Origin of the sequence: Corynebacterium phoceense (genome assembly GCF_900092335.1) — a bacterium.
Lineage (GTDB): Bacteria > Actinomycetota > Actinomycetes > Mycobacteriales > Mycobacteriaceae > Corynebacterium > Corynebacterium phoceense.
Genome location: NZ_LT596208.1, coordinates 25699 through 82767 on the forward strand (window position 1 = coordinate 25699; position 57069 = coordinate 82767).

Sequence of the window (57069 nt, forward strand, 5' to 3'; positions counted from 1 at the left end):
CCCGCGCGGCCCCCCCCCCTCCCGCCGGGGCGAGCGCCGCGACGAGCCACTCGTGACCGACGGCATCGGCCAGTTCGAAGATGCCCTTCTTCCAACCGAAGCCGAGCTTGAGGCCGTCGTCGATAAGCCCCACGTGGTCCGCGATATCCGGGGCAACCTCGCAGCAGTAGCGCAGCGTCGCGAGGAAGAGATCGCGCGCGAACCGGCCGCCGGGGGAGTCGGTGTCCATGACCTCGCGCGGGTCTTTGAGACCCACGACAGGATCGTCCGGCTGCAGGCGCGGGCCATATGAGTAGTCTTCGCGCACCGACTCGTCGCGACCGCGGTAGAAACCGCCCTCGCCGGTGCGTCCGGTGAGCCCGCGCTCGACGAGGCCTGCGATGAATTCGTCGCGGCCCAGCGGCACGTCGAAGATGCGGTCGCCCTGGGGGAGCGCAGCTTCGAGGCTGCCCCAGATGGGAGCGACGAGCTGGAGGCCGATGTAGTCGAGCAAGCCAAAGACTCCGGTGCGGGGGATGCCGAACGCGCGGCCAAAGGCGGCATCGGCAAGCTCGTAGCTCACGCCGTGCTCGCGGGCAGTGAACACGCCGGCGGCCAGCCAGTAGCAGCCCACGCGGTTGGCGATAAAGCCCGGGGTGTCGCGGCAGTCGAGGGCAACCTTGCCCAGCTGCTGCTCGATGGCCAGGCGCAGCGTCGCGGCCGTGTCGTCGTTATTGGCGACGAGCTCGACCAGCCGCATGATCTTGGGCGGATTAAAAAAGTGCGTGATCGCGAACGTGTTTTTCCGCGTGATGCCTTCGAGAAGTCGTGCCAGCGGCAGCGTCGAGGTATTTGACGTGAGCAGGGCGCCGTCTTTGAGGTGCGGCTCGACCTGCGCGTAGAGGTCGTGCTTGGCGTCTAAGTCTTCAAAGATGGCCTCGATGACCCAGTCCCGGTCCTCGAGGAGCTGGAGGTCCTCGCCCGTGACGGCTGGGCGAATATTCTCCACGTGCGACGGGTGATAAAAGCCCTTGCGTTTTACCTGGATGTCAATGCCCTTCTGTGCGCCCTCGCGCGTGATGTCGAAGAGTAGGACGTCGATTCCGGCGGAGGCCAACAGTGCGGCAATGCCTGCACCCATGGAGCCTGCGCCAAAGACGGCGGCTTTCTGGATAGTCATTTAGTTGACCTCCTTATTCTCGATGATGATGGCGATGCCCTGGCCGCCGCCGATGCACATGGTGACCAGGCCGTAGCGCTTGCCCTCGCGGCGCAGCGCGTAGAGCATCTTCGTGGTGAGGATGGCGCCCGTGGCGCCGACGGGGTGGCCGTGGGCGATGGCGCCGCCGTAGATATTCGTTTTGGCGGGGTCAAAACCCAGCTGGTCTTGGACCGCGAGCGCCTGGGCGGCAAAGGCCTCGTTGGACTCGATGAGATCAATGTCGTCGAGGCTGAGCCCTGCCTTCTCCAGGGCCTTCGGCACGGCCGCGACAGGGCCCAGCCCCATGCGCGTGGGATCGACGCCGCCGATGCCCCAGCTTACGAGCTTGCCCAAGGAGGTCAGGCCGCGCTTCTCGAGCTCCTCGCCCGTGGTGAGCACGACCGCGGCGGCGCCGTCGTTGATGCCCGAGGCGTTGCCGGCGGTGACGGTGCCGTCCTTTTGGAAGGCGGGTTTGAGCCCAGCGAGCGCCTCCGGGGTGGTCTCACGGATGTGCTCGTCGTGGTCGAAGGTGCCTTTCTTTGTCTCGATGGGCACGATTTCCTCGGTATGAAGTCCCGCGTCGCGCGCGGCGGCCGCACGGCGCTGCGACTCGGCCGCGAACTCGTCCTGGCGCTCGCGGGTGACGCCATGGTCAGAGGCGACGTTTTCGGCCGTGACGCCCATGTGTCCGGTGCCGAACGGGCAGCTGAGTGCTCCCGTGAGCCAGTCATAGAGCTTGCCTTCGCCCATGCGTTTGCCAAAGCGGGCGCCCTCGACGGAGTAGGGCGCGTTCGACATGGACTCGACGCCGCCCGCGAGCGCGACCGTGGCGTCCCCGTCGCGCAGCTGCTGCGCCGCGGAGATGATGGCTTGGACGCCGGAACCGCAGAGTCGATTGACGTTCATCGCAATCGAGGAGTCCTCCATGCCCGCGCCGAGCGCAATCTTGCGGGAGATGTACAAGTCGCTGGGGATGATGGGCAGGACGTTGGCGATGACGGAGGAATCGATTTCTGTGGCGGCAATCCCCGAACGCTCAATCGCAGCCTTTGCTGCCGTCACGCCGAGCTCTTCCAAGCTGAAACGCGCCAGCGAGCCGCCGAATTTGCCAATGGGTAAGCGTGCGGCGGAGACGAAATGGATGTCGGTCATGGTGGTCAATCCTCCCGTTTAGCGAATGGCTATTAGTTTTGTGGGGTAGCCTACGTCACAATGCGTGCGTGTGCAATGATTCTGTGGAATGAGGGGACGAGATGCGCGAAAAACCCGGCCTTGGGGTGGGCCGGGCTTGGCGGTGCGAATTGGGCGTCTGAGGTAACGAGGTGCGTTTAGGAAGGAATGGCGGCGGCGATGGTCTCGGCGACGGCGAGGTCTTCCCACGGCATGCCGGTGAACTTAAAAACGATGGGGGAGTCGCGGTGGAGCTCGACGTCGCCGCGGACGACCTCGGCGAAGGTATGGAACGCGGATGCGTCGGCGGCACCGTCTGCGATGGCGAGGATGACGTCGCCGCCCTCGCGCAGCGTGGCCTCGTGGTCTTCGACGATGACCTGTGCAGCGGCGATGAGTTCGCTGGGCAGCTCGCGGGCGTCCGGGGTATGAGAGCCGACGGCGACGATGAGGGCATCGGTGCGGACGTCGGCGGCATCGAGGATGGGCTCGGACGCGGTGGTCGTCGTGATGATGAGTTCAGCGCCGGCGGTGGCGGACTGGGCCTCGGCGGACCCGGCAGCGTGCCAGGTGCGTCCGTCACCGGGATCGGTGCGGCTGATAAAAGTCGTGCGGACGGGACGTACGCCCGCGAGGGTGTCACGCAGCGTGGCCGCATGAGCGTCGGCCTGCACGCCGGCGCCGAAAATGACGGCGTCAAGAGGCTGCGAGGAGGCGGTGAGCAGATCAAGAATGCAGGCGACAGACACGGCGGGCGTGCGCAAATTGGTGAGCGTAATCCCGTCGATGAACGCGGAGGGGCTCAACGTCTCGCCGTCGAAGAGCGCGTACGTGCCCTGAATGCGTGGCAGGTCGGGGTTGTAGCCTGCGGGGGCGACGGAAATGAGCTTGATGCCGAATGCCGTGGACGAGGTAGACGGCATGAGGAGAAACTCGCCGTTGGCCGTGGGCAACGCTGAGCGCGCGTGGTCGTTGGCCGGGTCGAATCCCTCGCGCAGGACACGGCGCAGCGTGTCGACGGCGTCGCGTGGGCGGACGTGGGCCGCGATGGTCTCGGCGTCGATGATGCGCGGCGTGGTTGGGGGCGTTGTCTGGGGAGTCACGGTCTCTCCTCTGATTGTGATGGGCGGTCGCGGAAATGTGGCCGCCACTGTACCTAAGGGCGCGTGTGTAGGAGGTGCGGTGGAGGGCGAGACTGGNCCGGTCGTGTCGACGGGCGTAACGTGCGGCGTCGCGATGTCCGTGAGGCCCTCGGCGTCGGCGACGAGGGCGCCGCGGGCACCGAGAGTGAGCACGACGGAAGCAAAGCCAGCGTCGAGGAGAGCCTGCGCGAGGTCGTGGGGATCGTCGCTGGTGGCGGGGCTGCCGAGTTGCTCGAGGATAAGTCCTGCCTCGTGTTCGTTGGCGATGATGGGGTCGGCTTTGAGCAGCGCGTCGCGGTCGACCTCGACGACGGGGGCGAGGTTGACGATGACGCGGGTGTTGCTGGCGGCGTTAATGGCGGCCTGGAAGCCGTCTGCGGGGATTTCGCCTTGAAGCAGCACGATATCGGCCTCGGTGATGGCCGCGGTGTGCGCGGTGACGTAAGTGGCGTCGACGTGAGCATTCGCGCCGGGAATGACGATGATGGTGTTTTCGCCGTCGTCGGAGACGGTGCATACCGCTAGGCCGGTTGTCGTGTCCTTGAGCCGAACGACGTGGGTGAGATCGACGCCTGCGGATTCGAGGTAGCGCAGCGCGGGCTGCGTGTAGGCGTCGTCGCCTACCGCGCCGACGAACGTGACGTGCGCACCCTGGAGCGCAGCCGCGACGGCCTGATTGGCACCCTTGCCGCCGGCGAGAACCTCGCCGCCGGAGCCCAGGAGTGTCTCGCCCGGGTGCGGGTGGCGCGCGGTGTGGACGAAAAGATCGGCGTTGATAGAACCGACGACGGTGAGCGAACCTGTGCGGTGAGAAGCGGGGCTGGTCTGGGATATCATGACGCCGATTATGCCGGACAACTCGGCGCGCGACGGGCGGGTAGGATGGGCGGCCATGAAACTGCTGCACACTCTGTTGGAACGCGATCCATCTTCGCCGCGTCTTACGGTCTACAACGAGGCCACAGGCGCACGCATGGACTTCTCGGCCCAGACCCTCGACAACTGGGCGTGCAAGATCGCCAACATGCTCGAAGAGGAGCTCGAGCTGGCGCCCGGAGACACGATTGTCATCGATGTGCCGGTGAGCTGGCAGGCAGCCGTCATTGCGTTGGGAGCGGTTGCGGCGCGCGTGAACTACGAATTTACAGATGACACGGAGCTCAGCCCGGAGGTCACGTTTGCGTCGCTGGAGCGTGCGTCGGAGCATAGCGGTGACGTGGTAGTGGTCAACGATGATCCCTTTGGCCGTGGCGTCACGGAGACTGGCGGGGAGCTGCCCGCCGGCGCGCTCGACTTTGGGCCGACGGTGCGTTTCTACGGGGACCAGTACATGGGCGACGCCCCGGCGTTGGAAGAGGTCGTGCCGATCCCGCAGGAGCATCGTCTGCTGTCCACGGGGTGGGTGGATAACGCGACGTTTAGCGACGCTGTCCTCGCGCCGTTGGCAGGCGGCGGATCTGCCGTTGTCGTGGCGGGGCTGACCGAGGCCGAGCGGCTCGATGTCATTGCGGACAATGAGAAGGTGACCTCACGCCTGTAATGGGGGTGTAGCGCTCGGTGTGCGTGCTGTGCGAAGCGTGCGAAATCCCAGCTCAGCGTGCCAATGTCGCACTTTTGTGAGTGGTACGTTATTCTGTGTGTGCAAGGCAGTGCGGCGCCGGGCATTCACCCCCCCCGAGTTGCTCGGAAGCCCCACCTTGCATTTCGGTCCCCGTTGCCGCCCTCCCCCCGAGGCAGGCGACGGGGACCCTTTACTTTTCGTAGTGCCCTAACTGGGGCTTTCCGGGGACTTGAATACCGGGCGCGTTGCGGAGGAACTTCATGAAAATTGAGGCCCAGCAGCGCTTTGCCGGGTCCGCGGCTAGCTTCTGCAGAATGTTGACTGTTCTATCAGCGAATCGGAGACGAACATGAAGCCGCAGATCAGCTCGCGTCCAGAATCGAGAGTCATACTCTGCGGTATGCGTTCGCCTTTGCGGCGAGCGTATGACCCCAGTCCCGGGGTACGCGGCGTGAGACACCGCGCGGGTGGCGTTTGTCGTCGCCCGGAGGGGACACCTTGAGAGAGATAGAGACACCGAAGGCGCCGACCCCGTAAGGAGTTCGGCGCCTTCGGCGTTTTCTTTGTGCGCGATGCAGTTAGTTCACGCAGCGCGGGGAATCCCCGCCAGCGCTGATCTCCGGGGAGACCTCAGCGGTACCGAAGTCGGCGCCCGGGGTGCCAACCGGCTCCTCGGAGGTGCTGTCCTCCGCGGCGGAGGCATCCGTCTGTGCCTGGTCGGACGGACCGGTGTAGTCATTGCCGGTGACGACGATGAGCGTGTTCTCGTCGAGGTTGGCGTTGGCCGTGATGGGCAGGCCGCCGAGCTGCTCAGCGAACTTCTTTGCGGTCTCAGACTCGGGGTCAGCGGCGACAACCTGGGACTCGGAGTAGATACCCGGGTCGGCGTTGGCGGTGCGGGCGACGGTGTAGCCGACTTTTTCCAGCCAGGAACCCACGCCACCGGCCAGGCCACTGACATCGCCTGCGTTGAGGACGTGGATCTCGAGGTTATCCGCGACGGGTTTTTCGCCCGTGTCGGTGGCCGAGGGGGTGGCGGATTCGCTTGTTTCTTCCGCAGTCTTTGCAAGATCGTCGAAGAAGCGGTGCACCTCGGCGACGTCGACGGTGACGATGGATTCGCCGTAGTCGCCTTGGCCGTCGATGGAGGTCACGGGGATGGTGTTGAACGTGACGTTGCCGCCGGCCAGGCCGGAGAGCTGGCTCGCTAGACTCATGATGTCCCAGTTGGAGTCGAAGCTCACGGATCGTTCGACGGCGGTGGAGAGCTTGGAGAGCTTGGACGGATTCGTGAGCGTGTCGGAGGACAGGAGCTTGGATACGAGGGAGGCGGTGAAGGCCTGCTGGCGGGCGATACGGTCGAGGTCGCCGCGGGGGAGCTCGTGGCGCTGGCGCACGAAGGCCAGGCCCTGGGCGCCGTTCAAGGTCTGCTGCCCGGCGGGGAAGTCCGCGCCGGAGAGCTCCTCCTTAACTGGTGCGTTGAGGCACACGTCGACGCCGCCCACGGCCTCGGTGAGCAGCACGAAGCCCACGAGGCCGATTTCGGCGTAGTGGTCGATCTCAATGCCGGTAAGGTCGCGGACCTGCTCGAGGAGCGCCGCGCGGCCGGCAGCCGTGCCCTCGGCGGCGATGTCCTTGTCGGTGTACTTGGGCTTCTCGCCGGCTTGCTCGGCTTCGAGGTTTTTGGCAGCCAGTTCATCCTTGCGTGCAGACTCGTGGGCGGAGAAGACGCCGTTGATCTTCATGTTGCCGTACTCCGGCCCGTTGTTGATGTAGGTGTCGCGCGGGATGGAGATGGCGCTGGCACGGGAACCATCGTTGGGGATACGGATGACCATGATGGTGTCCGTGTTGTGCTCGCCATCATCGACGCCCGCGTGCAGAGCATCGAGCTCGGACTGGCTGAGCGTATTGCCTTGGGCGTCAACGCGAGAGTCGGAGCCGACGAGGAGGATGTCCATGGCGCCGTCAGCGTTGTTGCCGTCCTTGAAGCCCTTGTCACCGTTGCCCAGCGACAGGTTGTCGATGGAGCCGAGTTCACCACCGAGGCGTCCCACGAGGGCATAGCCGGTGCCGGAGACGAGCATGACGAGCACGGCGACGACGGCCAGGACCACTTTGAGGGAGGTGGAACCGGCTTGGGTGAGGCTGCGAGCCCGAGTCGGCGCGGGTTTAATATCGCGCACGGGGCGTGGCATGTCAGGGCTCACGGAGGATCGCTTTCTATAGAAAAGGTAGACAAGGTGAACTGTGAAGCAGTGTAGGCGAGTGAGACCCGATCTTTTTAACGGACATGGCGATTGTCACGTATTAGATCGGTGCAGTGCAGTGTAGAGTTGTCCGCATTGTGAAACATGCACACGCGGGGTCGCAGCGGCCATTAGGAGTAGTCACGGTGACATTCTCACCGGGGGACTACCTTGCCGCATGCCTGGATTCACTGCCCGCTGCCACGGCTGCCGATGCCGTCGTGGTCCTCGCCGATAATGGCTCCACCGATGGCGTGCCTCAGGCCGCCGCGGCCCAGCGCCCCAACGTTGAGCTCCTCGACACGGGCGGAAACATCGGTTACGGCGGCGGCATGAACGCGGGCGCCGCGCGCCTGCGCGAGCTCGCTGCCGAGGGCGTTATTCGCGATGACTTCTTCCTCATTACCAACCCTGACGTCACCTTCGGGGACGGGGCGCTCGACGCGCTCATCGCCTGCGCGGAGGCCTGGCCGCGCGCGGCGGCGGTGGGGCCGCGCATCGTGGAGCCGGATGGCACGAATTACCCGTCCGCCCGCGCCATTCCTACGCTGGCCACCGGTATCGGCCATGCGCTCTTTGGTACCGTGTGGCCGTCCAATCCGTGGTCGAAGGCCTACCGCAATGACGCGGACATGACGCGCCAACGCATCACCGGCTGGCTGTCGGGTTCGTGCGTGCTCGTGCGCTGGGATGCGTTTGAGGCCATCGGCGGCTTCGACGAGCGCTACTTCATGTACCTCGAAGACGTTGACTTGGGCGACCGCTTTACGCGGGCGGGCTGGGAAAACGTCTTTTGTCCCGAGGCCATCATCACGCACGCCAAAGGGCACTCGACGCAGGCGCATGCGGGCGCCATGCTGCGTGCTCATCACGACTCGGCCTATCGCTTCCAGGCGGACCGTCATCCGGCATGGTGGCAGGCACCTGTGCGCTGGGCTCTCAAAATAGGGCTGCGTCTGCGGGCGTGCTACGCCGTTGCTACGGCGCGAAAGGGCTAAACTCTTTCGCGATAGACATCCCTGAAGACAAGGATTATTTATTTCATGGTTGCTCCTGCAGTAGACGCAGTCATCCTCGTGGGTGGCCGCGGTACGCGTCTGCGCCCCTTGACAATCAGTACGCCGAAGCCGATGCTGCCCACGGCGAACTACCCTTTCCTCCAGCACTTGCTGGCGCGCATCAAGTCCGCGGGCATCGAGCACGTCGTACTGTCCACGTCGTTTAAGGCAGAGGTCTTCGAGGAATACTTCGGCGACGGTTCGGAGCTCGGGCTCGACATTGAGTACGTCGTCGAGGAGACCGCTCTGGGCACCGGCGGCGGCATTCGCAACGTCTACGATAAGCTGCGCCATGACACCGTCATGGTCTTCAACGGCGATGTGCTCTCTGGCATGGACTTGAATGGCATCCTCGCTGCGCACGAGGAGAAGGATGCAGACCTCACCATGCACCTTCTTAATGTGTCCGATCCGCGCGCCTTTGGTTGCGTGCCCACGGATTCCAACGGCCAGGTCACGGCATTCCTGGAAAAGACCGAGGATCCGCCCACGAACCAGATCAACGCGGGCTGCTACGTGTTCAAGAAGGAACTCATCGAGTCCATCCCGGCCGACCGCGTGGTCTCCGTGGAGCGCGAGACCTTCCCGCAGCTGCTCGAGGCAGGCAAGCGCGTCTTCGGCCACGTGGACAACTCCTACTGGCGCGATATGGGCCGCCCGGATGATTTCGTGCGTGGCTCGTCCGACATCGTGCGTGGCATTGCGCCGTCGCCGCTCCTCGAGGGCCACACCGGCGAGTCCTTCGTCGATCCCTCGGCGGGCATCGCCGGTGGTGTGCTGTTGCTCTCGGGTACCGCGGTGGGTCGCGGCTCGGAGGTCGGTGCGGGCTGCCGTATCGACGGCACCGTTGTCTTTGACGGAGTGACCATCGAGCCGGGCGCCGTCATCACGAACTCCATCCTCGCCTCGGGCGTCCACGTGGGTGCGAACGCGCACATCGACAATTGCGTCATCGGCGAAGGCGCCACCATTGGTGCGCGCTGCGAGCTGCAAGGCGGCATGCGCGTCTTTCCGGGTGTGCAGATTCCGGACGCAGGCGTGCGCTTTAGCTCTGACGCCTAAAACGCCCAGCCCGGTGTGCGGGCGCGGCCATGCAAAGGTCCAATCCCTGTAGCTGCGGGTTGGGCCTTTCGTGCGTCGCGGGCTGCGTGTCGAAAGGGGGGGGAAGTTTTTCGGCGCAGTGGTGCGACACGCCGAGGATTGTGCGAAATTGTGAGTGTCGATCCTTGCTGCCACTAGATGTAGTACCCCCGGCTTTTGCCCCCTGAATGGTTTTATTGTGATCAATGTGGCGGATGTTAAAAACGAGCTGCACGTTCGTGGTTCTCAGGTAAAAAACAGCTCCCGCAGGTTGACGATATTTAGTGGCGGCGGGTTAAATCACAAGTGTGTAAGAAAGCGCGGCGGGAGCAGTGACTCTCCATCGACATCACCGTCTGTGGGAGGATGGGCCCCGCCGCCCTTGGAATCAGAACAAGGTCCCCCGGGCGCGTTGTAGGCGCAGCCCGTGGCGGATACGACCAACGGAGAAAGGAAAACGGCGTGGACGACATGGCTAATAACGCCAATCTCCGTGGCGCTGCTGCGGCGGCGCTGTCGTTGGATGAACTCTTTGGCGCTGTTGAGCAAGAGTGGCAAGACCAGGCGCTGTGCGCGCAGACCGACCCGGAAGCTTTCTTTCCAGAGAAGGGCGGCTCGACGCGTGAGGCGAAGCGCATCTGCCAAGCCTGCGCAGTGCGCGATGAGTGCTTGGAATACGCACTCGAACACGACGAGCGCTTTGGAATTTGGGGCGGGCTCTCGGACCGCGAGCGTCGCCGCCTCAAGCGCCAAATAGGCTAAACGCCCGCGTACGCGGCGTATAAAAGCGCTCGCCACAAGGCGAGCGCGACGGTGAAGGTCCCTGAAAGGGGATTTTTCGGGTTTTCTGCAGTTAGAGCGTGACGCTTACCAGTTGAACCGAGAGTCGATATCCTGCGGCTCGACGTTGAGGTACGTCGCCACAAGCGCGGTGAGCACGGTGGACAGCAGCTCTGCGCGCTCGGCGTGGTTGGTGGTGCGCTCCTCAATGGGCATGCGGAAAACGACGAAGCGGGCGCGTGTGGGACGTCCCCGGACGTCGACGCCGGCGGGAAGCAGACGCCCCAGCGGCACTGGGCCGTCAGCGATTATTTCATCCGGCAGAACCGTCATATCGGCACGCAGGCGCATGCGTGGCACGGTGTCGACGGCGATGTCCACGCCGGAGAGCTCCCGGGCATAGGAATTCTGGAGGGGTGCGTAAGCCTCAAGCACGGCGGCATCGAAAAGCTCGGAGCGGCTGCGGAAGCGCGGGCTCTGCTGGGGGAGAAGGGGCCCGCGCGCGCCGCGTCCACGCCGGTCACGGAACGGGCGAATGTGGGGGCGCGCGGTGGTCATGGCCGTAGATTGTAGGCGGCGCACACACGTCGCGGAGGCAACCACGCCGCGCGCGGGCCTGCCCAACTTTGGGCCGGTGGGCACTAGACTAGGGGACCGTGACTCACCAACGACCCGCCGAACGACACTGCTCGCGTCCTGGCTGCGGCCGCCCTGCCGTAGCAACGCTCACGTATGCCTACGCGGAGCAAACCGCCGTCGTGGGTCCCCTGAGCGAGGAGAAAGATCCGCACAGCTGGGACCTGTGCGAACACCACTCCTCGCGGATTACTGCGCCGCATGGCTGGGAACTCGTACGCGTGGACCGCGTGGAGCTCGATGATGACGATGATCTCCTAGCATTAGCCGAGGCCGTCGGCGCCGGCGGACGCGTCACGGATGAAGTAAACGATGAGGGCGCGCGCGATCCCATCGACTACGAGCCCACCTTTGATGGTGCGGATCCGGCGCGGTCTAATCACCCGGTCTTCCGCATGCGGCGCGTGGCTGACGTGCGGGCGGCGCGGCGCGCGCATCTCCACGTCGTCCCGGATGCGGACGACGCGGACGCGAGCGACGCTCGGGAGCCTGGACAGCCTGGGGAATAGCTGAAAGCTCGCCATAAAGACGCTGGCTAAGTGTGACGCCGGGCCGTCGCGTGTTCGGTTTGCCGAAAATGGGGGCTACACTTGGGGCTTATGCGAACTCGTGAACAGCTCAATGCAGTGATTAAGGCTTATGACGTGCGTGGCGTCGTGGGCGAGGATATCGACGAAGACCTCGTTCGGGACACGGGTGCGGCGTACGCGTCCATCCTGCGCGGCGAGGGTGAGACCACCGTCGCCATCGGCCACGACATGCGCCCGTCCTCGCCGGCGCTGTCCCAGGCTTTTGCGGAGGGCGTCGTCTCCCAAGGCCTCGACGTCATCAAGCTGAATCTCACGTCCACCGACGAGCTGTACTTCGCGGCAGGTTCCCTGAACCACGCGGGCGCGATGTTCACCGCCTCCCACAATCCGGCCAAGTACAACGGCATTAAGCTCTGCCGCGCTGGCGCCGTGCCGGTGGGCCAGGAGACCGGTCTGGAGACCATCAAGGACATGCTCGTCGAGGGCGTGCCCGCTTTCGACGGTGCGCCTGGCACCATCACCGAGCGCGAGGTCCTGCCGGACTACGCGGCGTTCCTGCGCGGCCTGGTGCCGCTCGAGGCGTCCCGTCCGCTCGTCATTGCTGCCGATGCCGCCAATGGCATGGGTGGCCACACCGTCCCCGAGGTATTCGAGGGCCTGCCCTTCGACCTGCGCCCGCTCTACTTCGAGCTCGACGGCACGTTCCCTAACCACGAGGCCAACCCACTGGATCCGAAGAATCTCGTCGACCTGCAGAAGTTCGTCGTCGAGCAAGGCGCCGATATCGGACTGGCCTTCGACGGTGACGCGGACCGCTGCTTCGTCGTGGACGAGAAGGGCCACCCGGTGAGCCCCTCGGCTATCTGCGCGCTCGTTGCAGAGCGCTACCTCAAGAAATTCCCGGGTGCGACGATCATCCACAACCTCATCACCTCGAAGACGGTGCCGGAGATGATCGCGGAGAACGGCGGCAAGGCCGTGCGCACGCGTGTGGGCCACTCCTTCATCAAGGCTCAGATGGCCAAGGAGAAGGCCGTCTTCGGTGGCGAGCACTCCGCGCACTACTACTTCCAGGAGTTCTGGAACGCGGACTCCGGCATGCTCGCCGCGATGCACGTCCTGGCGGCCCTGGGCGAGTCCGACAAGCCGCTCTCCGAGCTCATGGCGGACTACTCTCGCTACGAGGCCTCCGGTGAGATCAACTCCACCGTCGCCGACCAGAAGGCAGCGACGCAGGCCGTGCTCGACGCGCTGGCTGACAAGATCGAGTCCGTTGACGAGCTCGATGGCGTGACCGTGCAGCTCAAGGATACCGAGGCCTGGTTCAACGTGCGCGCCTCCAACACCGAGCCGCTCCTGCGCCTCAACGTCGAGGCCAAGACCGCCGAGGAAGTCCAAGCAATCGTTGACGAGGTCCTCGCCATCATTCGCGCGTAGCTCGCTTCGCGCCGCTCGCCGCCGTCCTGGTTTCCAGGCCGGCGGTTTTGTGTACTGTGAGTTTTATCATCTCAGGCCCTCGCTGCCGGCCTGAAGCCATACAACCCAAAGACGACCCCCGTGCACTCGACCGGGGTGCAGAAAATACCGCGCCGCCCCGCCGTCCGCACGAAGCGGACCGCGGGGCGGCGGTGGTGTCGGGGCTGGAAAGCCTAGATCTGGTAGTTGTGCGACTGGGAGACCATGTCTTCCCACTCGACGAACTTCTTGCGCTCGCGGCCTTCGGCCTCGCCTGCGGCGCGCTCGGCGGCATCGAGGTTCTTCCAGCCGTCCCAGGTGAGGTAGTCCACGCTCTTATCCTTGAGCAGCTCGGTGAAGTCCTCGCCGTGGGAGTGGGAGAGCTTGCCTGCCTCATAGTCGGCGACGAGCATGCCGATGGTCTCGGTGGCGTCGGACTTGGTGTTGCCGATAAGGCCCACGGGGCCGCGCTTGACCCAGCCGGTGGCGTAGAGGCCAGGGACGACCTCGCCGTCGAGGGAGGTGACGTGGCCGCCGTCGTTGTTGATGACGTGGCGGTCATCGTTGAACGGCACGGACTCGATCGGGTCCGAACGGTAGCCGACGGCGAGGTAGACGGCCTGGACCGGCCACTCGGTGAACTTTCCGGTGCCGGAGACGGAACCGTCGCCGTTGAGGGCGGTGCGCTCGGTCTTGATGCCGGTCACCTTGCCGTTTTCGCCCAGGATTTCCACGGGCTGCTCGAAGAGATGAATCTGCAGCGTGTGCGGAGCCTCCTTAGGCTCGCGGATGGCGTACTGCTCGAGCACCTGGCACACGAGGTCCTGGGACTTGGAGTTAGAGCGAGCTTCCAGTGAGGCCTCGTCGTAGTCGATGTCTTCTGGGTCGACAACGACGTTGATAGTCGGGGAGTGGTCGAGCTCTTTGAGCTCCTGCGGGGTGAACTTTGCCTGGGCTGGGCCGCGGCGGCCGAAGACGCGGACAGTCTCTGCCTTGTTCTTCTTCAGGGACTCGTACACGTTGTCCGCGATCTCGGTGACGTGGAGCTCGTCGCCCGTCTTCGCGAGGATGCGGGCGACGTCGAGGCCAACGTTGCCCACGCCGACGACGGCGACCTCGGTAGCGGAGAGGTCCCAGTCACGCTTGAAGCGCGGGTTGCCGTCGTAGAAGCCCACGAACTCGCCGGCGCCGTGGACGCCTTCGAGGTCGACGCCTGGGATGTTGAGGTGGCGGTCGCCCACGGCGCCCGTCGCGAAGACGATAGCGTCGTAGTAGTCCTGGAGTTCCTCGACAGTCACGTCGCGGCCGACGTGGATATTGGTGAGCAGACGGATCTGCTCGGTTTCCATGACGCGGTGGAGGGACTTGATAATGCCCTTGATGCGCGGGTGGTCCGGAGCCACGCCGTAACGGATGAGGCCGAAGGGGGCCGGCATCTGCTCGATGAGGTCAATCTGGACGTTGCCGGAGAGTTTCTTGACGAGGATGTCGGAGGCGTAAATTCCGGCAGGGCCAGCGCCAATGACGGCGACGCGCAGGGGTGAAGTCATGAAAGATCCCTTTCCACAGTGGTCTCGTGTCTAGTGCTTCGGTGCGCAACTAGACGTATCTGTTCATAAATATATCCATCATAGTGCCGAATGCCCAGGCTAGGGGCATACGGTATGCGCGTCCTATTGAACTCATCTTTGCGTGGGTGGGCAAGTCCCCCAATTTCATTCGTCCCAAAGTGGCAGGTAATACGGTATGAATTTTAAAGACCAAGCTGTCTATATTGTTTGAACCATGTTGTTTCACTAGCGTGGTTGCCAATCCAGTTGTGGCGTGGGCCATATATCCCGCGCCGCCGGAACGACAAAAACACAGCACAACGCACGTGACCGCCACTCGCACACGGCGGCATCGATGAGCATTCAGGAGACAGCACCCCATGACGACCGCGACCCGCGAGCGCACGCCCCGCACAAGGAAAAAGAAGCCGGAAGGCCAGTGGAAGATTGACGGCACCGAGCCGCTGAACCAGGACGAGGTCATTAAGCAGGAGGACCCGGGCCTGTCCGCGCGCCAGCGCGTCATCGACATTTACTCCAAGGAGGGCTTTAGCTCCATCCCGGCCGAAGACCTGGCGCCACGCTTTAAGTGGCTAGGCCTCTATACCCAGCGCAAGCAGAACCTAGGCGGCGAGCTCACTTCCACGCTGAGCAATACCGAGCTGCAGGACGAGTACTTCATGATGCGCGTGCGCTTCGACGGAGGCCGCGTCACCCCGGAGCAGCTGCGCACCGTGGGCGAGATTTCGCGCGACTACGCCCGCTCGACCGCGGACTTTACGGACCGCCAGAATATTCAGCTGCACTGGATCCAGATCGAGGACGTCCCCACTATCTGGGAGAAGCTGGAGAAGGTGGGCCTGTCCACGCTCATGGGCTGCGGTGACGTCCCGCGCGTCATCCTCGGCTCGCCCGTCGCCGGCGTCGCGGAAGACGAGATTATCGACGGCACCTGGGCTATCGACCAGATTACGGAGAAGTACCTGCTCTCCGACGACGTGCAGAACCTGCCCCGCAAGTTTAAGACCGCGATTTCCGGCAACGCCCGTCAGGACGTGACGCACGAGATTCAGGACATCGCCTTCGTCGGTCGCGAGCACCCCGAGCTCGGCAAGGGCTTCGACTGCTTCGTGGGCGGCGGCTTGTCCACCAACCCCATGCTCGCGCGCTCGCTCGGCGTCTTCGTCCCGCTTGAGCGCGTGCCGGAGGTCTGGCACGGTGTGGTGAGCATCTTCCGTGACTATGGCTTCCGCCGTCTGCGTAACCGCGCGCGCCTCAAGTTCCTCGTCGCCGAGTGGGGCATCGACAAGTTCCGCGAGGTGCTCGAAACCGAGTACCTTGACGCGCCGCTCGAGCGCGCGGAGCCGGTCGCCCCGCACCTGGGCAATCGCGACCACCTCGGTGTCCACAAGCAACAGGACGGCAACTACTACGTGGGTGTCAAGCCGACGGTCGGCCACGCGACGGGTGAGCAGCTCATCGCCATCGCGGACGTCGCGGAGCGCTTCGGCGTCGAGCGCATCCGCACCACGCCCATGAAGGAATTGCTCTTCCTCGATATCAAGGAAGAAGTCATCGAGCCGCTCAAGGCTGCGCTTAATGAGACCGGCCTGTACCCGGAACCCTCCGAGTTCCGCCGCGGCATCATCTCCTGCACCGGCCTGGAGTTCTGCAAGCTCGCGCACGCGACGACGAAGGCGCGCGCCATCCAGCTCGTCGATGAGCTCGAGGAGCGTGTGGGCGACCTCGACGTGCCGATTTCCATCTCGCTCAACGGCTGCCCTAACGCGTGCGCTCGCTCGCAGGTCTCCGATATCGGATTCAAGGGCCAGACCGTCACGGACGACGAGGGCAACCGCGTTGAGGGCTTCCAGGTGCACTTGGGCGGCGCGCTCGGCTTGGGCGAGGAGGCCTGGGGTCGCAAGCTGCGCGGCCACAAGGTCATCGCGGATGAGGTGGGCGAGTACGTCACCCGCGTCGTCACGAACTTCAAGGAGAACAGCGAGCCCGGCGAGCAGTTCCGTGACTGGGTCGTGCGCGCCGACGAGGAGCTGCTGAAGTAATGCGTTTCCGCCGCGAGCCCAACCCGAACCGCAACCACCCGGCGTACTGCCCGTACTGCGCGTCCGAGTCGCTCTTCCCGGATGAGGAAGGCGATTTCGCGTGGCGCTGCAGCGCGTGCCTGCGCGTCTTCTCCGTCATGTTCCACGGCCAAGACGACGCCCCCGTGGCGGCGTCCGCCACCCCGTCCGCTGCCCAAGCCCTGCAGGACTCCCTGCGCCGGCACGGACATTCCGCCCGTCCCCAGTCATAAAGGATTCCCCGTCATGGCGATCATCGTCTTATCCCACGGTTCGCGGCACCCTGCCGCGGCCGGTGCAGTAGAGGAGCTCGCCCGGGCTACCGAAGATCTCACCGGCGAGGTCACCCGCGCCGCGTACTTGGACTTCACCGCGCCCACGCTTGCCGATGCCGCCCTCACGCTCGCCTTGGCCGGCGAGACGCAGGCAACGGTCGTTCCCTTGCTCTTTACTGAGGGCTACCACGCCCGCGTGGACGTGCCCACGGTTGCGGCGGAAGCCTCTGAGCTCACCGGCGTGGACTTGCGCGTCGCGCCCGTGCTGGGCACGGGTTCCGATATCGCGGCGCTGCTTGCAGCTCGCGTGCACGATCCGAGCGCGCACCTCGTGATCTATTCCGTGGGTTCTTCGAATGCGCAGGCCAACGCCGCTGTCGAGCGGCTCGCGGTGCGCGTGGGGGATCTCACGGGGCAGTCGACCTCGTGCATCTTCGCCACGAAGGCGGCGGGCACCCCGTATGGCCTGGCCGGCGTGGATGCCCAGTGTGCGACGCATGGCAGCGCCGAGGTGCTCCCGCTCTTCGTCGCGCCGGGCCTGTTACTTGACCTGCTCGAGCCGCGCGGCGTGCATCGCATTGGAAAGACCTACGACGGCGGCGTTCCTGAGCCCCTCGGCGCGGCACTTGCGCCCATTGTCGCGGCCCGTGCGCGCGGTGGCGCCCCCAGGGTGGGCCATGCCCGTCACAGCGGACAAGTCGCCCCCGTGCGCTTCCCGTTGCGGGGCCACGCTACCTCTGTCACAGTAAGGAATTAATATGCGCACGCTTATTCTTATTGCACTGGCGGGCTTCGCCGCGCAACTGGTCGACGGTGGCATTGGCATGGGCTTTGGCGTCACGTCCACGACGGTGCTGTTGCTCGCGGGCCTTGGCCCTGCACAGGCGTCCGCCATCGTGCATGCGGCAGAGTTGGGCACCACGTTGGTCTCCGGTGCCTCCCATTGGCGCTTTGGCAACGTGCACTGGCCCACGGTGGTGCGCCTTGGCGTGCCCGGCGGCATTGCCGGATTCCTGGGAGCGACGGTCCTGTCGCGGATCTCCACGGATGCGGCGGCGCCGGTGACCGGGGCCATCCTCACTGCGATTGGCTGCAACCTCGTGTGGCGCTTCTCGCGCGGCCGCGTGCGCCGCGACCCTCAGGCCGGACGCATGCATTCGACGCCCTTCCTCATTGGGCTGGGCAGCGTGGGTGGCTTCGTCGACGCCACTGGTGGCGGCGGCTGGGGCCCGGTGTCCACGTCGACACTCATGGCGATCGGCCGCGAGCAGCCCTGTCGCATTGTGGGCACGGTGAGCGCCTCGGAGTTCCTCGTGACCTTGGGTGCGACGCTCGGTTTCGTGCTGGGACTGTGGGACGAGATCGTCGCGCACGCTGCGGCCGTCGCGGCTTTGCTCGTGGGTGGCGTTATCGCGGCGCCTATCGCAGCGTGGCTTATCTCGCGTATTAACCCGGTCGCGCTGGGCGGGGTGGTGGGCACGGCCATTGTCGTGCTCAACGTGCCCAAGGTCGTCGATGCGCCGGCGTGGGTCCTCGTGGCCCTCGGCGTGGTGGGTGTGACGCTCACCGTCCGCGGCACGCTGGCCTACCGGGCGGCGCGCAAGGAAGCGGATACCGTGGAGCCTGCGGCGGACGAGGGAGAAGATGACGCTGCGCGCGAGGGAGAAGACGACGCTGCGCGTGAGGGGGCATCGGCAAGCGCGCGGGAGTATGCCTACAGTCCGGCGACCTCGCCGATGACGTAAACGGCGGGCGGGGCGATGGCCTCGCCCTCCATGAGTGCGCCCAGCCCCTCGAGCGTGGTGCGGAAGGTGCGCTCACCCGACATGGTGCCCTCCTGAATGACGGCGACCGGGGTAGACCCGGGACGACCGCCAGCCAGGAGGGCCTCGGCGATTTTCCCGGCGTTCTTCACTCCCATGATGACGCTGAGCGTGGCGCCGGAGCGGGCGAGCGCCTCCCAGTCCACGAGGGACTTGGGATGGCCGGGGGCGAGGTGGCCGGAGACGACCGTGAAGGCGTGGACGACGCCGCGCTGGGTGACGGGCACGCCTGCGAGCGCCGGGACGGAAATCGCGGAGGTGACGCCGGGGACGACCTCGCAGGCAAGGCCTGCGTTCGTGAGCGCCTGCAGCTCCTCGAAGCCGCGGCCGAAGACATAAGGATCGCCGCCCTTGAGACGCACGACGCGCTTGCCGGCGCGAGCGTGCTCGATGAGCAGCTCGTTGATCTTCTCCTGCGAGATGGATTTCCTATAGGGGAGCTTGGAAACATCGATGATCTCTTTCTCGGAGGTATCGAGGAAATCCTCGAGCTGTGCGGCAGGCCCGAGGTGATCGGCGAGGATGACCTCTGCTTGCTCGAGCGCGCGCAGGCCACGGACGGTGATGAGGTCCCATGTGCCGGGGCCGCCGCCTACCAAAATCACAGGATATGTCATGGGAGATCAGTATAGGGTGGGGGACCATGAACACTTCGAACTGGGAGGACCGCCCCGAGCTGGGCGGTGACGGTTCTCACGAGGCTGCGGAGCCGGGATACTGGTCTGGTTCCAGCGACTATGACCCGGAAACCGTCCGCTTCTTCGACGTCGCGCACGAAGGCGCCCAGGTACGCGTCTTGTCGGGGGCAACCTCCGCCCTGGAATCCTTGCTCTTTGGTGCGACACCGCGCGCCGTCGTCCTGCTGCCCACGGACGCTGTGGCGCGCGCGTGCGCGCAATGTGTGGCGGACCAGCAGACCGGTGTTCCCGTTGTGGTGACGCAACAGCTGCCCGCCTTCGTGGGAGCACTCGACACAGTGGTCGNTCGACTACCCGCTCTCCACGTACCTCGTTGCCGTGTGCGCGGGTCCCTACTACCGCGTCTCGGATGTGTGGGAGGGCACGCTTATCATCGAGGCCCTGCCCACGGCCGAAGGAACCTCGCCCGCGCGCTATATCGCGGGACTGGAGGCTATCTTCCATGCCTTCCATCAGCCGGCGACGGTGACCACGGAGTACCTCGTGGGGCTGGCGGACGAGCTCGACCAGGAACTGGAGACGCTCTCCCCGGAGCGTGACGCGGCGGTCAACCCTGCGCGTGCGCTGCGCAACGCCGTGGAAGGAACGCACGTTATCCACACTGGCGGTGCCGTGGCGCAGGTCGCCGCGGCGCTGTGGGCGGCAGGCGGATTGGGCGGCACCTACGTCGAGCCGGAGCTGGTCCCGGCGGTGCTCGAGCGCCGCGCCGCGGAGAGCACGGGACAGGGCGCGGATCGCGCCGACCCGTTCTACGATCCCTTCCTTGACGGTCCGCCAATGGTACTGTCAAAGGTGCTTATCTGGGATGGCGCACCCGAGAGCCCGCAGGGCTTGGCGGGTGCCCCGAGTCAGGATTATCCTATGGCGTCGGTTGAAGAACCGGATTCCGCTGAATATTCCGGTTCCAGCGCGTCAACGACGCCGCCCACGTATATCGCAGTCACGGCTTCTACGGCCGCAGCACATCCCTTGCAGTTGCTTGTGCGCGCCCTAGCCGCGACAGCTTTTCATGCCTCCGAGCACTAGCTCGGATTGAGAGGAGACTTCATGGACAAGATTGTCCCTGCCGCACGCCGCTATTCCTGGGGCTCACGGACGCTCATCCCCGAGCTCGTGGGCTCTGAGCCTTCGGGCCAGCCCCTCGCCGAGCTGTGGTACGGCGCCCACCCTGGGGATCCCTCGACGCTCGCGGAGACGGGCGCGCGCCTTGACGAGGTCATCGACGCGGACCCGCGCAGCGTCGCACCGTGGGCCGGCGGCCTGCCGTTCCTCATGAAGATTTTGGCAGCAGACGACGTCTTGTCCTTGCAGGCGCACCCCTCACCGGAGCAGGCCGCGGAAGGCTTTGCCCGTGAGAATGCGTTGGGCATCGCGCTCGATGACGCGAAGCGCAACTACAAGGACGGCTCCCACAAGCCGGAGATCATCATTGCGCTCAGCCCCTTCTACGCCATGGCGGGCTTCCGCCCGCTGGCGCGCACGCGCGAGCTCTTCGCTGCTCTCGAGTGCCCGGAGCTCGACCGCTACCAGTCCATGCTTTCGCCGGAGGAGACCCCGGACGCGGAGGAAGGTAACCTGCGTGCGCTGTTTACGACGTGGATTACCATTCCCTCTGCCGCACGCCGCGAGCTCATCGACGCCATCGTCGCTGCGGCCCCGCGCGTGCCGGAAGGCTGGATGTCGCGCGTCATGGATACGGTCCTCCACATCAACGAGCAGTACCCGGGCGATATCGGCGTGCTGGGCGCGCTGTTGCTCAACCACATCGAGCTCGCGCCGGGCGAGGCTGTCTATCTCGACGCAGGCCAGCTCCACGCCTACGTCCACGGCCTCGGCGTGGAGGTCATGGCGAACTCGGATAACGTGCTGCGTGGCGGTTTGACGCCCAAGTACGTCGATGTGCCCGAGCTCGTCAAGGTCCTCAAATTCGCCGCGCTCGAGGAGCCGCGTGTGCACCCGCAACAGCTGGGCGATGGCCTTTCTGTGGCCGCCACGGTGGCCGAGGAATACATCACCCCGGCCGACGAGTTCACCGTCGACCGCTACGAGTTGCCGGCTGGTGCCACGGGCACGCTCAACCCCACCGGCCCGGCCATCGCGCTGTGCACGCACGGCACCGTGACGCTGGGTGAGACCTCTCTGGCTCCGGGCGAGGCCGCTTGGCTGCCCGTTACGGACGGTCCCGTCACGGTCACCGTTGACTCCGCTGCCGCCGCCCCGGCACAGCTCTTCGTCGCGCGCGCCTAGTTCGCGCCTCGTTCCGGTCGCGTACGGCGCCGCACACGCCCATGGCCCCGCTGCCTTTCCTTCGTTGACAACGAAGGAGACAGCGGGGCCGAATGCGTTCTTGGTGCGCGCTAGTTGGCCAGCTCCGTGGGCTCTTGCGGATCCGCCTGCGTGGTCGTGTGCACGCCGGTGGTCTCAGCGGTGGGGGAGTCAGCCGTGGGCTGTGGCGAGTCGGCGCTCGTGGGTTCGTTCGCCGGCGAGGTGTGGCCGTTCGTGGCGGTCGTCGGCGTGTCTTGCGTGCTTGTGGTCTCCGTGGGCTCGACCGGAGTGGTCTCGTCCGTCGAGGTAGCAGGCGTGTCCTCGTCACGCGTGGGGCCTTCTGTCGGCTTATCCGTGGGGATCTCAATGGTGGGCCGCGGCGTCGGCTGCTGTGACGTGGGCGCATGGGTGGGCGCCGGAGCCGGGTCATCAGACCTGGACGTGGAGTCGCGTGGGCTAGGCGCGGGGGCCGGCGCATTGGTGGGCAAGGTACCAATGGAAGTCGGCGCGCCCGGGTGCAGGTCGCCCGTCACCGCGGTGATGACAGTCGTGGGGGCCGCAGTCGCACCAGGCGCCATGGTGGCGGGAATCTGCGTCCGTGCCGAGGGGCCGCGGGTTGACGTGGGCAGGACGGTGCCGTCGCTGATATTGCCCGGGCGGTAATACGTGGTGGGGTTGGCATCCAGCTTCTTCGTGTTGAACACGGCGTTTGGTGCCAAGAAAGGGTCATCCGCCAGCGGTGCCACGTTGCGGCCAGACTTGCTGCTATCACCGGTTTCCGTGGCGTAGACGTGGTCGTGCACATCGTCACCCGCAGCTTGGGTGCTGCGTAGGTCTATGTCACCGGCGCCGACGGCCTCATTCATGGCAGGATCAGAGGAAGAGGACCCTGGGGTCCCGAGGCGCCACACAACTGCACCGATGCCGGCGGCAAGAAGCACACCGACAACGATGAAGATGAGCGCGCGGCGCGTATCGGCTTTCACCTGCGGTATTCCTCTCGTGACATGACTGTGGTAACAAGTTGGTAACGACAATACCATGGTCGCCGTCTGGCCTAGACCTTTGATAAAGGAGAGAATATGAGTACCTGGGATGAGCACATCCTCAGCTCTGACGTGAATACAGACTTCCTCGATGAGCTGGCCGACCTCGAAGATGAGGATATCGTGGAGGCCGTGCGTGACGCCGTTATGCTTGCTGCCAGCGGCGATGCCTCTGGTGACGAGGGAAGCAACGGCCTTGCTGCGGCGACGATCGCCGCCATTTGGGCCGGCGCGCCTTTTACGGCGGGGGAGATTATTACCGAATACCCGTTCATTCGTTCGCTCGCCGGTTCTGGCGACGAGGAACTACATGAAAAGGCTGCGGAGCTGCTGGAATCCGTTGAGGATGAGGTGGATCTCGAGCCCTTCACCGAGGCTTTGTCCTAGGGACCGCCGTGACACGGCGCGCGAGGGCGAATAGTCGCTCGGAGTGCGCCGGAGCGGGGATTACACCGTTGTATGCAGGGCAGAAGGCTGAACGCATGGGGGTGTCAACGTCTCTCGCGAGCTACCCCTCTGTGGCTCGAGGCTATCGCTGTACGCGGTGTCGTTGCGCCGTATAGTGCGGGGAGGATATCGCGCGCACGCTGAAAATGCCGCGCGCACGAATCCGCACGAAAGCTGTGCAGGAAAGCTGTGCAGGAAAGCTGTGCAGGACAACAGGGAAAGGAACGCCATGATTGTCGCCATCGAGGGAATCGACGGAGCGGGCAAGAACACTCTCGTCGGTCGCCTACGTGAGGCACTCGACGTGCCGGTGCGCGTCATCGCCTTCCCGCGCTACGAGGTGTCCATTCATGCGCAGCTCGCACGTGAGGCGCTCTATGGGCGCATGGGGGATATGACACAGTCGCCGTACGCCATGGCGACGCTTTTTGCGCTCGACCGCTGTGGCGCGCGCGACGACATCGCGCCGCGCGACGGGGAGCTGGTCATACTCGACCGCTACGTCGCGTCGAACGCTGCGTACTCCTCCGCGCGCCTGGGCGGCGCCGAGGGCAACCCTGAAGTCGTGCAGTGGGTCTACGATCTGGAGTTCGGCCGCTTGAAGCTTCCGCACCCGGACCTGCAGATCTTCTTGGACACGGACGTGGCCCTCGCAGCCGAGCGTGCCGCGGGTCGCGCCGCACAGGACGCGACGCGCGCTAAGGACGAATACGAAAAAGACGACGCGCTGCAGGCGCATACGGCCGCAGCCTACCGGCGCCTGGCCGCCGCAGAGTGGGGCGGGCCGTGGCTTGTGACCAGCGATGCCGACCGCGTCATCGAGGCCGTGCGCGCGCTTTTCGGCGCTGGCAGCGAGGACGCGATCTAGGCGGCCCTGAAAGTCCCAGCATGGGGAAGGCACGCGCGCCGCTCATCGCGCGGGGCGCTCCGATCCGACATACTGGGTAGGAAACGCTGCATGCCCTCAGTGTGCGACCACGCCGGTTGGCGGGAGGTCGCGTGCCACTGTGGGTGGGCAGTGCGGGATAGAGGCGCTGTGCAGGCAGCGCCACATTTGAGAAGGAGACGAGGTTTACTGTGGCCCCTAAGATTTTGGTCGTCGACGATGATCCGGCAATCTCGGAAATGCTCACTATCGTCCTGGAATCGGAGGGGCTTGAGCCCATTGCCGTGACCGACGGCGCGCAAGCCGTACCGGCCTTTGAGGAGCACCAGCCGGACCTCATTTTGCTCGACCTTATGCTCCCCGGCATGAATGGCGTGGATATCTGCCGCGCCATCCGCCGCACCTCCTCAGTGCCGATCGTCATGCTTACCGCGAAGACGGACACCGTCGACGTCGTGCTGGGCCTTGAGTCCGGCGCGGATGACTACATCACCAAGCCCTTCAAGCCGAAGGAGCTCGTCGCCCGTATCCGCGCCCGCCTGCGCCGCACGGAGTCGACCTCCCAGGAGCTCATCGAGGTCGGCGACCTCATCATCGACGTCCCGGAGCACACCGTCCGCCGCGTCGATGGGGAGGAAATCTCGCTTACGCCGCTCGAGTTCGATCTGCTCCTTGAGATGGCCCGCAAGCCCGGCCAGGTTCACACCCGCGAGGAACTGCTCGAGTCCGTGTGGGGCTACCGCCATGCTTCGGACACGCGCCTTGTCAACGTCCACGTCCAGCGCCTGCGCGCCAAGATCGAGCACGATCCGGAAGACCCGCAGATCGTCCTCACCGTGCGCGGCGTGGGCTATAAGACCGGCAAGGTCGGTGCCGGTGCAGCTGGGGAGTAAATCATTCTCACTCGCTTAAGCCGGATCAAGGACCGGTTCCTCGACTCGTGGCGCTCCTCCCTGCAGGTGCGCTTCATTGGCATGATTTTGGCCGCCTCCTCGGTGGTCATGCTCATTCTTGCCTACGCGCTCATTTCCGTCCTCACACAGCGGCTCATCGACCAGAAGCTGTCCGCGGCAGAGCAGGAAATCGATCGCGCCCGCATCACGGTCGAGCAGCAGATCAGCGCCACCGGAACCGGCAATTCCGTGCAGGTGCGCATCAATTCGGCGCGCGCGTCGCTCACCCAGCTTGGCTCGGATGGCGAGTCCCACGCGGCCTTCGAGCCCGTCATCGTCGTCCAGAACTCGGACGGCACGCAGACCACCTCGCCCGAGGGGTACCGCATCCCAGATAACTTGCGCAGCCTCGTCGCCCAAGACCAGATCGCGTATCAATTCACGAATATCGATCAGACCAACGGTGGCAACTACAACGCGCTCGTCATGGGTACCCCGGCACACGCGGATATCCCCGGCACGCAGGTCTACATCGTGCTGTCCATGGAGTCCGAGGAATCCACGATGGCGCTCATGCGCGGCCTTCTGTCTGCCGCCGCCGTCGTGGTTGTCGTCCTCCTCGTCGGCATTGCCTGGCTGGCCACCCAGCAAGTCATCGCGCCGGTGCGCTCGGCCTCGCGCATTGCCCAGCGCCTTGCCGCCGGCCACCTGCGGGAGCGCATGGTCGTTGAGGGCGAGGACGAGATGGGCCGCCTTGCGTCGTCCTTCAACGACATGGCCGAGAAGCTGTCCAAACAAATTACGCAGCTTGAGGAGTACGGCAACCTGCAACGCCAGTTCACCTCGGACGTCTCGCACGAGCTGCGTACGCCGCTCACCACGGTGCGCATGGCCGCGGACCTCATTGCGGCGGACGCTGACTCGCTCGAGCCGCACACGCGCCGTGCGACGGAGCTGATGACCCGCGAGCTTGACCGCTTCGAGGCGCTGCTCGCGGACCTCCTGGAGATTTCCCGCCACGACGCTGGCGTCGCGGATCTGTCTAAGGCCCAGCTCGACGCCCGCAGCTGCGTCGACTCCGCCTGGCAGCAGACCTCGCATCTGGCCGAGGAACTCGGCGTCGAGGTGCGCTTCCACGTCCCAGACGACCCGGTCACGGTCGAGGGCGACTCGCGCCGCATCGAGCGCATCCTGCGCAACCTGCTCGCCAACGCCATCGACCACTCGGAGGGCAACCCCGTTGACGTCGATATCGCGGAGACCGAGGACGCCGTGGGCATCGCCGTCACGGACCACGGCGTGGGTCTCAAGGACGGCCAAGAAGAGCTCGTCTTCAATCGCTTCTGGCGTGCCGATGCCTCGCGCGTGCGCCACTCCGGCGGCACGGGCTTGGGCCTTGCCATCGCGCGCGAGGACGCCGTCCTCCATGGTGGCTCGCTCGATGCCACGGGCATCTTCGGCGTCGGCTCCCGCTTCCGCCTTATCCTGCCGCGTACCCCAAGCGCCGAGATTGACCATGATCCCATCGCCCTCGAGCTGCCGTCTGTGCAGGCCGAGCTTGCCGATGCCCCCTCCGACGGCTCGGCCGAGGGCTCCACGCTGCAGGCCACGGCGTCAGCCGCCTCAGCCAGCGCCGACCTCGACGACGAGGAGCCCGAGTCTCCCGGCCAGATGCGGAAGCCGGAAACGCTGGCGGAGAAGGCGACCCGATCCGAGGAGGAGAGCGAATGATAGTGTTCCCCAACCCGCGCCACCGCACGTCGCTTTACCGTCCGGCACGCACCGTGTTGGCAGTGGCTAGCGTCGTGGCCCTTGCTGGCTGCTCGACGCTGCCGTCGAATACCGCGCCGCAGGTGCTGCGTTCTTTTGCCCCTCAGCAAGAAGCCGTGCCCGTGGTTGGTCCGCAGCCGGACCAGGAGCCGGACCTGCTGCTTCGTGACTTCTATCGTGCCTCGGCCATCCCCAGTGGCGACTATGCCGCGGCACGCGCCTTCCTCACGGATGATGCCACGCAGTCCTGGGATCCCCGGGGCTCGGTGCTTCTCGTTGACGCCATCGACTTGAACTCCGCGTCTGCGGCAGCCGAAGCCGACACCGAGGAGCGCGCCTTCGCCGTGCGTGGCAACGTCATCGGGTCACTTGAGGACGGCGGCGCCTACCGCGCGGAAAATGGCGCCTATGAGGCGACGGTGAAGATGAAGATGGTGGATGGGCAATGGCGTATCTCCGATCTCCCCGCCGGCGTCGTCATCGAACGCAACGAGCTGCGCAATCAGTACCAACCCGAAAGCCTTTACTTCTTCGACCGCGACCAGCGCTCGCTCATCTCGGACCGCCGTTGGGTATTCTCCGGCAGCGACGCCTTGGACTCGCAGCTCATCACGCTGCTCATGCAAGGCCCGTCCGCTACGCTCGCGCCCGCCGTGACCACGCTCACGGGCAACGACGCGGCCTTCGCCGGCATCGAGGACGGTGCTTACCGCTTTACTGGCCTGAGCGGTCTCGATGAAGAAGAGCGCGTGCACTTTGCCGCGGAGCTCGTGTGGACGCTGTCTAACGCGGGCGTCGCGGGCCCGTACAAGGTCATCGCCGATGGCGCCGCCCTCGTCCCGGGCATGGACGAGATGACCACGGATGACTTTGCCGAGTACAACCCGCGCGCAGCGGCGACCGAGGCTAGCAACCTTTACGCCCTCAACGGCGGCAATATTTTGAGCGTTACCGGCACCATCGCCACTCCGGTGGGCGGCTTAATGGGGCACAGCGGCCGACTCGAATCTGCGGAAATCTCGACGGAGGGCACCGTCGCGGCTGTCACGCAGCTCGGCGACGGTAAGTCGCAGCTGCTGATGGGCGATCTCGATGGCACGCCGCAGCGTTCCGTGGAAGCGGGCACCATCTCGCGGCCGTCCTTCGAAAACAGCGGCGAGGCCGCCTGGGCCGTCGTCGACGGCAAACGTGTCTCGCGCTTCGTGCAGTCCTCCGCTACGGGCCGCATCGTCGAAACCGAAGTCGATACATCGGCGCTCGACGATATCGACGGCGAAATCTCCGTGTTGCGTCTGTCTACCTCAGGTGCGCGCGTCGCGCTCATCATCGGCGGCAAGATCTACACCGGCGTGACCGTGCGCGAGGACGGCGGCGCCCACCGCATTGCGAACGTCACGGAAATCGCCAGCGAGTTGCGCGGCATGGCCCTGTCCCTCGACTGGCAGCCGGATGGCTCCCTCGTCGTGGGCACCTCGAGCCCCGACACTCCGGTGTGGCGCGTCGAGCAGGACGGCTCCGCTGTGTCCACGTTGCCCAGCGGCAATATCACGGCGCCGGTCGTCTCCGTCGCCGCGACGCAGACGACCATCTTCGCCACGGATGCACACGCCACGCTGCAGGTCTCCGCGGAAGATTCCACCTCCGCCTTCTGGCGCGAGGTCCCCGGCCTCCAAGGCATGCGCTCGGCGCCCATTGTCGCGAAGTAGCGCTTCGTCGCGCTCGGGCACCCCGAAACCCTGGCTGCGGCTCCCATGCGTTCAGCGCGCGCATGGTGGGCTTTTGGCCTAGTCTTGCGGGCAGCAGAAGAATTCATGGGGTGAAGGATCATGGGGTGATGATTGGTGCTGGGGAATTTTCTTTCGGGGCTGGGGGAGTTGGTCATCCCGCGCTCGTGCGCGGGCTGCGGTGCGGCGGGCGATGTGTTGTGCGGACCGTGTCGGGAGAAGCTGCGCGCCACGCCGCGGCTTATCAGTCACCGTCCTCGTACCCTAGGTATGCCGGTCTTCGCGTTGGGGCCGTACGACCGCATGCGCCGGTCACTCATCGTGGCGATGAAGGAATACAACAATCAGACGGTGCGTGCCTACGTGGGTGCCGTGCTGGCGGCCGCTCTTCGGTACCTTCACGCACGAGGTGAGATTCCCCACGAGCTCGTGCTCGTTCCCGCGCCCACACGCGTGCGCTCTGCACGCCAGCGCGGCGGCGACCCGGTGCTCCATATGTGCGAGCATGCTGCGCGTACGCTCGCCGAGGCGCCGGGTGCCGGGCTACGCGTGCAGGTGCTGGCGTGCCTGCGTATTCGCTCTTCGGCCGCGGATCAGTCCCGTCTTGACGCGGATGCGCGCTGGGAGAATATGGCCCATGCCATCGAGCTGCGTCCGAGCAGCCGCGCGCAGCTGCGCGGGGCGCACGTCGTGCTGGTCGACGATGTCGTGACAACGGGTGCGACGTTGGCGGCATCGGCAAGCGCTGTGCGTGGCGCGGGGGCCCTCGTTCGGGCAGGGCTGACGCTGGCAGACGCCTGAAAGCACCGAATGGTGGCACCCGATAGGGGGATCCGTGAAAGCCATGTTATGACCACTGCTACAATGAGGGGTGTCACAAAGAGTTCCACCTAAATGGCCGAGTCACAGAACTTGGTGCAGGAATTCCGGTACTCATCCGGGACGTTTGCCGCAGGTGGAGGTCTCGTGGTTCATAGTTTGTCCCCATCTACTAGGGAGGAAGTCAATGACCAACCCACAGGTCGAGTCCAATGCACAGGTCACCATCACTGGTCGTAACGTCGAGGTTCCTGAGCACTTCGCAGAACGCGTGAAGAGCAAGCTGGCCAAGATTGAGCGCCTCGATCCCACGCTGACCTTCTTCCATGTGGAGCTGCAGCACGAGCCGAACCCACGTCGCGACGCCGAGGCAGAGCGCCTGCAGATCACCGCGACTGGCAAGGGCCACTTGGCTCGCGCCGAGGCTAAGGAGGACTCGTTCTACGCTGCGCTGGAGACCGCTTTGGCAAAGATGGAGCGCTCCCTGCGTAAGGTCAAGGTCCGCCGCGAGAAGGTCAAGTCCGGCCACCGCGCTCAGAAGGGCACCGGCGAGCTCGCAGCTGAGTTCGTTGCCGAGCAGGAAGCTGCCGCTAAGGCTGCGCAGCAGGATCGCTACGTCGATCCGTACGCTGAGACCATTGAGGAGCAGCGTCCGGGCCAGATCGTTCGTACCAAGGTGCACGCCGCTGTTCCGATGAGCGTCGACGATGCCCTGTCCGAGATGGAGCTGGTTGGCCACGACTTCTACCTCTTCATCGACGAAGAGACCCAGCGTCCGTCCGTCGTCTACCGCCGCCACGCGTACGACTACGGCATCATCTCGCTGAGCGACGAGGTTGAGGCTGACAAGTAAGTCACCCTTCAATTCCTACCGCCCGTTTCCGGCACCACGCCGGGGCGGGCGGTAGTCTAGTTTTCGTTGTTTGCTGCGGCCCGTTCCGGTCGCCGCGATCCACGGCCCCGCGGCGTACCGTACCGCTCGCGCAGGGCCGGCACTCCATGCGCGTATAATCGCATGGAAGTTAACTATTTTTTTGCCGCGACAAGAAGGACTTTTTACGTGTTTGGACTCTCCAAGCTGCTGCGCGCCGGTGAAGGACGCACCGTCAAGCGTCTCGACAAGATGGCACAGCAGGTCATGGACCTTGATGAGCAGTACTCCGCACTGACCGATGAAGAGCTCAAGGCAAAGACCGATGAGTTCAAGCAGAAGCTGGCGGACGGCGCGGAGCTCAACGATATCCTCCTCGACGCCTTCGCCACCGTGCGTGAGGCTGCCTGGCGCGTGCTCGACCAGAAGCATTACAAGGTGCAGATCATGGGCGGTGCCGCCCTGCACTTCGGCAACGTCGCCGAGATGCGCACCGGTGAGGGCAAGACCCTGACCTCGCTGCTGCCGGCTTACCTCAATGCACTTGAGGGTAAGGGTGTTCACATCGTCACGGTCAACGACTACCTGGCTAAGCGTGACGCGGAAATGATGGGCCGTGTCCACCGCTGGCTCGGTCTGTCCGTGGGGGTCATCCTCTCTGAGATGCGCCCGAATGAGCGCAAGGAAGCCTACGCTTGCGACATCACGTACGGTACGAACAACGAGCTGGGCTTCGACTACCTGCGCGACAACATGGTTCGCACGAAGAACGACATCGTTCAGCGCGGCCACAACTTCTGCATCGTCGATGAGGTGGACTCTATCCTGATCGATGAGGCGCGTACCCCGCTCATTATTTCTGGCCCGACGGATACGAACTCCCAGTTCTTTAACGTCTTCGCACAGCTTACGCCGCGTATGCGTGAAGGCATTCACTACGAGGTCGACCACAAGAAGCGCACCGTGGGTGTGCTCGAGGAAGGCGTCGAGTTCGTCGAGGATCAGCTCGGTATCGACAACCTCTACGCTCCGGAGCACTCGCAGCTCGTGTCCTACCTCAACAACGCGCTCAAGGCTAAGGAGCTCTTCGAGCGCGACAAGGACTACATCGTCCGCAACGGCGAGGTCCTCATTGTTGACTCCTTCACCGGCCGTGTCCTGGCTGGCCGTCGCTATAACGAGGGCATGCACCAGGCCATCGAGGCCAAGGAAGGCGTCGAGATTAAGAACGAGAACCAGACTCTCGCAACCGTCACGCTGCAGAACTACTTCCGTCTTTACGACAAGATCTCTGGCATGACCGGTACCGCTGAGACCGAGGCTGCCGAGCTGCATTCCACCTACGGTCTCGACGTTGTGCCGGTGCCGACCAACCGTCCGAACCAGCGTATTGACCACTCGGACCGCATCTACAAGACACAGGAAGCGAAGTTCGCAGCCGTCGTCGACGACATCGTCGAGCACGTCGAGGCCGGCCAGCCGGTCCTCGTCGGTACTACCTCCGTCGAGCGTTCCGAGTACCTGTCGCAACTGCTCAAGCGTCGCGGCATCGAGCACTCCGTTCTTAACGCAAAGCACCACGAAGAAGAAGGCAAGATCGTTGCCCGCGCTGGCCGCCCGGGCACCGTCACTGTCGCGACCAACATGGCCGGCCGTGGTACCGATATCGTGCTGGGTGGTAACCCGGAAGTTATCCTCGACGACAAGCTACGCGAGCGCGGCCTTGACCCGTTCGAGGATGCAGAGCGCTACCAGGAAGCGTGGGACGCCGAGATCGAGGAAGAGAAGGCTCGTTCTAAGCGCCTCGGCGACGAGGTGCGTGAGGTCGGCGGTCTCTACGTCCTGGGCACGGAGCGTCACGAGTCCCGCCGTATCGACAACCAGCTGCGTGGTCGTTGTGGCCGCCAGGGCGACCCGGGCGAGACCCGTTTCTACCTGTCCATGCGCGACGAGCTCATGGTCCGCTTCGTGGGTCAGTCCATGGAGAACATGATGAACCGTCTTAACGTCCCAGACGACGTTCCGATTGAGGCAAAGATGGTCTCCAACTCCATCAAGGGCGCACAGGCGCAGGTGGAGAACCAGAACTTCGAAATGCGTAAGAACGTCCTCAAGTACGACGAAGTGCTCAACGAGCAGCGCAAGGTTGTCTACGGTGAGCGTTACCGCATTCTCGACGCGGGCGACATCAAGGACAATATTCGCAAGATGATCGACGAGACCATCTCCGCGTACGTTGCTGGTGCCACCGCCACCGGCTACGTCGAGGACTGGAACCTCGAAGAGCTGTGGAACGCCCTTGAGTCCCTCTACGGCCCCTCCATGGATTACCAGTCGCTCATCGACGGCACCGAGTACGGCTCCGCCGGCGAGCTCACTGCTGAGCAGCTGCGCCAGGCTCTCGTGGACGACGCAAACGCCCAGTACGACCAGCTCGAAGAGGCTATCACCGCCATCGGCGGCGAGTCGCAGATGCGCAACACCGAGCGCATGATCATCCTGCCGATCATCGACCAGAAGTGGCGCGAGCACCTCTACGAGATGGATTACCTCAAGGAGGGCATTGGACTGCGTGCCATGGCCCAGCGCGATCCGCTCGTTGAGTACCAGAAGGAAGGCGGCGACATGTTCAATGCCATGAACGACGCTGTCAAGGAAGAGACCGTCCGCCAGCTGTTTATGCTGCGCAAGCAGTTTGCACAGCAGCAGGCCCCGGCCGCCGCTGAGGGCGACGGTACCGTTCAGGCCTAAGGCGCATAGCTGGCGAGCGCCGCCAGTCACCCACAACACCCCGCACGGAGTTCCAAGAACATCCGTGCGGGGTGCTTCTTTACGCGCAGCACGCACGCCGATCCAGCGCACACACCCCAGGCCGTGTGGCCTGGGGTTTGGTGAGGGGCTTAATAATAAAAGGGGCTGAGGCCCTAGAACAGTTATGTCCATGAGGTTTTGGACTCCAAGTTCAAAACCTCATGGACATAACATCGCTGAGCTAGACTGCGGGCGCGCACGGCGGCATCGGCAGCTTAAATGAGCCGGAACGATGTGAGGGCCTCACCGTCGTAGCGACCCGTAAACGCATGCCGATTGCCGCCCATCGAGGCCGAGCCGAAGTACTCGCCGCTGGGTTGGCAGTGGAGCGAGAGTAGCTGGCAGCCGATGGCGCGCTGCGAGCGGCCGCGGGACCAGGCGCGGATGTGGAGCATCACGGCGGCGCTGAAGCGGTCATTGTTGAGATGCGTGAGTGGGCGAAGGCCAGCGGCAGCCTCGAGGACTATGTGAACCAATTCGAGGGTGCGCCGACGCGTCCGGTCCTCATCGGGAGGAGCCGCGCGGTTATAGTGCACGGGGTCGGGGGGCACGTAGACGCGCAGGTGTGTGAACCCGGGGATGGGGGCGTACATGTCGTTCTCCAGGGATATCCGGGGAGGAAATCGGTGGGAAAGGAAGAGACGAGTACATGCGTGATGGTTAACCGACATCATGCCATGAAACTGCCGTCCACGCAGTAGCTGTATATTTGCTGGCTGTTTCCTGTGAGGGGTGGCGGCGCGCAGGGGATTTGTCCGTTATACTGCGTGTGGTCAAGTGCTCCGATTGCGGCGAGCTAAGTCCGTGCCACGGTATGGGCTGGTCGCGGCGGCGTGTAGCACCGTTTACATCTCTTGGGAGGAATACTCACAACTATGCGCGGACTCATCGTTGATTTCGTGGGCGTCCTGGACGGCGCTGAGGAAGAAGTAAAGCGCTGGCGCACCCTGCTCGCCGCTGCTAAGTCGAACGGTGTTGCCACCGCCATCTTGTCCAACGACCCGGGTGGAGCCGGTGCCGAGCACATCCGCGAGTGGGAATACCGCGGCTTCGTGGATGCCGTTGTTCTCTCCGGCGAGGTCGGCGCAGATAAGCCGGAGCGCGGTGCGTTCCAGGCTGCGGCGGACGCCATCGCTCTTCCGCTCAACGACTGCGTCATGGTGGACGACTCCATCCTCAACGTCCGCGCCGCCGTGGACTTCGGCATGGTGGGCATGCTCTACACGGTTTTTGACCGCACCTCGGTGGAAATCCAGGCCGTCTTCGACATTGAGGGCGAATTCTAGTGGCAGCGAAGACCGAGCGCGTCTACGTTCCTGCGACGTTTGGAATGCTTACGGAGCTCAAAGAGAATGGCAAGCTCGCCGCGCGCAGCGGCTGGGGCTTCGCCGTGACGCCGGCGCTCCAGGAGTTCTACACGGAGGGCGACGAGGAAGAGATCGCCTACTCCGCGTACCAGGAAGCGGCGATGAGCTCGCTGCGCCTGCTGGCCATCGGTGATGAGACGGACTTCCCGCACCGCCGCGTGGTCATCTCCCTCGACGTTCCCGTCGAGTGCGTGCACCCGCAGCCCGATATGGGCGAGGCCGTGGTCAAGCTCGAGCCCGCCATCTTTACCCCGGAGCAGCTCGCCGCGATCCACGTCGATATTGAGGAGTCCGAAGAGGCCACCAAGAAGGCAGTGGAGCTTATCGATGCCGCCGATCTCGGCGACGAGGATGCCGAGCTCGTCGTCGGCGATGCCCTGGACAACTTCATGGCGTTCTACGACCCGTCGGAGCTGCCTTTCCTCGTGGAACTGCTCTAATCGAGTCGCGCTGACGCGAAGATTTATTTACCTCGCGGACCTGCACCTGCAGGTCCGCGTTCTTGATCTGGTGTGATGCGGGGGATAGTCTGGCTCCAGATTTCATTCCCTCGTGGGTCATTTTTATCTCCGGAAGGTTAGATATCATGCGTTCCTCTTTGTGTTTGTCCACCGCCCTCGTTGCTGCGGCGAGCTGCTCTCTGCTGGCCGTTGCTCCGGCCTTGGCCGAGGACGTCACTACCGAATCAGAGACCACGGCGACGGCTCCCGCCACTACCGGTGGCGACTCAACCGAGGCTGGGGGCGACGAATCCCAAGACTCCGAGAACTCGAAGAACAGAGAGGACTCCCAGAGCGAAGGCTCGCAGGATGAGGGTTCTGAGGATGATGACTCCGACGGCGCGGATGATTCCAAGGACAACGGTGGCTCCTCTGAGGGAGATATGACTGAGGATAAGAACACGACGCCGTGGCTGCGTATCCTCGACGCGTCCTCGAAGTCGAAGGCTGCGCCGATCATCGGCGTTATCCTGGCTGTTGTAAGCCTGCTCCTTGCGGCATACAACACGTTCGGCTCAAAAATTCCGGCGCTGCAGAACCTCATCAAGGGCATCAAGTTCTAGCCGTCTGTTCTCGTTCGTTGTGTGCCCCGCACACAGTGGCACCGTGGCCCCAACAGATGTGGGGAGTCCCCGCGGAGGGAGAGGGGTCCTTGATAGGGTGAAAGTGACTACCGCCCGAAAGGAAACCTCTCATGTATCGCTCTCGCATTGTTGCGTCTCTCGCTTCCGTCGCTGTGGCCGCGACTTTGTTCGTCGCCCCGGCCACCGCACTGGACACCTCCGTGTCCCAGAAGACGTGTAAGTTCAACCTCAACTTCTCCGAACAGGAGGAGTGGGACGCTGCGGTCGAGCAGAAGAATAACGTCAACGAGGAATCGGTCATGCCGTTCTCCGTCGACATCAAGGATGCGAAGAAGACGAAGTCGAGCTTTGACGAAAAGCTCAACGGCGCTCAGGGCCTTGTGTACCTCATGCAGGACCAGCAGGATGCTTTGGATGCGCAGACTGTCGCTGAGGATGACATTCCGCTCTACAAGGGCAACGTTGCCGTCATCAAGCAGATCCAGAAGCACGAGAAGGCGTACAAGAATGCCCTCGACGCCTGCGCGAACGGCAAACCGTACGATTCGTCCAAAGATGACAGCGTCGAGACCAAGCCGGACACCGGCAACTCCAAGGACGCAGCCAACACCTCGTCCCAGATGCCGGATGAGTTGCTCTACACCTTGTTGGGGCTCTTGGGCACGGCGGCATTCACTGGCGTTGCGTACGTTGTCTCGCACGGTGGAATCAACCTGGGCAACGTGAAGCTTCCCTTCTAAGAACCGGCTCTCGCTGAACGCATACGGACCGATTAGCTTAGCACGAGTCACTCGGTCCGTTCTTGCTTTCGCGGCAGGGAGGCTGCCGCCTGGCTACATCTCCCACTCGACGTTGGTGCGCAGCGCGGCGAGCAGTTTGCGTACGGCGTCGCGGCGGCGGGCCGTGGCGGTTTCGGGCGGGACGAGCTCCGGATCGTCGAGTCCGCATTCGGGGTCTGCTGGGGGACCGGCGTGCGTGCAACCACGCGGGCACTGCTCGGTCGCGGCGGCGAGATCCTCGAAGACGTTGATAACGGTATCCGCGTCGACGTGGGCAAGGCCGAAGGAGCGAATGCCCGGGGTATCGATGATCCAGCCAGAAGGCCCAGGCGCGCCGGGCAGACGCAGCGCGACAGACTGCGTGGAGGTGTGGCGGCCTTTGCCCACGGCGGAGACCTCGCCGGTCTCGCGGTTGGCGTCGGGAACGATGCGATTGACGAGCGTGGACTTGCCCACGCCAGAATGTCCGATGAGTGCGGTGATGTGGTTATCGATGGCGGATTCGACCGCCTCGAGGCCGTCCTCGACGCCGGCGTAGACGACGGGCACGTTAAGGTCCGCGAATTCCTCTGCGAACGGGGTGGGGTCCGTGAGGTCCGTCTTCGTGAGGCAAAGAATGGGTGAGACGTTGCCCACGAATGCCGCGATGAGGGCGCGCTCGACGAAGCCGGAGCGCGGCGGCGGGTCGGCCACGGCGGTGACGATGAGCATCTGGTCCGCGTTCGCGACGACGATGCGCTCATACGGGTCTGTGTCGTCCGCCGTGCGGCGCAGGACCGAGGTGCGCTCCGCGAGCTTTACGATGCGCGCGAGGGTGTCCTTGCGGCCCGTGGTGTCGCCCACGACGCCGACGCGGTCGCCGACCTCGACGGGCGTGCGACCGAGCTCGCGAGCGCGCATGGAGACCACCACGGGGCCGTCATCGAGGGCCACGCCCCACCGGCCGCGATCCTTGGTGATGACCATGCCGAACTTCGCGTCCTTGTGCTTGGGGCGATCTTTCGTGCGCGGGCGCGATCCCTTGCCCGGGCGGATGTGGACGTCGGACTCGTCGTAGTCGCGGGCGGAGCGTCCGCGGGCGTTTCTACCCATGGAGCATGTCCTCCCACATGTGCTCGAATCCCGGCAGCGTCTTTGAGGTCGTCGCGATGTTTTCCACCTCGACGCCCGGCACGCGCAGCCCGAGGATCGCGCCTGCCGTCGCCATGCGGTGGTCCGCGTAGGAATGCCATTCACCGCCGTGCAGCGGCGCCGGTTCGATGGCGAGACCATCGGACAGCTCGGTCACGCGGCCGCCCAGGTTGTTGATTTCCGTCGCGAGAGCCTTGAGACGGTCCGTCTCGTGGCCGCGCAGGTGCGCGATGCCCGTGAGCCGCGACGGCGTGTTCGCGAGCGCGCATAGCGCCGCGACAGTGGGCGTGAGCTCGCCGATGTCGCCCATATCGCGCTCGATGCCGCGCAGACGCCCGCCCGCGGGGCCCGTGACAGCGAGTACGCCGTCAGACAACGCGACGTCGGCGCCCATCTCGGCGAGGATGCCGCGGATGGCGTCGCCTGGCTGCGTCGTCGCGGACGGCCAGCCGGGGATGCGCACCGTGCCGCCGGCGACGGCCGCCGCGGCGAGGAACGGAGTGGCGTTGGAAAGATCCGGTTCGATCTCCCACGTGCGCGCGGCGATGGGGCCGGGGTGAACGGTCCAGGATGGACGCGGTTCGTCAGCGTGTTCCTCGACGGTGATGCCTGCCTCGCGGAGCATGGCGCACGTCATCTCGATGTGGGGCAGCGACGGTAGCGTGCCGCCCTCGTGGACGACCGTGATGCCTTGCGCATAGCGCGGCGCGGAGAGCAGCAGGCCGGAGACGAACTGCGAGGAGCCCGAGGCGTCCACAGTGACGGTGCCGCCTTCCGGAATGCCGTGCGAGGTTACCGTAAATGGCAGCGCGTCGCCCTCGACCTCGACGCCGAGGTCGCGCAGCGCCTGGAGAATGGTGCCCATGGGGCGCAGGCGCGCTTGGGGATCACCGTCGACGGTGACGGGGGCACTGGCAAGCGCGGCCAGCGGCGGCAGGAAGCGCATGACCGTGCCGGCCAGGCCGCAGTCGATGGTGGCACCGTGGAGCGGGCCTGGGGTGAGGCGCACCTCGGGGACGCCGTCGGCGCCGGTGGCCTGCTCGACGCCCACGCCCATGGCGCGCAACGCCGCGGACATGAGGTCCGTGTCGCGCGAGACGAGCGGGGCGCGCAGGACCGAGGGGCCGTCTGCGAGCGCCGCGAGGATGAACGCGCGGTTCGTGATGGACTTCGAACCCGGCACGCGCACGGTGGCATCGAGCGGGCTGGGGGCGACTGGGGCTGTCCATAAATCTGGCATGCAGTCCATAATAGAGGGCATGTGCGGACGCTTTGTCTTATTCCAACCCGAGTCCCTTCTCGACGCCGTGGGGCAGTGGCCCGGCGTGAGCGAAGTCCACGCGCCGCAGAGCCTGCCGCCGGCGCGCTACAACATTGCGCCCACGCAGACCATCCCCATCATTCGCGTGAAGGAGACGCTCGCCGCCATCGAGCCTGCACGCTGGGGCTTGCTGCCGCACTGGAAGAAGGATGAGCAGGGCCCGCCGCTGTTCAACGCGCGGGCGGAGACCGTGGCGACCAAGCCGTCTTTCCGCGACGCGTACAAGAAGAACCGCTGCATCATCCCGCTCGACGGCTACTACGAGTGGCACACGGGCGAAGACGGAAAGAAGCAGCCGTATTACGTCACCGCACCCGAAGGTCAGCTGTGGGCGGCCGGACTCTGGGCCACCGGTCTGGATAAGCTGTCGGCGACGATGGTGACGACGGCGGCGACGGAGGAGATGGAGTGGCTCCACGGCCGCCTGCCCAAGTTCCTCCTGCCCGAGGAGATTCGCCCGTGGCTCGAGGGCGATACGAGCGAGGACTTGCTCCAGCCCAGCGGGCTACGCGGATTCCACACACGTCCGGCGGACCCGGCGGTGGGCAATGTACGCAATGACTACGCGGAGCTCATCGAGGGGCCCGCGGAGAAGAAATTGTTCTAGCGGCGGCGCTGGCGCGCCGCCGGATTCCAAGAGCGCTATTCGGCCTCGAGGTCGACGAACTGCAGGTCGAGGACTTTCGGCAGGTCTTCGGCGTTCATCTCGATGTCCAGTCCCCGCTTGCCGCCAGAGAAGAAGACCGTGTCGAAGAGCAGCGCCGTCTCGTCCATGGCCGTGGGCAGCACATGCTTCTGGCCGAGCGGGGAGATGCCGCCGGGGATATACCCAGAGGATTTGGAGGCATCGGCAGGCTGGGCCATGGTGGCCTTGGAGACGCCGAAGGCGGCTGCGGCCTTTTTGAGGGAGAGCTGGTGGCTCACCGGCAGCACGCATACGGCGAGCTCGCGCTTGGGGCCTTTGCCCGCGGTGAGGTCGATGACGAGGGTTTTGAAGATGCGGTCGGGGTCGATGCCCAGCGCTTCGGCCGCGGTATCACCGAAATGATCGGTGCCGCCCTCAAACGTCGAAACGGAGTGCGCGACGCCCGCGTCTTCGAGGATTTTCAGTGCCGGGGTAGCCGCATGCGGCTTCTTTTTAGCCATAACAGTAGGGTAGAGGTTTAACAGCGTAAGTAGAAAAAGGAGGACTGCTACTTCGTGGCTACACAAGAAAAGAGCCCGAGCTTCGAGGAACAGGCCATGCCGTTGCTCGACCAGCTCTATGGCGGCGCGCTGCGCATGACGCGCAACCCGCAGGACGCGGAGGATTTGGTCCAGGAGACCTATCTCAAGGCGTATAACTCCTTTGACTCGTACACGCGGGGCACCAACCTCAAGGCGTGGATGTACCGCATTATGACGAATACGTACATCAACTCCTACCGCAAGGCGAAGCGACGTCCGCACGAGTCCTCCGCGGATGAGCTCACGGATTCGCAGCTCTACACCACGTCTGGACACGACTCGTCTGGACTGGAATCCGCTGAGGTCGAGGCCCTGCGCGGCATGCCGGATGGTGCGATTTCGGATGCGATGAATGACCTTCCGGAGGACTACCGCATGGTGGTCTACTACGCGGATGTCGTGGGGTTGGCGTACAAGGAAATCGCGGAAGTGATGGGCACTCCGCTGGGAACTGTCATGTCGCGCCTCCATCGTGGAAGAAAATTACTGCGCGGCGCGTTGAAGGACGTAGCCCGCGAACAAGGCATTGGATTGCACCACCCGGATATGGAGGATAAGTAATGGAACACGCACAAGGACATAACTGCGGCGCGTGTACCTCCCCGGAGGTTCAGGCTCTCTTTTGTGAGCTCCTCGATGAGAACACGAGCCGGGCCCGCGCCCTGGAAATCCGTGAGCACATCGCGCAGTGCCAGGAATGCTCTGAGCGCCTCGCGGCCGAGGAGATCGTGCGTGCCATGGTCCGCAAGTGTTGCGGCGGCGCCCAAGCCCCTGAGCAATTACGCCAGAAGATCACCATTGAGATCTCCCGCGCGGAGGTCCGGTGGACTCAGTAACGTTCGCCGCACTCTCTGCGGCGTTGGCATTGCTTGCCGATGCCACCCGTGCCCCTGCCATGTCCTCCTACATGCGGGGGCGCTTCGCCTTCTTGGGCATTCCGCGCCCGGCGCTGCGCGCGGCCGCGAAGCCGGTATTCACAGAACTGCGCGCTCAATCTGGCGTGGACTGGGACTTCGTGGACGCCTGCTGGGACGCGGACGAGCGCGAGTATCAGTACGTCGCGTTGGATTACCTCGTGGCGGTCCGCGGGCGCTTGTCCGCTGCTGACGTGCCGCGTCTGCGCGCGTTGGCACAGTCCAAGGCCTGGTGGGATTCCATCGACGTGCTCGACAAAGTAGCGGGGGACATCGCGCTGCGTGATCCTTCCGTCAATGACGTGCTGCGGGCCTGGGCGCGCGATGAGGACTTCTGGCTGCGGCGCATTGCCATCGACCACCAGCGTGGCCGAAAGACGCACACGGACACCGAGCTGCTCGCTGAGATCATCGAAGCCAACTTCGGTTCGAGCGAGTTCTTCATCAATAAGGCGATTGGCTGGGCCCTGCGCGATTACTCGAAGACGAATCCCGACTGGGTGGGTGCTTTCGTCGACGCGCACCGCGCCGAGATGGCGCCGCTGTCCGTGCGTGAGGCGTCAAAGTATCTCTAGGTGTGAGGAGGAAATCGCCTCAGTCACATGGCTTGACATACAGCAAGGGCCCGACCAAAAGGTCGGGCCCTTGTTTTACATGCTGTGCTTATGCGCTAGGACGCTTGCCGTGGTTTGCACTCTTCTTACGGCGGTCCTTACGCTTACGACCACGCTTCGACATGTGCGGCCTCCTTGTTTAATTCGGTGAGCGGATAATTACTTACCCACTGACTTTAGTGTTTGGACCTGCCGGTGGGGAAATCGCGGCGGGTTAAAAGATTTTAGACGGTGACGCGAGCGCGGCCACGGCCGCGATTACGGCGGCGCTTGAGAGCGCGGCGCTCCTCCTCAGACATGCCGCCCCAGACGCCGGCATCCTGGCCGGACTCGAGCGCCCACTTGAGGCACTGGGAAGCAACCGGGCAACGGTTGCAGACCAGCTTGGCCTTTGCGATTTGGGTAAGGGCAGGGCCGGAGTTACCGACCGGGAAGAACAGCTCGGGGTCTTCGTCGCGGCAAACAGCTTCGTGGCGCCAATCCATGATTGAAATCTCCTAACAAATTTTGACAGCGGTGTGGTGAAGGTACGAGACGCGGACGCGCCAACGAACCTCGGGTTGTAGTGGATAAGGTGCGAATGGCCGGTCTGCGAGCAGTGGGGCCTGCAAGCCACGGAGAAATCCGAGGCCCAGGCCGCGTCGACGCCGCCATGGCAACATTCGCGGTGAAGACTAACTTCCTCTCGGAGGTTAATCTGCAGTTAAGGGGCGGTTAACCGTTCCCTGTTTTGCGGTACTTGAAGATAATCGCACGAAAACTCAGGCTTGGCTAGGGTTAGGGGGTAAATTGTGGTAAACGTCACTGGATTTACCCCCTATGCATTTGTTGGCAAAAGCATATTTGGGCCGAATTAGGCTGACCTAAAATCGTGTGACCTTGGGTTTTTGTCGTGGTGGGGTGAGTGGGATGAGTGCTCTGAGGTCAAATCTGTCATTTAACCGTTGCCCCCGTTGCGTCCTAGGTTGAGGATGTGATGTGCGTTTGGGATAGGTAAACGGTGGCTTGCGTATGAATTACATTCGTCCCAGCTGGGCAAACTCGTGGACGCGTACACGAAACGAGGAAAGTGGAGACGCGTTCATACATGCGTGGGTGTGTCGGTGCGTGCGGGCGCAGGTGCGCAGGCGCGCGACCAGTGAGACAAGGACTGTTGGTCGGTGGGCGGCGCACGCCGTTGCGGTGGCTAAGATAGTCCGCGTGAATGAGAAGAAGCGTCCCGTCCCAAGCCCTGCCGCGCCGGAAAAAGAACGTGCGCCGCAACCTGTGCTCATCGGCGCCGGCATCGCCGTGGTGCAGGCCATCGCCGTGATCATCTTTGGCATTGTGCTCATCATCCGTGACGTCACGGGTGCGAAAAATGAGTCGATGGTCTCCGATGCCGCGGCCAGCGGCTGGGTCGGCACCGGAACGGCGATATTCTTGTTCATCGTCTTCGGCTTCGTTATCTTCGGCGCCGTGGCCATGGTGAAGGGTAAGCGCTGGGGGCGCGGCGCGATTGTGCTCGTACAATTCATCCTCGCGGCGAGCTCGTTCCAGATGATGAGTGGCGGTGCCATTGCGCTGGGCGTGCTCGTGCTTCTCTCGGCCGCGGTGGCGCTGTGGTTGCTCATGCTCGTGCCTGCCTCGACGCAGTGGGCGGCTTCGCACTACTAAAGCGCGTCTCGCATTGCTAGAGCGCTCCGAGGTCTCTATTGAGAGCTACGCGCTGAGCAGAATCCACAATTCCCCACCAGGATGAACTGCTCCCCATAATCCGGACTGAGAAATCAGAAACCAGATTGTGGGGAGTTTTCTGTATGTAGGAGAGTTAAGAGGCGGCGAGGACGACGGTCTGTGCGCCGCGGGACTCGACGATGGTGGTGCCGGCCATGGCGAGGTAGACAGGGCCGGAGTAGCCGCCGCGGTCGACGGGGATGGTGCGTTCGGTCTCGCCGGTGGCCCAATCGACGACGGCGATGCCCTTGTCGGTGGGCATGAGCATGCGCTCGCCCACGGCGACGGGCGTGCCGATGGCGTCCTCGAAGACGCGGTCGACCTTGAGCTCCGTTGGCGTAAACAGATACAGGCGAGTGCCGTCGAACCAGGTCATGTGGTGCGGAAGATCCGCAGTGGCCGGGGCGAAGGGCGTGGTGCCTTCAGTCACTGCGGGGGATTCGGCTACGGTGCGGGTGGCGGTTTCCGTGCCGGTTTTATCGAAGGAGCGCAGGGCGGGCGTGGGGCCAGGCACGTAGGCGGTGGCGGCTTCCTGGCCGATGGCGACGAGACGCGCGCCGTCCTCGGGTAGCTGCACGTTGGTGGTGACCTCCGGCTTGCGGGAGTCTTCCGGGGTGCCCTTCATCAGGCGCATCCAGGTGCCAGACTCGTTGGGGCAGGACTCGGTGAGTGCCACGTTTTCGGTGCGCGTGAGCGCGGAGCTGATCGTGCAGTCCGCGTTGGGCTGCATGTCGGGCTCTTGGGGTGCCTCCACGTCGCCGTATTCGACGGTGCGCACAAGATCCGAGCGCCAGAGGTCAATGCGATCGGTGGACACGGTGCCGATGCGGTCATTGGACGTCACGGAGACGACGTCTTCGGAGTTGATGGCGCTGCGCGTGTTGGCGTACTGACCGGTAGCGGCATCGATGGAGACAACGTCGCCGCAGCCCACACCGGTGCGGTAGGTGACGACGACCTTGTTCCAGGCGGTGCCGAGCGAGCAGATGTCGTCGTTCTTGCGCGAGTAGGACCACGCCTCAGAGCCATCCTGATTGGTGGCATGGACCGTGCGCGCGTCGTTGGTGATGACGAGCCCGGCGGTGACGAGCGGCTTGTGCTCGCCGGGGACACCGGCGTTATCGAGCGTGTAGGCTTCCGCGAGCTTATTGGGGGCCTCGGCGAGGACCTGGACCTCCACGTCGCCAGGGGTGTTTTCCGTGGTGAGCGCGGCGCTGCGGATATCAGACGTGAAATACGCGCCGCCCACCGCGAGAGCGCACACGGCCGTGATGACGCCGGTGGCGATCCAGTCCTTGCGGCTGGCGGACAGGATGGGGGTGCGGCTCATCGGCGGCGGCTCCTCGAGCTTCGAGAACGGGTAGTGCGGGTGCGCGTGCGTGAGCCGGAGCGGCGAGCGCAGTCGCGGGCGGAACCGCGGCCGCCGTCACGCTGAGAGCGGCTACGCGGTGCCCCGATAACCTTAGTGGCAGGGCCGACGGGCTCAGAAACGTCCTCGGGGATAGCGAGGGCCTCGGCGAGCTCGGGGGAGGTGCTAAACCACTGCGGCGGGGTAGGCAGACCCAGATCGAATTCGTCGTTGATGATCTGCCACTTGGGTAGCTCGTCGTAGCCCACGAGGGTCACGGCCGTGCCGGAGTGACCCGCGCGGCCGGTGCGGCCGATGCGGTGGATAAAGGTCATCGGGTCATCCGGGACCTGGTAGTTGAAGACGTGTGTGACGTCGTCGATGTCGATGCCGCGGGCGGCGACGTCCGTGGCGACGAGGATGTCGACCTCGCCGTCGCGGAAGGCCTGGAGGGAGCGCTCGCGGGCCTTCTGGTCGAGGTCGCCGTGGACGGCGCCGACGGTAAAGCCGCGCTGGGCGAGATCGTGGGAGACCTCCGCGGCGGTGCGCTTGGTGCGGGTGAAGATGATGGTCTTGCCGCGGCCCTCGGCCTGGAGGGCCTTGGCGAGGACGGCACCTTTGTCCATCTTGTGGGCCTGGAAGGTGACCTTCTTAATCTGCTCGTGCGTGAAGGATTCCTCGGCACCCTCGGCGCGGATGTGCACCGGCTTGGTGAGGAACGTGCGCGCAAGCGTCACAATGGGCCCGGGCATGGTCGCGGAGAAGAGCATGGTCTGGTGCGGATTGCCGTGGAGCGCCTCGAGCAGCTTTTCGATATCCGGCAGGAAGCCGAGATCGAGCATCTCATCTGCCTCGTCGAGCACCAAGATGGCCACGTGGTCGAGGTGTAGCGCCTTCTGAGAGTGCAGGTCGAGCAGGCGGCCCGGGGTGCCCACGACGACGTCGACTCCGGATTTGAGCAGTTCCTTCTGAGCCTCGTACGGGCGGCCGCCGTAGATGGTGGCGACGGTGATAGGCAGGTCCTCAGCGGCCTGTGTGAGGTCCTCGCCCACTTGGACGGCGAGCTCGCGCGTGGGCACGACGACGAGCGCCCGCGGAGTGCCGTCAAGCTCCTCGATGTCCGCGTCGTCGAAGACGCGGTCGAGGAGTGGGACGCCGAAACCCAACGTCTTGCCCATGCCGGTGCGGGCTTGACCGATGAGATCGTGTCCGCTGAGCGCGATCGGCAACGTGAGCTCCTGGATGGCAAACGTGTGCGTGATTCCGCGGCTGGCCAGGGCATCGACGATCTCTGCGGCGACACCGAGCTCCGCGAACGTGGGCGTGGTGGAGGCTTGAGGCTGCTTTTCAGACACACCTCGATAGTAGCGGGTGGGGCTATAGTGGGGCCATCAAACCTCATGATGAACATATAAGGAGAATTGGTATGGATATCCGCATTGGATTCGCTGACACCGCACGCGAGCTCGTGATTCGCTCCGAGGGTACGCAGGAAGAGCTGAGCCAGCAGATTAACGGTGCGCTCGCGGATAACTCCGTGCTGGAGCTCGCGGACGACAAGGGCCGCAAGTACATCATCCGCACCGATCGCGTCGTCTACGCGGAGATCGGCGTGACGAAGCCGACCACCGTCGGTTTTGCGGGCGCATAAGCCCGTCTAAAGTATGTGTTCATGACGAACACACACCGGCCGCAGGCACGTGAGGCGCGCGGTACCCATCCCATCGTGCGCTTCGCCCAGGACTACGGCTGGTGGCGCGTAGTGGCCATCCCTGTGATGGCCATTATTACTGTCTGGGTCCTCGTGGACGTGTTCCGTCCCGACGCGGAGCCCACGGCGTCCATCGCCGAGGGGACCTACGCGCCGGCGACTGAGGGGGCATCGGAAAGCCCAGCCGAGGGCCCAGACCCCGCGCACTCCGCGGCGGTCCAGCAGGCCAAGGACGAGCTGCCTGCCGGCGGCGCGTTTACGGAAACAGGGAAGAAGACCTACCACGAGGTAGGAACGCCGGGTCTGGAATTCGGCGAGGGCACGGAGCGCACGGTGCGCTACGCCATCGAGGTCGAAGACGGTATCGACTCTGCGCCTTACGGCGGGGATGACGCGTTTGCTGCGATGGTCGACGCCACCTTGTCTGACCCGCGCTCGTGGTCGAATGACAAGGCGTTCAAGTTCATCCACGTCGCCGCGGATGATAATCCGGACACGATCATCCGTCTCACCTCGCTCACCACGACCGCGGAGCTGTGCGGCGCGCAGCTGGAGACCGAGACCTCGTGCCACACGACGATCACGGGGCCGTCGACCGTCATTATCAACGAGGCTCGCTGGGTCCGCGGTGCCCTGCCTTACGAGGGTGACCTGGGCAATTACCGCCAGTACCTCATCAACCATGAGTTCGGCCACGCCATCGGATACGCCGCCCACCAGCCCTGCGGTGCGGATGGGGCACTCGCGCCGATCATGATGCAGCAGACCATCAGCCTGAAGAACTCGGATCTCTTCGCTAAGGAACCGGGTGAGGTCTACCCGGACAACCCGGATACCTGCCATCCCAACCCGTGGCCGTACCCCAATCCGTCCAACCTCGACGTCCACGCCCCCGCGTAAAACTTCAGTCTCAACTTCTAAGGATTCCCGCATGGCTCAGCCCGATGACCTCGTTCTCTATGCTTTCCGCGCGCCTGTGAAGGACGCCGCGCGCCCAGAGCACATGGGCTATGCCTGGGATAACGGCTGGCGCTACGGCGATGTTGTCTACTCACAGGCCGGGCCCTATGCTAGCTGGTCCGCGAAGGTCCGTGAGCGTCTCGCCGTGGCTGGCGCCCGCGTGGCCCGGCCTGTGCTCGCCACGAATGGCCGCCACACGGTGGGTGGCTGGAAGGCCACGAAATTCGTCGAGGGCCAGCTCGCGCGCCGCGTGGACGAGACCGCGCAGCTGGGACTGCGCGTCGAGGAGGCCCTCGCCACGGCGATGGTGCAGTTCAGCGGGCTCATTCTGCCGGCCCAGCGCGACGATGTTTTCGCGCGCGCCGAGCTCGCCGCGTGGGAGGAGACTGGTGAGGCCTACTCCGCCACCGAGGCCGAGCTTGCTGATGCCCCCGTGCTCGGCGTCGGCCACGCCGACCTGCTCGCCACGACCATCTTCGCTGGCGCCAATCCGCCCACCATCGTCGACATCGTGCCCACCGCGGCGCCGCGCCCGCGGGGCTATACGACGGCGCTCGTGTGCGTGGACGGGCTCATCAACGACGCGGTGGATCCGGGCATTTGCGATCGCTTCGCGTATATCGCGGGCTTCGACCATCTCCTCCTGCGTGCGGCGGCCTACCGTCGGCACGTGAATAACCTGCACCCCGCCGCGAGCGCGAACACGCGTGCGAAGATCTCGGAGGTGGAGGATCTCCTCGTGTCGCGGGTGAGTGGCACACTGGCTTAAGTTCAGATTGTCAGCCGCCACGCGGAGCGTCCGCAGGGCGGGAAAGGTGGGACCCGTATGAACGCGTATGACCCAACCGGCGCGGTGCGCACTGGCGTGCTGCTGCCGCCCTCGCCGGAGGTGCGGCTCATCCCCGCTGCCGTGGGATCCACGGCGGACCGCGAATGGGGCTTTGACCTGCCGGAGCGCGGCGCGTGGCGTGTGACGGGAGCCGCGGGCACGGGGGTGTCGAGCCTGCTCATCGATACCGTCATCGCGCGCATCGAGGCCGGTGCAGATCCGTCGGGCATCCTCGTCGTCGCACCCTCCAAGGAATCGGGCGCGCTGCTGCGCCGCGAGATCGCGCGCCGGCTCGAGGATTATGCGGCGGCGTCGACCATGGTCCGCTCCGTCCACTCGCTCGCCTTCGCACTGCTGCGCGGCGGCATGGACGATGAGCTGCGGCTTATCACCGGTGCGGAGCAGGACGCCGTCATCCGCGAGCTGCTCGCTGGCCACGTCGACGCGGGGGGCGTGGACTGGCCGGAGAGCGTGCGCCCGGCGCTCGGCATGGTGGGGTTTGCCCGTCAGCTGCGTGACTTCATGCTCCGCGCGCACGAGCGTGGGCTCTCGCCGGCGCGCCTGGAAGAACTGGGCACGCAGTGGCGGCGCCCCATGTGGGCGGCCGCTGGCCGGTTCATGCGCGAATATGAAGAGGTCATGGCGCTCTCGGGCCGCAAGTCGCTTTCCGCCGCGGAGCTTGTCGCGATCGTCGCGGAGCAGCCGCAACTCACGGCGGAGCACCGCTGGCACACCGTCATCGTTGACGACGCGCAGCTGCTCGATCCCCTCTCCGGCGCCATGGTCACGGAGCTCGCGCGCTCGGCCGAGCTCGCCGTCGTGGGCGGCGACCCGGACCAGGCGGTCTTTGCCTTCCGTGGCGCGAATGAGNTGGCGCGCGAGCTGGGGCTCAACGTGCCAGACGCGCCGGGCGCTGGAATGGCGGTCGGCGTGGATCTGCCGCGCCTCGTCCTCAAAGGTGGCGCGGGCGAGGAACCGGGCGAGCTCAATCCGCTCGTCACCTCTGTGCTGTCCGTGCCGTCCTTTGTTTCGCACCTGCGCCGGATCGTCTGTGACCCCGAGGCCGAAGAGACCCAGCGCGAGCAGGCCACCCGCCAGCTCGCGCGCTTGGCCCACGCTGGCGTGCCAGGTGCTGACCCGGCGCAGTGGTGGGGCGCCCGTGCGGTGGCATCGGAAGGCGAGCTGCGCATTCCGCCCACCGTCTCGCCCTCGCGCGTGGAATCTCTGCTGGCGTGTCCGCTCAACGCGGTGCTGGGCAACGTCGGCGAGGAGGAAGGCACGCCCATGGCGCTGCTGCGTGGTTCCATGGCGCACGCCTTCCTCGAGGCCCTCGGCCGCGGCGTTAACGCAGCGGAGGCCGCTGAGCTTACGCGCGGTGCGTTCGCGGAAATCCTCGATGTACCCGCGTGGAAGCGCGACTTTGAGCTCGCCCAGTTCGACCGGCTTCTCGAACGCACCCGCGCCTGGGTGGCGCAGACGCGTGGCGCCTTCGAACTCGTGGGCGTTGAGGTGCCCGTCCACGTCACCGTCGCCGAAGGCGTGACCATTCACGGCTATATCGACCGGTTGGAACGCGATCACGCGGACAACCCGGCGTATTACGTGGCGGATCTCAAGACCGGCAAGCACGCCGTGACGGGCCCCGAAGCCCAGGACCACGCGCAGCTGGCGACGTATCAGCTGGCCCTGGCCCACGGCACGCTCACGGAACGCAACGGCGAGGTCCGCGTGGCTGACGGCAAGGGACTCGAGCGTGGCGGCGGCGTGCTCTTCTACCCGGCGAGCGAGGCCAAGGACGTCACCGTGCGGGAGCAAGCCGCATGGGCGCCGGAGGAGCTGCAGGCCTTCGCGGATTACTTGCCGGGCCTCGTCCAGGAAATGCGCGGGCCACAGGTTACCGCGCGGATTAACCCCACGTGCGATAGCTGCCAGGTGCGCACCTTATGCCCGGTGCGCCCGGAAGGAAGGATGGTCACCGATGTCGACTAACTCCGAGATCCAGTTTGATCCCATCGAACTCGCGCGCGGCCTGGGCAAGAAGTTCCCGCCCACCGCGGAGCAGGCCAAGGTTATCGAGGGGCCGCTCGGCCCCAAGCTCGTCGTCGCCGGCGCGGGTGCGGGCAAGACGGAAACGATGGCCTCGCGCGTTATCTACCTCGTGGCCAACGGCCTGGTGCGCCCCGAACAGGTTCTGGGCCTCACGTTTACGCGCAAGGCGGCGCAGCAGCTCGAGCAGCGCATCCGCCGCCAGCTGCTCACGCTGCGTGGCTCAGGGCTCCTCGTGCCGGGCAGCCCGGCTTATGAGGCCGTGGAGAATGTGGCCGTGAATGTCTCCACGTACGACTCGTACGCGGGCGACCTTGTGTGCGAGTACGGCCTGCTCGTGCCGGTCGAGCCCACCGCGCGGATCATCACGGACGCGGAGCATTACGCGATTGCCCACGAAGTGGTCACCAACTGGGATGGGGAGCTCATCGCTCATGAGACGGTCTCCACGGTGGTCGCGACGCTGCTCGCGCTGTCCAACTCCATGGACTCGGCGCTGTCAAACCCTGCGGACATCGAGGAACACGAGCGCGCCTTCCGTCTGGAGCTCGCGAGCCTGGACAAGTCCCCGCGCTCGAAGAATGAGTACAGCCAGAACCTGGAGAAGTATCTTCACAAGCAGCGCCTGCGCGTGCAATACCTGCCGCTGCTGCGCCAGCTCAAGGAGCGTCAGGCCGAGCTGCGCGTGACCACCTTTAGCGAGCAGATGGCTGCCGCGGCCAAGCTCGCCACGGAGCACCCCGCGGTGGGCGCGCAGCAGCGTGCCCGCTACCGCGTGGTCCTCCTCGACGAGTACCAGGACACCTCGCATGCCCAGCGCGTGCTCCTGCGCGGCCTCTACGGCGGCGGCTATCACGAGGGCCTGTCGGTGACTGCCGTGGGCGACCCCATGCAGGCCATCTACGGCTGGCGTGGTGCCACGAGCGAGAACCTCGCCGCCTTCGTGGAGGACTTCCCGCAGGCGGATGGCTCGCCCGCGCCCAAGGACCAGCTCACCACGTCGTGGCGCAACCCCTCGCGGGTGCTTGATCTGGCCAATGACGTGGCGACCGGCGTCTTCGGCTCCGGCCCACGCCCGGTGGATCCGCTTTCCGCGCGCCCGGGCGCCGAGCCCGGCGAGATTCAGCTGGGCTACTTCGCGACGGAGGAAGAAGAGATCGCATTCGTCGCGGACCACCTGCGCACAAAGTACAAGGAAGCTGACGGCGGCGAGTTCCGCGCAGCCGTGCTTGTGCGTGCCAACGCGCATTCGGCCGCCATCGCGCAGGCGCTCGATGCGCGCGGCGTGCCCAACGAGATTGTGGGCTTGGGCGGACTTCTCTGGGAGCCGGAGATCCAGGACCTCGTGGCGCTGGCAACCATGCTTGTGCGACCGCAGGATACGGCGGCGGCGCTGCGCATCCTCGCCGGCCCTCTCGTGGGGCTGGGGCTGGAGGATCTATTGGCGCTCGAAGGCCGTGCGCGCAATCTCGCTGACCTGCAGTCCGAGCGCGTGCGCTGGTCCGCGGATTCGGACCCCGTGGAGCACCTGCGCGCGGAGCTCGCTGAACTCATCGAGGAGGGCCCCGACCAGGTGCCGGGCCTGGGCGACGCGGTGGCCGACCTCGCCGAGCGCGAGCGCTACACCCCGGCGGGCCTGGCTCGCATTGAGGAGCTCGCCGCGAAGCTGCGTCACCTGCGCACGTACTCGCTGGGCAAGACCTTGGGCGATATCTTCGCCGACATCGAGGCGCTTTTCAATATCCGTACTGAGGTCCTTGCGCGCGGCAAGGCGGGCGGCACGACGCACCTGGACAGCTTTGCAGACGTCGTCGCTGGTTACACGGGCGCGAGCCTTACCGGCCTGCTCGACTACCTGGCGCTTGCGCGCGAGCACGAAAAGGGCTTGAAGCCTGGCGAGGTCCCCGTGCGCCACGACCGTGTGCAGATCATGACCGCGCACAAGGCCAAGGGCCTCGAGTTCCAGCACGTGTGCGTCCTGCATGCGGATTCGACGACGTATAAAGCGCAGGCCTCGACGTTCCTTACCGTCATGGAGAAGGTCCCGGGCGACGATGATGTCATCGACGCCGGGGACGCGACGCACCGCGGCGAATTCGAAAAGGCATGCAAGGCCTTCATCGAGGCCGACCGTCAGGGCCAGGCCGAGGAGGCCGCGCGTTTGTTCTACGTCGCGATGACGCGCACGGAGGAGACGCTCACCATCACCGGTTCCGGTACCAACCGCGCGAGGGGCAAGGCGAAGAAGGGCCCGTACGAGTACCTTGAGAGACTCCACGCGGCGCACCCGGATCTCGTCGTGCACTGGGAGGTGCCGGTGGATCCGGTTGAGCCTGCCGTCGACGACAGCGTGGCTGAAGGACGTTTCCCCGCGCTCGCCCCGCGGGCGGAGGTTCTCGCTGGCGCCGAGCGCGTTGCCGCAGCCATGGACGCCGCTGCGGACGGGGAGCTTCCGCCAGCGCGTGCCGGTGAGCTCTATGAGCAATGGGAGTCCGAGGCTTCTGCGCTCATCGAGGAATACGCCGCGCTGCAGGAGCCCGTCGTGGAGGTCGAGGTCCCCACGGAGCTAACAGCCTCGGACCTCGTGGCGATTTCGAAGGACCAGCTCATGTTTGCGCGCCGCCAGCGTCGCCCCGTGCCGTTTAAGCCGAATGCGTATGCCAAGCGCGGCACGGCGTTCCACGCGTGGCTCGAGGACCGCTTTGGCGGCGGTGAGCTCATCGGTGAAGAGGAGCTGCCGGGCATCGGCGAGCCGGTGCCGGAAGAAACACTGGAGGAGCTCAAGGACGCGTTCCTCGAGTCTGCGTGGGCGGACCGGACGCCGAACTACGTGGAGCAGGCCTTTGAAATCACCGTGGGCCACGCCGTGGTGCGCGGGCGCATGGACGCCGTCTTTGCGCAGCCGGACGGCAGCTGGCTCATCGTGGACTGGAAGACCGGCCGGCGTCCCACCGGCCGGGACCTGCACGACGCGGAGATCCAGCTTGCGGTCTACGCCGAGGCGTGGCGTCGCCTCGCTCGCGATGGCAAGCCCGTCGCGGCGGCGTTCCACTACGTCGCGGACAACGACACGTTCCAGCCGGAGGACCTGCCGCAAGGGGCGGAGCTCGCCGCGCTGCTTGAGGTTCGGCGTCCGCAGCGTGGCCGTCGCGCGTAATGAGCCGTGTTGAATAAGGAGTGAGAAGGTTGGTGAATCGTTGCGGCGCGACTAGGGTAGGGTAGCTGGTTTACTGTCTCTTATAGGTTTTCTGTCTTCGTGCAAGGAAGGTGTCTCGGCGTGGCTAACGGAAGAACCCGGCGCATGGGCCGGCGTCTCTCGCGACGCATCAAGGCGCAGGTTGAGCTCAACCACCTTCCGGATCACGGCCTGCTTGACGTCATCACCGTTCCGCACGCGCATACTGACAGCCCGTGGAAGTTGCTGGCGCGACGTTTGTGGTGGGCGTTATTACTGCTCATCTTTGTCACGCTCGTGGTCTACTTCGACCGCGACGGCTACTCTGAAAACCTGTCCATGCTCGACGCGGCGTATTACTCGTCCGTTTCGCTCACCACAGTGGGTTACGGCGATATCGTCCCGGTCTCGGCCGGAGCGCGCCTGGTTAACCTCATCATCATCACCCCTGCCCGCCTTATCTTCCTTGTTTTATTGGTCGGTACCGCGTTGTCGGTACTGACGGAAAAGACCCGCAAGACCGTTGAAATCCAGCGCTGGAGGAAAAACTTGAAGAACCACACCGTCGTCATCGGCTATGGCACCAAGGGCGCCGGCGCGGTCGCCGCACTGCTGGCGGACGGCGTGCCATCCAACCAGATCGTGGTCATCGACAATAACCGTGCGGCACTCGCCAACGCGGAGCACCACGGCCTGGTCACCATCTACGGCTCGGGTACCAAGCAAGATGTGCTGAAGATCGCCGGCGTCGAGCACGCGGGCTCCATCGTCGTGACACCGTCCACGGACGATACCGCGGTGCTGTGCACGCTCTCCGTGCGCGAGCTTGCGCCGCGGGCCAATGTCGTGGCGTCTGTCCGTGAGTCGGAGAACCGCCACCTGCTGCTGCAGTCGGGCGCGAACAACGTGGTGACCTCTGCGGAGACCGCCGGCCGCCTCCTTGGCCTGGCCACCGTCACGCCAAACGTGGTGGAGATGATGGAGGACCTGCTCTCCCCGAACGAGGGCTTCTCCGTTGCCGAGCGTCCCGTCCGCGACTTCGAGGTGGGCTCCAACCCGCGCCACCTCGCCGATATCGTGCTCGCCGTCCTGCGTAATAACGAGGTCCACCGCGTCGACACTAACGATGCCGCCGCGCTCAAGCCCGGCGACCGCTTGCTCTACATCAAGCATGACCTGCCGAGCGTCAACGATCCGCTCACGGACGATGACGAAGACGACGAGGATGATGATTAAAACCCATGACTAGCCAGGGGGAAGGCATGTTTCTGCTCGTCACCGCGCGCGGCCTCGTGGTCGCCCAACCGGACGGTGAAGCCGTCTGGCTACCCGAGCTGCCGGCCCTGCCTGGTGGTGGCGCAGCCACCGTCGGCCCGGCCGTGAAGATTGTGCCTGGCTACCACGTCGTCGAGGTCACCGGGGAATTCCTCGAGGCCCACCCCGGTTACGAAACGCTGCGTCCGGTGGACTTCGCCCACGACCGCGTCGTCACTCGCGGCGTAGCGCTGTGGCGCAACCGCAAGCTCAATAACTTCCACCCGTCCACGGGCGAGGAGCTCACCTATACCTCCGGCAATATCGTGGGCCGCACGCCCGCGGGCCTTGAGGTCTTCCCGCGTCTCGATCCCGCCGTCATCGGCGTCGTTACCCACCGCGAGTATCTGCTTCTCGGTCGCAACGCGCAACGCAGCGGCTTCTTCTCTCTGCCTGCCGGCTACGTCGATGTGGGGGAAACCCTCGAGGAAGCCTTTATACGCGAGGTGCTCGAAGAAACGGGGCGGCGCGTGCACGACGTCCGGTATTGGGGCTCGCAGCCGTGGGCGGCATCGGGAAGCATCATGCTCGGCTTCTGGGGCCAGACGAATGACCTTGAGCCCGTCGCTGAGACCGACGGGGAGCTTACGGAGATCCGCTGGGTGACCCGCGCAGAGCTGCCGCGCGTCCCGCTTGCGGCGCCCGGTTCGATCGCACACAGAATGATCATGGAGTGGTACAACAGTGGCGCTTGATTTGTCTGTCCTCGACGAGGACCAGCTAAAAGCGGCCCTCGCGCCGCGTGGCCCGGTGTGCATCCTAGCTGGTGCGGGCACTGGTAAGACCCGCACGATTACCTATCGCATCGCGCACCTCTGCGACGAAGGTATGGTGAGCCCCCAGCGCGTGCTCGCCGTGACCTTTACCAATCGCGCGGCGGGCGAGATGCGCGACCGTCTGCGCCAGCTGGGGGTGGGCGGCGTGCAGGCGCGTACCTTCCACGCGGCGGCCATGCGCCAGCTCAAGTACTTCTGGCCGCAGATTGTGGGCGACCTGCCGTGGAAGCTGTTGAGTAACAAGTTCCCGATGGTCGCGCGTGCCGTGCGCTCGGCGGGGCTGGAGCCGTCCACGGAAATGATCCGCGACATCATCGGCGAGATTGACTGGGCGAAGTCCTTCCTCGTCTCGGCCGACGCGTACCCGGCTGCCGCCGCGAAGTACCAGCGCAAGACTCCCTCGGACCCGGCGAAGGTCGCGCAGGCCTATCGCCGCTACGAGGAGATGAAGACGCAGCCGGAAGGCATGCTCTTGGATTTCTCGGACGTGCTCATCCATACCGCGGGCGCGATTGAGAACTCGCAAGGTGTTGCCGAGCAGTTCCGCGAGCAGTACCGCACCTTCGTCGTGGACGAGTATCAGGACGTCACGCCGCTCCAACAGCGCGTGTTGAATGCTTGGCTGGGGGAGCGCGACGACCTCACCGTGGTCGGTGACGCCAACCAGACGATTTACTCGTTCACCGGCGCAACTCCGGGCTTCCTGCTCGACTTCTCGCGCACATATGAAAACGCCACGGTGGTCAAGCTCCAGCGCGACTACCGCTCGACGCCGCAGATCACGGATCTCGCGAATGAGGTCATCGCTAAGGCACATGGCCGCATTGCGGGCACGCGTCTCCAACTCACCGGTATGCGTCCGGCGGGTCCGGAGCCGCAGTACCACGCCTACGAGTCCGAGCCGGCCGAGGCCCGTGAGGTCACCGGCCAGATTCTTACCCTGCTCAACGAGGGGGTGAAGGCCTCGGAAATCGCGATTCTCTACCGCACCAATGCACAGTCCGTCGCCTTTGAAGAAGCGCTTGCGGATGCAGGCGTGGTCTACCAGGTTCGCGGTGGCGAGGGCTTCTTCGAGCGCTCCGAGGTCCGCGAGGCCGTGGGCGAGCTCATCCGCGCTACCCGCCGCACGGACCTGCCCAATGACCCCGTGGCAATCGCGCGCGCGGCCTTTGCTCCGCTGGGCCTATCCGCTGCGGAACCGGACGGCGCTCAGGCACGCGAGCGCTGGCAGTCCTTGCGCGCGCTCGTGGGACTTGTGGAGCAGATCGTCCACGACGCCCCGGGCATCGACTTGCCAGGCGTATGCGTGGAGCTTCAGCAGCGCCAGGCCAATAAGCAGCCGCCCACCGTCGAGGGTGTCACGCTGTCCTCCATCCACGCCGCCAAGGGCTTGGAGTGGGACGCCGTGTTCCTCGTCGGTCTGCAGGAAGGCTCCATGCCCATTCGCCACGCCATCCGCGCGGGCGACGAGCAAGTAGAAGAAGAGCGCCGCCTCTTCTACGTTGGCGTGACCCGTGCCCGCATTCACTTGCAGTGTTCCTGGTCCCTGGCGAAGAACCCGGATTCCGCGCCCACGCGCAATCGCACGCGCTTCCTCGACGGCATCGTGCCGGAGCTGGAAGAGTCCCGCGGCAACCGTCGGACTTCCCGCGCCAAGCGCTGCCGCGTATGCCGCCTTGCCTTGGACACCCCGCACGAGAAGGCCTTGGGCCGCCACGAGCACTGCGACGGTGGAATGAGTGAGGACGTCTTCTCTTCGTTGCGCGCCTGGCGCTCAGACCGAGCCCGCCAGGACAAGGTGCCGCCGTACATCATCTTCAGCGACGCGACGCTTATGAATATCGCCGAAGCCATGCCCTCTGATTTCCCGGGGCTGCTCAGCGTGTCCGGTGTGGGCGCGACGAAGCTGGATAACTACGGCGCCGAGGTGCTGCAGATCCTGTCGAACTTCCGCTAG

53 protein-coding genes and 2 pseudogenes are annotated in these 57069 nt (G+C 64.9%); 38 read left to right on the forward strand and 17 right to left on the reverse strand.

Annotated elements, in window-relative coordinates; genetic code table 11:
- The 4 genes and pseudogenes from BN9444_RS15055 to BN9444_RS04325 form a co-directional block, all read right to left on the reverse strand.
- Positions 1-1159 (reverse strand): 3-hydroxyacyl-CoA dehydrogenase family protein (locus tag BN9444_RS15055; RefSeq protein ID WP_233423544.1); only part of this gene is annotated, 1159 nt, incomplete at its 3' end.
- Complete coding sequence (locus BN9444_RS04315) at positions 1160-2332, reverse strand: acetyl-CoA C-acyltransferase (protein WP_068801489.1); 1173 nt, start codon at positions 2330-2332, stop codon at positions 1160-1162.
- A gap of 176 nt (positions 2333-2508) precedes the next feature.
- Positions 2509-3501: an ornithine cyclodeaminase family protein gene (locus tag BN9444_RS04320; RefSeq protein WP_267886673.1), complete on the reverse strand. Its 993-nt coding sequence runs from the start codon at positions 3499-3501 to the stop codon at positions 2509-2511.
- Between the two features lie 51 nt (positions 3502-3552).
- Positions 3553-4329 (reverse strand): annotated as a pseudogene (locus BN9444_RS04325) (ribokinase); the annotation flags it as partial.
- Between the two features lie 55 nt (positions 4330-4384).
- Here BN9444_RS04325 and BN9444_RS04330 point away from each other — a divergent pair.
- A complete protein-coding gene (locus tag BN9444_RS04330; RefSeq protein WP_066485322.1) occupies positions 4385-5032 on the forward strand; it encodes a TIGR03089 family protein in 648 nt (215 codons plus the stop codon).
- 599 nt (positions 5033-5631) lie between these two features.
- Here the strand turns inward: BN9444_RS04330 and BN9444_RS04335 are convergent.
- On the reverse strand, positions 5632-7263 hold the full coding sequence (locus tag BN9444_RS04335) for an LCP family protein (protein ID WP_420888710.1): 1632 nt from the start codon (positions 7261-7263) through the stop codon (positions 5632-5634).
- Positions 7264-7400: 137 nt separating this feature from the next.
- On the opposite strand from BN9444_RS04335, the gene BN9444_RS04340 reads away from it, so the two are divergent.
- The 3 genes from BN9444_RS04340 (at position 7401) to BN9444_RS04350 (ending at position 10202) form a co-directional block, all read left to right on the forward strand.
- Positions 7401-8300, forward strand: a complete 900-nt coding sequence (locus BN9444_RS04340) for a glycosyltransferase family 2 protein (protein ID WP_369799407.1) — start codon at positions 7401-7403, stop codon at positions 8298-8300.
- A 45-nt stretch (positions 8301-8345) separates the two neighbouring features.
- Entirely contained in the window at positions 8346-9422 is a 1077-nt protein-coding gene (gene manB, locus BN9444_RS04345) for a mannose-1-phosphate guanylyltransferase (RefSeq protein WP_068801490.1), read from the forward strand.
- A 480-nt stretch (positions 9423-9902) separates the two neighbouring features.
- Positions 9903-10202 carry a WhiB family transcriptional regulator gene (locus BN9444_RS04350; protein WP_066485327.1) on the forward strand — a complete coding sequence of 100 codons (300 nt, stop codon included), beginning with the start codon at positions 9903-9905 and terminating at the stop codon, positions 10200-10202.
- Between the two features lie 105 nt (positions 10203-10307).
- Here the strand turns inward: BN9444_RS04350 and BN9444_RS04355 are convergent, their stop codons facing one another.
- A complete protein-coding gene (locus tag BN9444_RS04355) occupies positions 10308-10778 on the reverse strand; it encodes a metallopeptidase family protein (protein WP_066485330.1) in 471 nt (156 codons plus the stop codon).
- 98 nt (positions 10779-10876) lie between these two features.
- On the opposite strand from BN9444_RS04355, the gene BN9444_RS04360 reads away from it, so the two are divergent.
- Entirely contained in the window at positions 10877-11365 is a 489-nt protein-coding gene (locus BN9444_RS04360) for a DUF3499 domain-containing protein (protein WP_066485336.1), read from the forward strand.
- Positions 11366-11455: 90 nt separating this feature from the next.
- Positions 11456-12823, forward strand: a complete 1368-nt coding sequence (locus BN9444_RS04365) for a phosphomannomutase/phosphoglucomutase (protein ID WP_068801491.1) — start codon at positions 11456-11458, stop codon at positions 12821-12823.
- A 212-nt stretch (positions 12824-13035) separates the two neighbouring features.
- Here BN9444_RS04365 and BN9444_RS04370 read toward each other — a convergent pair whose 3' ends face one another.
- Complete coding sequence (locus BN9444_RS04370; RefSeq protein ID WP_066485343.1) at positions 13036-14391, reverse strand: FAD-dependent oxidoreductase; 1356 nt, start codon at positions 14389-14391, stop codon at positions 13036-13038.
- Between the two features lie 380 nt (positions 14392-14771).
- On the opposite strand from BN9444_RS04370, the gene BN9444_RS04375 reads away from it, so the two are divergent.
- The 4 genes from BN9444_RS04375 to BN9444_RS04390 are packed head-to-tail and all read left to right on the forward strand — an operon-like array spanning position 14772 to position 18492.
- The gene (locus tag BN9444_RS04375; protein WP_066511631.1) at positions 14772-16454 is read left to right on the forward strand and encodes a nitrite/sulfite reductase; all 1683 of its coding nucleotides are present in this window, start codon (positions 14772-14774) and stop codon (positions 16452-16454) included.
- Positions 16454-16705 carry a hypothetical protein gene (locus BN9444_RS04380; protein ID WP_066485354.1) on the forward strand — a complete coding sequence of 84 codons (252 nt, stop codon included), beginning with the start codon at positions 16454-16456 and terminating at the stop codon, positions 16703-16705. Before BN9444_RS04375 ends, BN9444_RS04380 begins: the two co-directional genes overlap by 1 nt.
- A 13-nt stretch (positions 16706-16718) precedes the next feature.
- Entirely contained in the window at positions 16719-17504 is a 786-nt protein-coding gene (locus BN9444_RS04385; RefSeq protein ID WP_066511646.1) for a sirohydrochlorin chelatase, read from the forward strand.
- A 1-nt stretch (position 17505) separates the two neighbouring features.
- A complete protein-coding gene (locus BN9444_RS04390; protein ID WP_082750294.1) occupies positions 17506-18492 on the forward strand; it encodes a sulfite exporter TauE/SafE family protein in 987 nt (328 codons plus the stop codon).
- Here BN9444_RS04390 and cobA read toward each other — a convergent pair.
- Positions 18462-19187 carry a uroporphyrinogen-III C-methyltransferase gene (gene cobA / locus BN9444_RS04395; RefSeq protein WP_077210036.1) on the reverse strand — a complete coding sequence of 242 codons (726 nt, stop codon included), beginning with the start codon at positions 19185-19187 and terminating at the stop codon, positions 18462-18464. The genes BN9444_RS04390 and cobA overlap by 31 nt on opposite strands.
- 399 nt (positions 19188-19586) lie before the next feature.
- On the opposite strand from cobA, the gene BN9444_RS04400 reads away from it, so the two are divergent.
- Both BN9444_RS04400 and manA read left to right on the forward strand, forming a co-directional pair.
- Positions 19587-20294, forward strand: coding sequence for a hypothetical protein (locus BN9444_RS04400; RefSeq protein WP_068801493.1), 708 nt, complete (start codon positions 19587-19589; stop codon positions 20292-20294).
- A 21-nt stretch (positions 20295-20315) separates the two neighbouring features.
- Positions 20316-21515, forward strand: coding sequence for a mannose-6-phosphate isomerase, class I (manA, locus tag BN9444_RS04405; RefSeq protein ID WP_066511652.1), 1200 nt, complete (start codon positions 20316-20318; stop codon positions 21513-21515).
- Between the two features lie 110 nt (positions 21516-21625).
- Here the strand turns inward: manA and BN9444_RS04410 are convergent, their stop codons facing one another.
- A complete protein-coding gene (locus tag BN9444_RS04410; protein WP_068801494.1) occupies positions 21626-22519 on the reverse strand; it encodes a hypothetical protein in 894 nt (297 codons plus the stop codon).
- A gap of 96 nt (positions 22520-22615) precedes the next feature.
- On the opposite strand from BN9444_RS04410, the gene BN9444_RS04415 reads away from it, so the two are divergent.
- The 8 genes from BN9444_RS04415 (at position 22616) to secA (ending at position 32740) form a co-directional block, all read left to right on the forward strand.
- Positions 22616-22966, forward strand: a complete 351-nt coding sequence (locus tag BN9444_RS04415; protein ID WP_066511657.1) for a DUF4259 domain-containing protein — start codon at positions 22616-22618, stop codon at positions 22964-22966.
- Positions 22967-23255: 289 nt separating this feature from the next.
- Complete coding sequence (locus BN9444_RS04420; protein ID WP_066485393.1) at positions 23256-23894, forward strand: dTMP kinase; 639 nt, start codon at positions 23256-23258, stop codon at positions 23892-23894.
- 209 nt (positions 23895-24103) lie between these two features.
- The gene (mtrA, locus tag BN9444_RS04425) at positions 24104-24805 is read left to right on the forward strand and encodes an MtrAB system response regulator MtrA (protein ID WP_066485394.1); all 702 of its coding nucleotides are present in this window, start codon (positions 24104-24106) and stop codon (positions 24803-24805) included.
- Between the two features lie 81 nt (positions 24806-24886).
- Positions 24887-26536, forward strand: coding sequence for an MtrAB system histidine kinase MtrB (mtrB, locus tag BN9444_RS04430; protein ID WP_082750297.1), 1650 nt, complete (start codon positions 24887-24889; stop codon positions 26534-26536).
- Positions 26533-28281 (forward strand): MtrAB system accessory lipoprotein LpqB, encoded by a 1749-nt coding sequence (gene lpqB / locus BN9444_RS04435; protein WP_068801495.1) that lies wholly within the window; start codon positions 26533-26535, stop codon positions 28279-28281. Before mtrB ends, lpqB begins: the two co-directional genes overlap by 4 nt.
- Before the next feature lie 288 nt (positions 28282-28569).
- Entirely contained in the window at positions 28570-29100 is a 531-nt protein-coding gene (locus BN9444_RS04440) for a ComF family protein (protein ID WP_230384196.1), read from the forward strand.
- 205 nt (positions 29101-29305) lie between these two features.
- Entirely contained in the window at positions 29306-29971 is a 666-nt protein-coding gene (hpf, locus tag BN9444_RS04445; protein ID WP_066485415.1) for a ribosome hibernation-promoting factor, HPF/YfiA family, read from the forward strand.
- Between the two features lie 207 nt (positions 29972-30178).
- Entirely contained in the window at positions 30179-32740 is a 2562-nt protein-coding gene (gene secA, locus BN9444_RS04450) for a preprotein translocase subunit SecA (RefSeq protein WP_068801496.1), read from the forward strand.
- A gap of 275 nt (positions 32741-33015) precedes the next feature.
- Here secA and BN9444_RS04455 read toward each other — a convergent pair whose 3' ends face one another.
- Positions 33016-33393 (reverse strand): hypothetical protein, encoded by a 378-nt coding sequence (locus BN9444_RS04455; RefSeq protein ID WP_066485427.1) that lies wholly within the window; start codon positions 33391-33393, stop codon positions 33016-33018.
- 282 nt (positions 33394-33675) lie between these two features.
- Here BN9444_RS04455 and BN9444_RS04460 point away from each other — a divergent pair, with 282 nt between their 5' ends.
- The 4 genes from BN9444_RS04460 to BN9444_RS04475 all read left to right on the forward strand — a co-directional run bounded on the left by BN9444_RS04460 (position 33676) and on the right by BN9444_RS04475 (position 35991).
- Positions 33676-34086 carry an HAD family hydrolase gene (locus BN9444_RS04460; protein WP_066485435.1) on the forward strand — a complete coding sequence of 137 codons (411 nt, stop codon included), beginning with the start codon at positions 33676-33678 and terminating at the stop codon, positions 34084-34086.
- Positions 34086-34607 (forward strand): DUF6912 family protein, encoded by a 522-nt coding sequence (locus BN9444_RS04465; RefSeq protein WP_413464134.1) that lies wholly within the window; start codon positions 34086-34088, stop codon positions 34605-34607. The genes BN9444_RS04460 and BN9444_RS04465 overlap by 1 nt, the downstream gene beginning before the upstream one ends.
- 146 nt (positions 34608-34753) lie before the next feature.
- Positions 34754-35230, forward strand: coding sequence for a hypothetical protein (locus tag BN9444_RS04470; protein ID WP_068801497.1), 477 nt, complete (start codon positions 34754-34756; stop codon positions 35228-35230).
- Between the two features lie 131 nt (positions 35231-35361).
- Entirely contained in the window at positions 35362-35991 is a 630-nt protein-coding gene (locus BN9444_RS04475; RefSeq protein WP_066485448.1) for a hypothetical protein, read from the forward strand.
- 93 nt (positions 35992-36084) lie between these two features.
- Here the strand turns inward: BN9444_RS04475 and rsgA are convergent, their stop codons facing one another.
- Both rsgA and aroA read right to left on the reverse strand, forming a co-directional pair.
- A complete protein-coding gene (gene rsgA / locus BN9444_RS04480; protein ID WP_066485452.1) occupies positions 36085-37122 on the reverse strand; it encodes a ribosome small subunit-dependent GTPase A in 1038 nt (345 codons plus the stop codon).
- The gene (gene aroA, locus BN9444_RS04485) at positions 37115-38422 is read right to left on the reverse strand and encodes a 3-phosphoshikimate 1-carboxyvinyltransferase (protein WP_066511671.1); all 1308 of its coding nucleotides are present in this window, start codon (positions 38420-38422) and stop codon (positions 37115-37117) included. Before aroA ends, rsgA begins: the two co-directional genes overlap by 8 nt.
- Here aroA and BN9444_RS04490 point away from each other — a divergent pair.
- Positions 38421-39089 (forward strand): SOS response-associated peptidase, encoded by a 669-nt coding sequence (locus BN9444_RS04490; RefSeq protein ID WP_066485458.1) that lies wholly within the window; start codon positions 38421-38423, stop codon positions 39087-39089. The genes aroA and BN9444_RS04490 overlap by 2 nt on opposite strands.
- A gap of 35 nt (positions 39090-39124) precedes the next feature.
- On the opposite strand, the gene ybaK is transcribed toward BN9444_RS04490, so the two are convergent.
- A complete protein-coding gene (gene ybaK / locus BN9444_RS04495) occupies positions 39125-39628 on the reverse strand; it encodes a Cys-tRNA(Pro) deacylase (protein WP_066485461.1) in 504 nt (167 codons plus the stop codon).
- A gap of 54 nt (positions 39629-39682) precedes the next feature.
- Between ybaK and BN9444_RS04500 the strand changes: the two genes are divergently transcribed.
- The 3 genes from BN9444_RS04500 to BN9444_RS04510 are packed head-to-tail and all read left to right on the forward strand — an operon-like array spanning position 39683 to position 41198.
- The gene (locus BN9444_RS04500) at positions 39683-40270 is read left to right on the forward strand and encodes a sigma-70 family RNA polymerase sigma factor (protein WP_077210037.1); all 588 of its coding nucleotides are present in this window, start codon (positions 39683-39685) and stop codon (positions 40268-40270) included.
- Positions 40270-40545, forward strand: coding sequence for a mycothiol system anti-sigma-R factor (rsrA, locus tag BN9444_RS04505; RefSeq protein WP_068801498.1), 276 nt, complete (start codon positions 40270-40272; stop codon positions 40543-40545). Before BN9444_RS04500 ends, rsrA begins: the two co-directional genes overlap by 1 nt.
- Positions 40533-41198, forward strand: a complete 666-nt coding sequence (locus tag BN9444_RS04510) for a DNA alkylation repair protein (RefSeq protein WP_068801499.1) — start codon at positions 40533-40535, stop codon at positions 41196-41198. Before rsrA ends, BN9444_RS04510 begins: the two co-directional genes overlap by 13 nt.
- Before the next feature lie 88 nt (positions 41199-41286).
- Here BN9444_RS04510 and BN9444_RS15520 read toward each other — a convergent pair whose 3' ends face one another.
- Positions 41287-41361 (reverse strand): 50S ribosomal protein bL37, encoded by a 75-nt coding sequence (locus BN9444_RS15520; RefSeq protein ID WP_096030696.1) that lies wholly within the window; start codon positions 41359-41361, stop codon positions 41287-41289.
- Positions 41362-41461: 100 nt separating this feature from the next.
- Positions 41462-41722: a WhiB family transcriptional regulator gene (locus BN9444_RS04515; RefSeq protein ID WP_066485471.1), complete on the reverse strand. Its 261-nt coding sequence runs from the start codon at positions 41720-41722 to the stop codon at positions 41462-41464.
- A 715-nt stretch (positions 41723-42437) separates the two neighbouring features.
- On the opposite strand from BN9444_RS04515, the gene BN9444_RS04520 reads away from it, so the two are divergent.
- Positions 42438-42893 (forward strand): YbjO family protein, encoded by a 456-nt coding sequence (locus tag BN9444_RS04520; protein WP_066485472.1) that lies wholly within the window; start codon positions 42438-42440, stop codon positions 42891-42893.
- Positions 42894-43047: 154 nt separating this feature from the next.
- Here BN9444_RS04520 and BN9444_RS04525 read toward each other — a convergent pair whose 3' ends face one another.
- Both BN9444_RS04525 and BN9444_RS04530 read right to left on the reverse strand, forming a co-directional pair.
- A complete protein-coding gene (locus BN9444_RS04525) occupies positions 43048-44283 on the reverse strand; it encodes an Rv3212 family protein (protein WP_068801500.1) in 1236 nt (411 codons plus the stop codon).
- On the reverse strand, positions 44280-45656 hold the full coding sequence (locus tag BN9444_RS04530) for a DEAD/DEAH box helicase (RefSeq protein WP_068801501.1): 1377 nt from the start codon (positions 45654-45656) through the stop codon (positions 44280-44282). Before BN9444_RS04530 ends, BN9444_RS04525 begins: the two co-directional genes overlap by 4 nt.
- A 71-nt stretch (positions 45657-45727) precedes the next feature.
- On the opposite strand from BN9444_RS04530, the gene BN9444_RS04535 reads away from it, so the two are divergent.
- The 9 genes and pseudogenes from BN9444_RS04535 to BN9444_RS04570 all read left to right on the forward strand — a co-directional run bounded on the left by BN9444_RS04535 (position 45728) and on the right by BN9444_RS04570 (position 57069).
- Positions 45728-45952 (forward strand): DUF3107 domain-containing protein, encoded by a 225-nt coding sequence (locus BN9444_RS04535; RefSeq protein WP_066485487.1) that lies wholly within the window; start codon positions 45728-45730, stop codon positions 45950-45952.
- Positions 45953-45973: 21 nt separating this feature from the next.
- Positions 45974-46912, forward strand: coding sequence for a DUF3152 domain-containing protein (locus BN9444_RS04540; RefSeq protein ID WP_066511692.1), 939 nt, complete (start codon positions 45974-45976; stop codon positions 46910-46912).
- A gap of 31 nt (positions 46913-46943) precedes the next feature.
- Positions 46944-47741: a hypothetical protein gene (locus BN9444_RS04545; protein WP_066511693.1), complete on the forward strand. Its 798-nt coding sequence runs from the start codon at positions 46944-46946 to the stop codon at positions 47739-47741.
- A gap of 57 nt (positions 47742-47798) precedes the next feature.
- A pseudogene (locus tag BN9444_RS15640) lies at positions 47799-48668 on the forward strand (UvrD-helicase domain-containing protein); the annotation flags it as partial.
- Between the two features lie 51 nt (positions 48669-48719).
- Positions 48720-49790, forward strand: coding sequence for a RecB family exonuclease (locus BN9444_RS15645; RefSeq protein ID WP_478219564.1), 1071 nt, complete (start codon positions 48720-48722; stop codon positions 49788-49790).
- A complete protein-coding gene (locus BN9444_RS04555) occupies positions 49780-53004 on the forward strand; it encodes an ATP-dependent helicase (protein WP_066511694.1) in 3225 nt (1074 codons plus the stop codon). Before BN9444_RS15645 ends, BN9444_RS04555 begins: the two co-directional genes overlap by 11 nt.
- A gap of 144 nt (positions 53005-53148) precedes the next feature.
- Positions 53149-54258: a potassium channel family protein gene (locus tag BN9444_RS04560; protein ID WP_066485499.1), complete on the forward strand. Its 1110-nt coding sequence runs from the start codon at positions 53149-53151 to the stop codon at positions 54256-54258.
- Between the two features lie 5 nt (positions 54259-54263).
- Entirely contained in the window at positions 54264-55031 is a 768-nt protein-coding gene (locus BN9444_RS04565) for an NAD(+) diphosphatase (RefSeq protein ID WP_230384195.1), read from the forward strand.
- On the forward strand, positions 55021-57069 hold the full coding sequence (locus BN9444_RS04570; protein WP_066485503.1) for an ATP-dependent DNA helicase UvrD2: 2049 nt from the start codon (positions 55021-55023) through the stop codon (positions 57067-57069). The genes BN9444_RS04565 and BN9444_RS04570 overlap by 11 nt, the downstream gene beginning before the upstream one ends.

Coding starts and splice junctions, on each gene's coding strand:
- BN9444_RS04415 (WP_066511657.1), top strand. CDS start 22,616: ATGAGTACCTGGGATGAGCACATCCTCAGCTCTGACGTGAATACAGAC.
- BN9444_RS04490 (WP_066485458.1), top strand. CDS start 38,421: ATGTGCGGACGCTTTGTCTTATTCCAACCCGAGTCCCTTCTCGACGCC.
- BN9444_RS04330 (WP_066485322.1), top strand. CDS start 4,385: ATGAAACTGCTGCACACTCTGTTGGAACGCGATCCATCTTCGCCGCGT.
- manB (WP_068801490.1), top strand. CDS start 8,346: ATGGTTGCTCCTGCAGTAGACGCAGTCATCCTCGTGGGTGGCCGCGGT.
- BN9444_RS04390 (WP_082750294.1), top strand. CDS start 17,506: ATGCGCACGCTTATTCTTATTGCACTGGCGGGCTTCGCCGCGCAACTG.
- lpqB (WP_068801495.1), top strand. CDS start 26,533: ATGATAGTGTTCCCCAACCCGCGCCACCGCACGTCGCTTTACCGTCCG.
- BN9444_RS04375 (WP_066511631.1), top strand. CDS start 14,772: ATGACGACCGCGACCCGCGAGCGCACGCCCCGCACAAGGAAAAAGAAG.
- BN9444_RS04380 (WP_066485354.1), top strand. CDS start 16,454: ATGCGTTTCCGCCGCGAGCCCAACCCGAACCGCAACCACCCGGCGTAC.
- BN9444_RS04470 (WP_068801497.1), top strand. CDS start 34,754: ATGCGTTCCTCTTTGTGTTTGTCCACCGCCCTCGTTGCTGCGGCGAGC.
- BN9444_RS04385 (WP_066511646.1), top strand. CDS start 16,719: ATGGCGATCATCGTCTTATCCCACGGTTCGCGGCACCCTGCCGCGGCC.
- BN9444_RS04460 (WP_066485435.1), top strand. CDS start 33,676: ATGCGCGGACTCATCGTTGATTTCGTGGGCGTCCTGGACGGCGCTGAG.
- BN9444_RS04475 (WP_066485448.1), top strand. CDS start 35,362: ATGTATCGCTCTCGCATTGTTGCGTCTCTCGCTTCCGTCGCTGTGGCC.
- manA (WP_066511652.1), top strand. CDS start 20,316: ATGGACAAGATTGTCCCTGCCGCACGCCGCTATTCCTGGGGCTCACGG.
- BN9444_RS04525 (WP_068801500.1), bottom strand. CDS start 44,283: ATGAGCCGCACCCCCATCCTGTCCGCCAGCCGCAAGGACTGGATCGCC.
- BN9444_RS04565 (WP_230384195.1), top strand. CDS start 54,264: ATGACTAGCCAGGGGGAAGGCATGTTTCTGCTCGTCACCGCGCGCGGC.
- BN9444_RS04555 (WP_066511694.1), top strand. CDS start 49,780: ATGTCGACTAACTCCGAGATCCAGTTTGATCCCATCGAACTCGCGCGC.
- rsgA (WP_066485452.1), bottom strand. CDS start 37,122: ATGGGTAGAAACGCCCGCGGACGCTCCGCCCGCGACTACGACGAGTCC.
- BN9444_RS04455 (WP_066485427.1), bottom strand. CDS start 33,393: ATGTACGCCCCCATCCCCGGGTTCACACACCTGCGCGTCTACGTGCCC.
- cobA (WP_077210036.1), bottom strand. CDS start 19,187: ATGACATATCCTGTGATTTTGGTAGGCGGCGGCCCCGGCACATGGGAC.
- hpf (WP_066485415.1), top strand. CDS start 29,306: ATGACCAACCCACAGGTCGAGTCCAATGCACAGGTCACCATCACTGGT.
- BN9444_RS04420 (WP_066485393.1), top strand. CDS start 23,256: ATGATTGTCGCCATCGAGGGAATCGACGGAGCGGGCAAGAACACTCTC.
- BN9444_RS04440 (WP_230384196.1), top strand. CDS start 28,570: ATGCCGGTCTTCGCGTTGGGGCCGTACGACCGCATGCGCCGGTCACTC.
- BN9444_RS04535 (WP_066485487.1), top strand. CDS start 45,728: ATGGATATCCGCATTGGATTCGCTGACACCGCACGCGAGCTCGTGATT.
- BN9444_RS04370 (WP_066485343.1), bottom strand. CDS start 14,391: ATGACTTCACCCCTGCGCGTCGCCGTCATTGGCGCTGGCCCTGCCGGA.
- BN9444_RS04315 (WP_068801489.1), bottom strand. CDS start 2,332: ATGACCGACATCCATTTCGTCTCCGCCGCACGCTTACCCATTGGCAAA.
- BN9444_RS04355 (WP_066485330.1), bottom strand. CDS start 10,778: ATGACCACCGCGCGCCCCCACATTCGCCCGTTCCGTGACCGGCGTGGA.
- BN9444_RS04560 (WP_066485499.1), top strand. CDS start 53,149: ATGGGCCGGCGTCTCTCGCGACGCATCAAGGCGCAGGTTGAGCTCAAC.
- mtrB (WP_082750297.1), top strand. CDS start 24,887: ATGATTTTGGCCGCCTCCTCGGTGGTCATGCTCATTCTTGCCTACGCG.
- BN9444_RS04365 (WP_068801491.1), top strand. CDS start 11,456: ATGCGAACTCGTGAACAGCTCAATGCAGTGATTAAGGCTTATGACGTG.
- BN9444_RS04545 (WP_066511693.1), top strand. CDS start 46,944: ATGGCTCAGCCCGATGACCTCGTTCTCTATGCTTTCCGCGCGCCTGTG.
- BN9444_RS04515 (WP_066485471.1), bottom strand. CDS start 41,722: ATGGATTGGCGCCACGAAGCTGTTTGCCGCGACGAAGACCCCGAGCTG.
- aroA (WP_066511671.1), bottom strand. CDS start 38,422: ATGCCCTCTATTATGGACTGCATGCCAGATTTATGGACAGCCCCAGTC.
- BN9444_RS04540 (WP_066511692.1), top strand. CDS start 45,974: ATGACGAACACACACCGGCCGCAGGCACGTGAGGCGCGCGGTACCCAT.
- rsrA (WP_068801498.1), top strand. CDS start 40,270: ATGGAACACGCACAAGGACATAACTGCGGCGCGTGTACCTCCCCGGAG.
- BN9444_RS15645 (WP_478219564.1), top strand. CDS start 48,720: ATGGCGGTCGGCGTGGATCTGCCGCGCCTCGTCCTCAAAGGTGGCGCG.
- ybaK (WP_066485461.1), bottom strand. CDS start 39,628: ATGGCTAAAAAGAAGCCGCATGCGGCTACCCCGGCACTGAAAATCCTC.